Source organism: Clostridium vincentii (assembly GCF_002995745.1).
Taxonomy (GTDB): domain Bacteria; phylum Bacillota; class Clostridia; order Clostridiales; family Clostridiaceae; genus Clostridium; species Clostridium vincentii.
In genome coordinates this window covers 1-57,671 of the sequence record NZ_PVXQ01000018.1, presented here as the reverse complement: position 1 = coordinate 57,671, position 57,671 = coordinate 1, and the positions used below count along the sequence as shown (strand labels likewise).

The 57,671-nt window shown below is 31.6% G+C and carries 59 protein-coding genes, 1 pseudogene and 1 riboswitch (1 of these 61 running past the window's edge); of the genes and pseudogenes, 8 read left to right on the top strand and 52 right to left on the bottom strand.

Annotated elements, in window-relative coordinates; all coding sequences use genetic code 11:
- From mgtE to CLVI_RS09520, 3 genes are all read right to left on the bottom strand, one after another.
- A protein-coding gene (gene mgtE, locus CLVI_RS09530; protein ID WP_106059900.1) for a magnesium transporter crosses the window boundary here: on the bottom strand, positions 1 to 1,193 show its 5' portion. Its footprint begins 151 nt before the window's first position; only the first 1,193 of its 1,344 coding nucleotides appear in the window; it begins with the start codon at positions 1,191 to 1,193; its stop codon lies off the left edge, out of view.
- Positions 1,194 to 1,322: 129 nt separating this feature from the next.
- The gene (locus CLVI_RS09525) at positions 1,323 to 3,344 is read right to left on the bottom strand and encodes a penicillin-binding transpeptidase domain-containing protein (protein ID WP_106059899.1); all 2,022 of its coding nucleotides are present in this window, start codon (positions 3,342 to 3,344) and stop codon (positions 1,323 to 1,325) included.
- Between the two features lie 194 nt (positions 3,345 to 3,538).
- Entirely contained in the window at positions 3,539 to 4,378 is an 840-nt protein-coding gene (locus tag CLVI_RS09520; RefSeq protein WP_106059898.1) for a potassium channel family protein, read from the bottom strand.
- Between the two features lie 135 nt (positions 4,379 to 4,513).
- Here CLVI_RS09520 and CLVI_RS09515 point away from each other — a divergent pair, with 135 nt between their 5' ends.
- The 3 genes from CLVI_RS09515 to CLVI_RS17460 all read left to right on the top strand — a co-directional run bounded on the left by CLVI_RS09515 (position 4,514) and on the right by CLVI_RS17460 (position 6,111).
- A complete protein-coding gene (locus tag CLVI_RS09515) occupies positions 4,514 to 5,092 on the top strand; it encodes a LemA family protein (protein ID WP_106059897.1) in 579 nt (192 codons plus the stop codon).
- Positions 5,085 to 5,885 (top strand): TPM domain-containing protein, encoded by an 801-nt coding sequence (locus tag CLVI_RS09510; RefSeq protein WP_106059896.1) that lies wholly within the window; start codon positions 5,085 to 5,087, stop codon positions 5,883 to 5,885. Before CLVI_RS09515 ends, CLVI_RS09510 begins: the two co-directional genes overlap by 8 nt.
- A gap of 79 nt (positions 5,886 to 5,964) precedes the next feature.
- Complete coding sequence (locus CLVI_RS17460; protein WP_170065636.1) at positions 5,965 to 6,111, top strand: hypothetical protein; 147 nt, start codon at positions 5,965 to 5,967, stop codon at positions 6,109 to 6,111.
- A gap of 75 nt (positions 6,112 to 6,186) precedes the next feature.
- Here the strand turns inward: CLVI_RS17460 and CLVI_RS09505 are convergent, their stop codons facing one another.
- The 3 genes from CLVI_RS09505 to CLVI_RS09495 all read right to left on the bottom strand — a co-directional run bounded on the left by CLVI_RS09505 (position 6,187) and on the right by CLVI_RS09495 (position 8,798).
- Positions 6,187 to 6,759: a xanthine phosphoribosyltransferase gene (locus CLVI_RS09505; RefSeq protein WP_106059895.1), complete on the bottom strand. Its 573-nt coding sequence runs from the start codon at positions 6,757 to 6,759 to the stop codon at positions 6,187 to 6,189.
- Between the two features lie 2 nt (positions 6,760 to 6,761).
- Entirely contained in the window at positions 6,762 to 8,114 is a 1,353-nt protein-coding gene (locus tag CLVI_RS09500; protein WP_106059894.1) for a uracil-xanthine permease family protein, read from the bottom strand.
- Positions 8,115 to 8,260: 146 nt separating this feature from the next.
- A riboswitch (purine riboswitch) is annotated at positions 8,261 to 8,362 on the bottom strand.
- Positions 8,363 to 8,414: 52 nt separating this feature from the next.
- Entirely contained in the window at positions 8,415 to 8,798 is a 384-nt protein-coding gene (locus CLVI_RS09495) for a NifB/NifX family molybdenum-iron cluster-binding protein (RefSeq protein ID WP_106059893.1), read from the bottom strand.
- A gap of 227 nt (positions 8,799 to 9,025) precedes the next feature.
- Here CLVI_RS09495 and CLVI_RS09490 point away from each other — a divergent pair, with 227 nt between their 5' ends.
- Positions 9,026 to 9,601: a hypothetical protein gene (locus CLVI_RS09490; RefSeq protein WP_106059892.1), complete on the top strand. Its 576-nt coding sequence runs from the start codon at positions 9,026 to 9,028 to the stop codon at positions 9,599 to 9,601.
- A gap of 90 nt (positions 9,602 to 9,691) precedes the next feature.
- On the opposite strand, the gene CLVI_RS09485 is transcribed toward CLVI_RS09490, so the two are convergent.
- From CLVI_RS09485 to CLVI_RS09420, 14 genes are all read right to left on the bottom strand, one after another.
- The gene (locus CLVI_RS09485; RefSeq protein ID WP_106059891.1) at positions 9,692 to 10,237 is read right to left on the bottom strand and encodes a nitroreductase family protein; all 546 of its coding nucleotides are present in this window, start codon (positions 10,235 to 10,237) and stop codon (positions 9,692 to 9,694) included.
- Between the two features lie 73 nt (positions 10,238 to 10,310).
- A complete protein-coding gene (locus CLVI_RS09480) occupies positions 10,311 to 10,655 on the bottom strand; it encodes a ribosomal protein L7/L12 (protein ID WP_106059907.1) in 345 nt (114 codons plus the stop codon).
- 50 nt (positions 10,656 to 10,705) lie between these two features.
- Positions 10,706 to 11,119 (bottom strand): CGGC domain-containing protein, encoded by a 414-nt coding sequence (locus CLVI_RS09475; RefSeq protein ID WP_106059890.1) that lies wholly within the window; start codon positions 11,117 to 11,119, stop codon positions 10,706 to 10,708.
- A gap of 47 nt (positions 11,120 to 11,166) precedes the next feature.
- Positions 11,167 to 11,874: a hypothetical protein gene (locus CLVI_RS09470; protein WP_106059889.1), complete on the bottom strand. Its 708-nt coding sequence runs from the start codon at positions 11,872 to 11,874 to the stop codon at positions 11,167 to 11,169.
- Positions 11,875 to 12,010: 136 nt separating this feature from the next.
- The gene (locus CLVI_RS09465; protein WP_106059888.1) at positions 12,011 to 12,217 is read right to left on the bottom strand and encodes a hypothetical protein; all 207 of its coding nucleotides are present in this window, start codon (positions 12,215 to 12,217) and stop codon (positions 12,011 to 12,013) included.
- Between the two features lie 72 nt (positions 12,218 to 12,289).
- Positions 12,290 to 12,484 carry a DUF4177 domain-containing protein gene (locus tag CLVI_RS09460; protein WP_106059887.1) on the bottom strand — a complete coding sequence of 65 codons (195 nt, stop codon included), beginning with the start codon at positions 12,482 to 12,484 and terminating at the stop codon, positions 12,290 to 12,292.
- A gap of 258 nt (positions 12,485 to 12,742) precedes the next feature.
- Positions 12,743 to 13,993, bottom strand: a complete 1,251-nt coding sequence (gene purD / locus CLVI_RS09455) for a phosphoribosylamine--glycine ligase (protein WP_106059886.1) — start codon at positions 13,991 to 13,993, stop codon at positions 12,743 to 12,745.
- Positions 13,994 to 14,013: 20 nt separating this feature from the next.
- Positions 14,014 to 15,513, bottom strand: a complete 1,500-nt coding sequence (purH, locus tag CLVI_RS09450; RefSeq protein WP_106059885.1) for a bifunctional phosphoribosylaminoimidazolecarboxamide formyltransferase/IMP cyclohydrolase — start codon at positions 15,511 to 15,513, stop codon at positions 14,014 to 14,016.
- A gap of 15 nt (positions 15,514 to 15,528) precedes the next feature.
- The gene (gene purN, locus CLVI_RS09445; RefSeq protein WP_106059884.1) at positions 15,529 to 16,140 is read right to left on the bottom strand and encodes a phosphoribosylglycinamide formyltransferase; all 612 of its coding nucleotides are present in this window, start codon (positions 16,138 to 16,140) and stop codon (positions 15,529 to 15,531) included.
- On the bottom strand, positions 16,128 to 17,129 hold the full coding sequence (purM, locus tag CLVI_RS09440; protein WP_106059883.1) for a phosphoribosylformylglycinamidine cyclo-ligase: 1,002 nt from the start codon (positions 17,127 to 17,129) through the stop codon (positions 16,128 to 16,130). Before purM ends, purN begins: the two co-directional genes overlap by 13 nt.
- A gap of 9 nt (positions 17,130 to 17,138) precedes the next feature.
- Positions 17,139 to 18,569: an amidophosphoribosyltransferase gene (purF, locus tag CLVI_RS09435; RefSeq protein ID WP_106059882.1), complete on the bottom strand. Its 1,431-nt coding sequence runs from the start codon at positions 18,567 to 18,569 to the stop codon at positions 17,139 to 17,141.
- 6 nt (positions 18,570 to 18,575) lie between these two features.
- The gene (gene purC / locus CLVI_RS09430; protein WP_106059881.1) at positions 18,576 to 19,286 is read right to left on the bottom strand and encodes a phosphoribosylaminoimidazolesuccinocarboxamide synthase; all 711 of its coding nucleotides are present in this window, start codon (positions 19,284 to 19,286) and stop codon (positions 18,576 to 18,578) included.
- A complete protein-coding gene (gene purE / locus CLVI_RS09425) occupies positions 19,286 to 19,765 on the bottom strand; it encodes a 5-(carboxyamino)imidazole ribonucleotide mutase (protein ID WP_106059880.1) in 480 nt (159 codons plus the stop codon). Before purE ends, purC begins: the two co-directional genes overlap by 1 nt.
- 14 nt (positions 19,766 to 19,779) lie before the next feature.
- Positions 19,780 to 23,547 (bottom strand): phosphoribosylformylglycinamidine synthase, encoded by a 3,768-nt coding sequence (locus tag CLVI_RS09420; protein ID WP_106059879.1) that lies wholly within the window; start codon positions 23,545 to 23,547, stop codon positions 19,780 to 19,782.
- Between the two features lie 369 nt (positions 23,548 to 23,916).
- On the opposite strand from CLVI_RS09420, the gene speD reads away from it, so the two are divergent.
- Together speD and speE are read left to right on the top strand one after the other, a co-directional pair.
- A complete protein-coding gene (speD, locus tag CLVI_RS09415; protein ID WP_106059878.1) occupies positions 23,917 to 24,327 on the top strand; it encodes an adenosylmethionine decarboxylase in 411 nt (136 codons plus the stop codon).
- Positions 24,328 to 24,352: 25 nt separating this feature from the next.
- On the top strand, positions 24,353 to 25,198 hold the full coding sequence (gene speE, locus CLVI_RS09410; protein ID WP_106059877.1) for a polyamine aminopropyltransferase: 846 nt from the start codon (positions 24,353 to 24,355) through the stop codon (positions 25,196 to 25,198).
- A 60-nt stretch (positions 25,199 to 25,258) separates the two neighbouring features.
- Here the strand turns inward: speE and CLVI_RS09405 are convergent, their stop codons facing one another.
- The 5 genes and pseudogenes from CLVI_RS09405 to cphA all read right to left on the bottom strand — a co-directional run bounded on the left by CLVI_RS09405 (position 25,259) and on the right by cphA (position 29,912).
- Positions 25,259 to 26,155 (bottom strand): HD domain-containing protein, encoded by an 897-nt coding sequence (locus CLVI_RS09405; RefSeq protein WP_106059876.1) that lies wholly within the window; start codon positions 26,153 to 26,155, stop codon positions 25,259 to 25,261.
- Between the two features lie 153 nt (positions 26,156 to 26,308).
- A pseudogene (locus CLVI_RS09400) lies at positions 26,309 to 26,401 on the bottom strand (manganese catalase family protein); the annotation flags it as partial.
- A gap of 4 nt (positions 26,402 to 26,405) precedes the next feature.
- A complete protein-coding gene (locus CLVI_RS09395; protein ID WP_106059875.1) occupies positions 26,406 to 26,696 on the bottom strand; it encodes a spore coat protein in 291 nt (96 codons plus the stop codon).
- Position 26,697: 1 nt separating this feature from the next.
- The gene (locus CLVI_RS09390) at positions 26,698 to 26,910 is read right to left on the bottom strand and encodes a hypothetical protein (RefSeq protein WP_106059874.1); all 213 of its coding nucleotides are present in this window, start codon (positions 26,908 to 26,910) and stop codon (positions 26,698 to 26,700) included.
- Between the two features lie 401 nt (positions 26,911 to 27,311).
- Positions 27,312 to 29,912, bottom strand: coding sequence for a cyanophycin synthetase (gene cphA, locus CLVI_RS09385; protein ID WP_106059873.1), 2,601 nt, complete (start codon positions 29,910 to 29,912; stop codon positions 27,312 to 27,314).
- Between the two features lie 328 nt (positions 29,913 to 30,240).
- Here cphA and CLVI_RS09380 point away from each other — a divergent pair, with 328 nt between their 5' ends.
- Positions 30,241 to 30,552, top strand: coding sequence for a hypothetical protein (locus CLVI_RS09380; protein ID WP_106059872.1), 312 nt, complete (start codon positions 30,241 to 30,243; stop codon positions 30,550 to 30,552).
- A gap of 181 nt (positions 30,553 to 30,733) precedes the next feature.
- On the opposite strand, the gene CLVI_RS09375 is transcribed toward CLVI_RS09380, so the two are convergent.
- The 11 genes from CLVI_RS09375 to CLVI_RS09325 form a co-directional block, all read right to left on the bottom strand.
- Complete coding sequence (locus CLVI_RS09375) at positions 30,734 to 31,564, bottom strand: pyridoxamine kinase (protein WP_242980638.1); 831 nt, start codon at positions 31,562 to 31,564, stop codon at positions 30,734 to 30,736.
- Between the two features lie 15 nt (positions 31,565 to 31,579).
- A complete protein-coding gene (locus CLVI_RS09370; RefSeq protein ID WP_106059870.1) occupies positions 31,580 to 32,107 on the bottom strand; it encodes an ECF transporter S component in 528 nt (175 codons plus the stop codon).
- 70 nt (positions 32,108 to 32,177) lie between these two features.
- Positions 32,178 to 32,900 carry an ABC transporter permease gene (locus CLVI_RS09365; RefSeq protein WP_106059869.1) on the bottom strand — a complete coding sequence of 241 codons (723 nt, stop codon included), beginning with the start codon at positions 32,898 to 32,900 and terminating at the stop codon, positions 32,178 to 32,180.
- Positions 32,893 to 33,816, bottom strand: coding sequence for an ABC transporter ATP-binding protein (locus CLVI_RS09360; RefSeq protein WP_106059868.1), 924 nt, complete (start codon positions 33,814 to 33,816; stop codon positions 32,893 to 32,895). Before CLVI_RS09360 ends, CLVI_RS09365 begins: the two co-directional genes overlap by 8 nt.
- A gap of 124 nt (positions 33,817 to 33,940) precedes the next feature.
- A complete protein-coding gene (locus CLVI_RS09355) occupies positions 33,941 to 34,627 on the bottom strand; it encodes an amino acid ABC transporter ATP-binding protein (protein ID WP_106059867.1) in 687 nt (228 codons plus the stop codon).
- Between the two features lie 12 nt (positions 34,628 to 34,639).
- Entirely contained in the window at positions 34,640 to 35,284 is a 645-nt protein-coding gene (locus CLVI_RS09350; RefSeq protein WP_106059866.1) for an amino acid ABC transporter permease, read from the bottom strand.
- 32 nt (positions 35,285 to 35,316) lie between these two features.
- Positions 35,317 to 36,114, bottom strand: a complete 798-nt coding sequence (locus CLVI_RS09345; RefSeq protein ID WP_106059865.1) for an amino acid ABC transporter substrate-binding protein — start codon at positions 36,112 to 36,114, stop codon at positions 35,317 to 35,319.
- A gap of 70 nt (positions 36,115 to 36,184) precedes the next feature.
- Complete coding sequence (locus CLVI_RS09340) at positions 36,185 to 36,922, bottom strand: MurR/RpiR family transcriptional regulator (RefSeq protein ID WP_106059864.1); 738 nt, start codon at positions 36,920 to 36,922, stop codon at positions 36,185 to 36,187.
- Positions 36,923 to 37,050: 128 nt separating this feature from the next.
- Positions 37,051 to 38,409 (bottom strand): 6-phospho-beta-glucosidase, encoded by a 1,359-nt coding sequence (locus tag CLVI_RS09335; RefSeq protein WP_106059863.1) that lies wholly within the window; start codon positions 38,407 to 38,409, stop codon positions 37,051 to 37,053.
- A 208-nt stretch (positions 38,410 to 38,617) separates the two neighbouring features.
- Positions 38,618 to 40,024 (bottom strand): glycoside hydrolase family 1 protein, encoded by a 1,407-nt coding sequence (locus tag CLVI_RS09330; protein ID WP_170065635.1) that lies wholly within the window; start codon positions 40,022 to 40,024, stop codon positions 38,618 to 38,620.
- A gap of 212 nt (positions 40,025 to 40,236) precedes the next feature.
- Positions 40,237 to 40,965 (bottom strand): DUF421 domain-containing protein, encoded by a 729-nt coding sequence (locus CLVI_RS09325; protein WP_106059861.1) that lies wholly within the window; start codon positions 40,963 to 40,965, stop codon positions 40,237 to 40,239.
- A gap of 283 nt (positions 40,966 to 41,248) precedes the next feature.
- Here CLVI_RS09325 and CLVI_RS09320 point away from each other — a divergent pair, with 283 nt between their 5' ends.
- Positions 41,249 to 41,422, top strand: a complete 174-nt coding sequence (locus tag CLVI_RS09320; protein ID WP_106059860.1) for a Spo0E family sporulation regulatory protein-aspartic acid phosphatase — start codon at positions 41,249 to 41,251, stop codon at positions 41,420 to 41,422.
- Between the two features lie 111 nt (positions 41,423 to 41,533).
- Here CLVI_RS09320 and CLVI_RS09315 read toward each other — a convergent pair whose 3' ends face one another.
- The 16 genes from CLVI_RS09315 to CLVI_RS09240 all read right to left on the bottom strand — a co-directional run bounded on the left by CLVI_RS09315 (position 41,534) and on the right by CLVI_RS09240 (position 57,372).
- Positions 41,534 to 43,243: a sulfate adenylyltransferase subunit 1 gene (locus CLVI_RS09315; protein WP_106059859.1), complete on the bottom strand. Its 1,710-nt coding sequence runs from the start codon at positions 43,241 to 43,243 to the stop codon at positions 41,534 to 41,536.
- Positions 43,244 to 43,259: 16 nt separating this feature from the next.
- Entirely contained in the window at positions 43,260 to 44,060 is an 801-nt protein-coding gene (gene cysD / locus CLVI_RS09310; RefSeq protein WP_106059858.1) for a sulfate adenylyltransferase subunit CysD, read from the bottom strand.
- A 14-nt stretch (positions 44,061 to 44,074) separates the two neighbouring features.
- Positions 44,075 to 44,389: a 4Fe-4S dicluster domain-containing protein gene (locus CLVI_RS09305; protein WP_106059857.1), complete on the bottom strand. Its 315-nt coding sequence runs from the start codon at positions 44,387 to 44,389 to the stop codon at positions 44,075 to 44,077.
- Positions 44,379 to 46,058, bottom strand: a complete 1,680-nt coding sequence (locus CLVI_RS09300) for an adenylyl-sulfate reductase subunit alpha (RefSeq protein WP_106059856.1) — start codon at positions 46,056 to 46,058, stop codon at positions 44,379 to 44,381. The genes CLVI_RS09305 and CLVI_RS09300 overlap by 11 nt, the downstream gene beginning before the upstream one ends.
- 10 nt (positions 46,059 to 46,068) lie before the next feature.
- On the bottom strand, positions 46,069 to 46,674 hold the full coding sequence (cysC, locus tag CLVI_RS09295; protein WP_106059855.1) for an adenylyl-sulfate kinase: 606 nt from the start codon (positions 46,672 to 46,674) through the stop codon (positions 46,069 to 46,071).
- A gap of 24 nt (positions 46,675 to 46,698) precedes the next feature.
- Positions 46,699 to 47,433: an ABC transporter permease gene (locus tag CLVI_RS09290; RefSeq protein ID WP_242980637.1), complete on the bottom strand. Its 735-nt coding sequence runs from the start codon at positions 47,431 to 47,433 to the stop codon at positions 46,699 to 46,701.
- Entirely contained in the window at positions 47,405 to 48,244 is an 840-nt protein-coding gene (locus CLVI_RS09285; protein WP_106059853.1) for an ABC transporter ATP-binding protein, read from the bottom strand. The genes CLVI_RS09290 and CLVI_RS09285 overlap by 29 nt, the downstream gene beginning before the upstream one ends.
- A 14-nt stretch (positions 48,245 to 48,258) precedes the next feature.
- Complete coding sequence (locus CLVI_RS09280; protein WP_106059852.1) at positions 48,259 to 49,323, bottom strand: aliphatic sulfonate ABC transporter substrate-binding protein; 1,065 nt, start codon at positions 49,321 to 49,323, stop codon at positions 48,259 to 48,261.
- Between the two features lie 170 nt (positions 49,324 to 49,493).
- Positions 49,494 to 50,822 (bottom strand): glutamate-1-semialdehyde 2,1-aminomutase, encoded by a 1,329-nt coding sequence (gene hemL, locus CLVI_RS09275; protein ID WP_106059851.1) that lies wholly within the window; start codon positions 50,820 to 50,822, stop codon positions 49,494 to 49,496.
- Entirely contained in the window at positions 50,779 to 51,762 is a 984-nt protein-coding gene (gene hemB / locus CLVI_RS09270) for a porphobilinogen synthase (RefSeq protein WP_106059850.1), read from the bottom strand. The genes hemL and hemB overlap by 44 nt, the downstream gene beginning before the upstream one ends.
- A gap of 17 nt (positions 51,763 to 51,779) precedes the next feature.
- Positions 51,780 to 53,276, bottom strand: a complete 1,497-nt coding sequence (gene cobA / locus CLVI_RS09265) for a uroporphyrinogen-III C-methyltransferase (protein ID WP_106059849.1) — start codon at positions 53,274 to 53,276, stop codon at positions 51,780 to 51,782.
- Positions 53,277 to 53,292: 16 nt separating this feature from the next.
- On the bottom strand, positions 53,293 to 54,180 hold the full coding sequence (gene hemC, locus CLVI_RS09260; RefSeq protein ID WP_106059848.1) for a hydroxymethylbilane synthase: 888 nt from the start codon (positions 54,178 to 54,180) through the stop codon (positions 53,293 to 53,295).
- Positions 54,181 to 54,192: 12 nt separating this feature from the next.
- A complete protein-coding gene (gene hemA / locus CLVI_RS09255; protein WP_106059847.1) occupies positions 54,193 to 55,230 on the bottom strand; it encodes a glutamyl-tRNA reductase in 1,038 nt (345 codons plus the stop codon).
- 92 nt (positions 55,231 to 55,322) lie between these two features.
- Positions 55,323 to 55,958, bottom strand: a complete 636-nt coding sequence (locus CLVI_RS09250) for a precorrin-2 dehydrogenase/sirohydrochlorin ferrochelatase family protein (protein ID WP_106059846.1) — start codon at positions 55,956 to 55,958, stop codon at positions 55,323 to 55,325.
- Between the two features lie 92 nt (positions 55,959 to 56,050).
- Positions 56,051 to 56,818, bottom strand: coding sequence for a formate/nitrite transporter family protein (locus tag CLVI_RS09245; protein WP_106059845.1), 768 nt, complete (start codon positions 56,816 to 56,818; stop codon positions 56,051 to 56,053).
- Between the two features lie 32 nt (positions 56,819 to 56,850).
- Positions 56,851 to 57,372, bottom strand: coding sequence for a hypothetical protein (locus CLVI_RS09240; protein ID WP_106059844.1), 522 nt, complete (start codon positions 57,370 to 57,372; stop codon positions 56,851 to 56,853).
- Between the last annotated feature and the right edge of the window lie 299 nt (positions 57,373 to 57,671).

The following is a 57,671-nucleotide window of genomic DNA, read 5'->3' as shown; positions in this document are numbered from 1 at the left end:
GTAGCTATGCACATATTTGCAAGCATAGAAACTCCTACTACTACTCCAAATATAGGCTTGCCAGTCCATAGAATTCCAATTGCAGCTATTGCTATACCTACTGCTAATCCATTAATTAATCCCACTAATAGTTCTTTTTTAAATACCTTTTTTGCGTTTTCTTTTGTAAATTCTCCTAAGGCTATACCTCTTACAATTAGTGTTAAACTCTGAGTTCCTGCATTTCCTCCCATTCCAGCAATTATAGGATTGAAGGCTGCAAGTATAACTACTTTATCAATTGTATCACTAAAAAGTCCTACTGTAGCTCCAGCAAGTATTGCTGTAAATAAATTTACATAAAGCCAAGGTAATCTGCTTTTTACTGAAGAAAAGGCTGCTCCATCAATTATTTCGCCTTCGTTAACTCCACCAAGACGTAAGATATCCTCTGTTGCTTCCTCTCGTACTACCTCAATAATATCATCTACAGTAATTATCCCAAGCATTACATCCCTTTCATTTGTAACAGGCATTGCTTGAAACCCATACTTTTCAAATATGATTGCAACATCTTCTTGATCCATTTCTACAGGAATGCTTTTAACCTTTTCATGCATTATATCCTTTATTTTTGTATCAAATGTTGATATAACTAATTCTCTAAGAGATATTATTCCCCTTAGAATATTCTTTTTATCTAATACGTAAAGATAATAGGCCGTTTCTACATCAGCTACTGCTATCTGAAGATATTTTAAAGTCTCCTTTACATTCATTGTCTCTTTAATAGCTACAAATTCCGAGGCCATAAGTCCCCCTGCAGTATCGTCTTTATAGGTTAAAAGTTCTTTAACAGCTTTAGCTGCACCTTCTTCTATGTTTCGCAAAAATTTTATTATCTTCTCTGGTCTAAAATTAGAAAGTAAATCTGCTATTTCATCTGAAGTCATTTCATTAACAATTTTATATTGTTCAGCTTCTGAGAATAAGTTCAAGAAATCTTCCTTCTCCTCGTCCTCCATCTCCTCAAAGACATTAGCTATAAACCATATTGGTAATTTCTTCATTACCTTTAATTTATCAAAATCTCTATCTCTTAAAACCTCCAGTATATCAGCTGGATGTATATCTTCTAAATCTTGTGTAAGCTTAGTTATGTTACTATCTATTAATAGCTTTTTCAAATCTTGCTTTGTTAAAAAATTCTTCAAATAACTTCGCCTCCTCTTGTATATATTATATCCTAGTATTTTTCATTATATTTTTCAATTATCAATAATATAAAAAAACCACGATGAAATTATCGTGGTTTTTTAGTTATCATTCTAAATTATGTTTTATTACTTTAATGTTTCAAATGCCTTCTTAACCTTTGGAATAACATAATGACTTCCGCCCTTATCCTTAACATCCTCAGCCATTCCTATAACTAACAAATTATTATTACCTCTATTTGTTGTCATAGCTGCAAACCATCCTATCTCAGTACCAGTACTATCATCTTGGGAAGCTTTAATTTCTGCTGTCCCTGTTTTAGCTGCTATTGTAAGACCTGCAGTTTGAACTTCATGACCTGTTCCATTAGGATTTTCAACCACTTGAGTAATGTCTGCAAGAACTGTACTTGCAACCTCTTTCGAAACTACATTTGCTTTCCATATTGTAGGTGCAGGCGTATCTTTATAAATCAAATATGGGTTAACCATACTTCCTTCATTTACAAACATAGTATACATTGATGCCAAATGAACTGGATTAACTAATATCTCGCCTTGTCCATATCCACTATCAGCTAATTGCACATCAGTTTTAATTTCTTCACTAGATGAAATTTGTGATTTTGTTAAACCAAAATCAAAGTCCAGGCTCTCACTGAATCCAAAACTCTCAAGTCCTGCTTTGAACTTATCCTTTCCAATATCTAAAGCAGCCTGTGCAAAATATATATTATCAGAATAAACCATGGCATTCTCTAAATTTGAACCTCCTGCATATTCACTTACCCTTGTAACTGAATAACTTCCCCAGCTACTATCCTTTTGCCAGCTAAGTCCACTTATACTTTTATTTGCACTTGGATCTAATAAATTAGTATTAAGTCCTATAGCTGCAGTTATTGGTTTAAATGCTGAACCAGGTGCTGCAGTAGCTTTAAATCTACTGTATAAAGGTTTATTTACATCATCATTTAAACTATTCCATTTTTCAGTGGACATTCCCATTACAAAATCATTAGGATCATACGACGGAGTACTAACTAAAGCTAAAACCTCTCCAGTAGTAGGATTCATTGCAACAGATGCCCCTTTATCGCTAGCAAACTGTGCATATAATGTACTTTGCATATTAATATCAATAGTTAACTTAACATTCTCTCCGTTTTTTACTTCCTTAGTTTTCAGGGTAGATATTTTACTTCCATTTTGATTTGTTATATATATTTCTCCACCATCTATTCCCCTTAAGTTATCTTCATACAGGCTTTCTGAACCAGCCTTTCCGATTACTGAAGCTTCAGTGTATTCATTATCCTTTTTTTCTTCTAATTCCTCAGCACTTATGCTTTGAACATATCCAGTTAAATGAGCAGCTTGTACTCCTAGAGGATATACCCTTGCAGCTTTATCGCTTATCATAATACCAGGTATTGTAAGTAGACTTGCTTTTCTAGCATCATCTTTTCCAATGACCTTTAATGGTACAAACATATCGTCTTGTACATAGGAAGCATTTAATTTACTGTTAATGTCCTCAACAGTAATTTCTAATATACTAGCAATTTTTATTACATCTGCTTCTTTATTAGTTAGCTTTCCAGGAACAATTCCAACGTTAGCTGCAGTACTATCTGTAGCTAAAAGAGCTCCATTTCTATCTAGAATATCACCTCTTTTAGATTTCACTGTGGTTACATTAACCTTGTAATCATCTTCAAGTTCCGGAAAAATATCTTTCGAGCTCCATATAAGACTATACTCTCCATCATCCTTCTTAATCTCCATAGTGTTTGAAAAAGTTAATTCTCCATCTACTGTATTCATAGTAGTATCATATGGCACTGTAGAAACACCTGCAGTCTTTGATAATTCTCCAATTTCTACATTTATATCATTAGCTTCTATGCCTTCATAGATATTTTTATTTCTTGATAAGAAATCTTCCTCAGATATGTTTTCTTTGCTCTCTACACTTAGCATTTCATACATAGCTGAATATTCCTTATCATTTAACAAACCTATGTATTCTTTTAATACCTCTTTAGGCTTATCTGCATTTTTAGAGACAAAAAATATTGCTCCCGCTACTATCCCTACGACACATAAAACGCTTACACCTATACCTATTTTTAAATTTCTTTTCATTAAACTACCACTCCTCTAAACTTTCAGTTATTAATCTTATGTTTACATAATACCAATTTTACATTTTAATTACAATTTAATATTTAATAAGGCCAGAAGCTATTTTACTAGCTTCTGGCCTTTAGCTTCAAATTATCTACTATACATTGTTTTTATAGTTCTTATTCTCAATGACCTTAGAAAAATGGTTCATATTATTTTCTCCTATGGGAAAATATACTGCCAAGAAAAACAGTTATACATATTACACTTGTTATTGAAATTACAATAGCCATTACTTTCGCCACAATAGTTAATGGAATTATATCTCCAAAGCCAATTGTAGTAAAGGTAAGAATGGTGTAATAAAACAAATCAAAGTTAGTTGGATTATTAGAGAAAGCATTTAATTGTAGGGAATTAGTTAAAACTACCCCTAAATATAAATTGCTTACAATCATAACCAATATAATCATTACCGCGGTAAGCACCCTGCCAAAACTCCCCTTATCTTCTTCGCATATTTTAATACTTTTAGGATCTTTCATAATAGTAAATAGTATCTTTAAATTAAGTAGATAACATGCCCCTATTCCAATAAATCCACTTATAGCATATTTACTTATTTCATCTGTAAATAATAATATAAACACTAAATAGACACTAGTTATAAAATAACTTAATAGAAAATCTGCCTTAATACTCTTTTCTATTCCCTTTCTCATAAATATATGAAGGTTAGAACTAATTAGCAAAATATAACCTATTAAATAATGCACAATAACTAAACAAGTTATTATTATTATTATTTCAATTAAAGGATTAACCTCTAAGTATAAAGGAATATATTTTATTAAAGTAATGTATACTGCTAGAAAGGTCAAGATTTCTGATAATATAATAAGGATACTTTGAGTTATTTTAACTACAAATTTTTCTTCTAAAAACAATTCTTTATAGGTGTTATTAATCTTATTTACGCCTAAAATAATTGGATTTCCATTCCCTATTATTTGTATGTATAAAAATAATATAACCATTAGTGTTGCCACCATAACTCTTCACCTCCAATTCACCTACAGTTCACATACATATGTTATACTATGGTTAAATCATTAAGATTAGAATATTAGTATAATTTATGGAACTTATACTAATATTAAAATAAAGATAGAAAGGAGTTTTTTAATATGAAAAAAGGCATGAAAATTTTAATCATAGTAATAGTCGCTATTCTTGTTATTACCTTACCTTTGATATCGAATTACAACTCTTTGGTTACTTTAAACCAAAGCGCAGATAATTCATATGCAGATATTGATACTCAACTTCAAAGAAGGTCTGACTTAATACCTAATCTAGTTAGTACAGTAAAGGGGTATGCAATTCAAGAAAAGGATGTATTTACAGATATAGCTGATGCAAGAGCTAAACTTGCTGGAGCTGGTAATGTATCGGATAAGGCAAATGCTGATAGTGAGCTATCTGGTTCTCTTTCAAGATTACTAGTAGTCGTTGAGGCTTATCCTGATTTGAAATCGAATCAAAATTTTAGAGACTTATCAATTCAACTAGAAGGTACTGAAAATAGAATTTCAATTGCTCGAGAAGACTATAACGCATCAGTAACTGAATATAATACTAAGAGAAGAAAATTTCCTAGTAATTTAACAGCTTCAATGTTTGGCTTTGAGGAAAAAGATTTATATAAGGCAAGTGAAGGTGCAAAGGAATTACCTACTGTAGATTTCACTACTAAAAATGAATAATTTAAAAAAATCCTTTGCAGTATTCCTATCTTCTCTTATACTATTAACTTTAGGATTTTCTTTACCTATAAAGGCTGTAGATTATCCCCAGCCTACAACTAATAAATATTTAAATGATTATACCGGAATAATTAGTGAATCAGAAATTAATAGCATTTTATCTATTGGTAAAGAGCTTGAGGATAAAACTGGAGCTCAAGCCGTTGTTGTTGTAGTAGATTCAACAGATAATGTTCCTATTGAAGATTATGCCCTTAATTTATTTCGAACTTGGGGACTTGGTGAAAAAGATAAAGATAATGGATTGTTAATCCTTTTAGCAGTAAGTGATAAGAAATGGAGAGTTGAGGTTGGACGTGGCCTTGAAGGAGCTGTTCCAGATGCACTTTCTAATAGAGTTATGGAGTCCGTAGGAAAACCTAACTTTGCAGACGGGAACTATGGGAAAGGTCTAGTTGAAAGTTATAGTGCACTTAGTGATTATATTGCTAAGGAATATGACGTTACTTTAACTAAATCCTTAAACGTCACTGTTCCTAATGCTGAAACCGCTGATTCTTCTAATAATGGAAAAAGCGGACTTGTCTTTATGGTCCTTGGAGGATTATTGCTTATTGATATATTTTTCAATAAAGCCCGAATCACTTCGACGCTACTAAAGATTCTTATAATAAGCGGTCTTTTCAGAGGTCGCGGCGGCCCTAGAGGTGGCGGTGGTTCCTCTGGTGGAGGTGGTTTCGGAGGCTTCGGTGGTGGATCTTCCGGTGGTGGTGGATCTTCTGGCGGCTGGTAATTCTTATTATAAAAAATAATATTTTTTTATAATATGGATAAACTAATATAGAAACCATTATTTTTTAGGAGGGATTTATATGAGCCGTACGAATTCTAATAGTTCAAAAATCAAAAGCAACTTTGACCCATCTTTAGCAAAATATGCAGAAGAGGTTAATAGTAAAGCCCATGAAAAAAGTCCTTTTGGAGAAGAAGAACCTTCCACAGATACCGATCACAAATAAATATATAATTAAATGGCTGTTGCAGAATTGTTTTTCAACAATTTTGCAACAGCCATTAATTATTTATATCTCTATTTATTCCATAAATTCTATATTACCCTTTGATAATTTAGCTATTCTAGCTAATGAATACACATCATAACCCATATCTTTTAACATTTGTGGACCTTTTTGAAATGATTTTTCTATTACTATACCTATTCCAGCAACAGTTGCTCCTGCTTCTTCTACTAAACGTACTGCTCCAAGGGATGCTTCTCCATTTGCCAAAAAGTCATCTATAATTAATATATTATCATCTTTATTTATGTATTTTTTAGATAGTGTTAATTCATAATTCATATCTTTTGTATATGAGTGTACTGTTGTTTGATAAACATCACCATTTAAAATTTTTGAACCTTGTTTTTTTAATGTAACCATAGGTAAATTCATTTGCATGGCTGTCATTACAGTTGGTGCAATGCCTGAACTTTCAATTGTAAATATCTTTGTAATATTATGATTTTCAAAATAATTTTTAAAATATGTACCCATTTCATACATTAATTGTGCATCAACTTGATGATTTAAAAACGAGTCAACTTTTAATACATTTTCTGATAATGCTTGGCCTTCTTCTAATATACGTTTATGTAAACATTTCATTATTACTTCACTCCACTCTTTTCTTCTTTTAATACTAAGTTTAATATTAATGCAACAATAGTTCCTGTTGAAATACCTGATGAGAAAATCATTTTTAAGCCTTCTGGAAATTGACTTATAAATTCAGGACGAAATGTAACTCCAACTCCAAGGCCTATAGCTGTTGCTATTATTAATAAATTACGATTATTTAATTCAATTTTACTTAAAGTTTTAATTCCTGATGCTGCAACTGTTCCAAACATAACTATTCCAACTCCACCTAAAACTGGTTGAGGCATTATGTTAATTAAAGCTGCAAATTTAGGAAGAAATCCTAATATGACAAGTATTATACCTGCCATCATAGCAACATATTTACTTGCTACTTTTGTTAAAGGAATTAGTCCAATATTTTGACTAAAAGATGTATTTGGAAATGTTCCAAGAACACCTGCAATCATACTTCCAACACCATCGGATAATACTCCTGCTCCAATTCTCTTATCATCCATTTCAACTTTTGAAACTTCTCCGATAGCCTTTAAGCAACCTACAGTTCCAATAGTTGCTACAAAATAAGCTGGGATAAATGGAATTACTAATTTCAAATCAAAATTTACACCATATGCAAATATTTTTGGAAATGATATAAAACTTGCCTCATTAACTGCTGAAAAATCAACCATTCCAAGAGGAATACAAATAATATATCCAAGTCCCATTCCAATTAATATTGAAGCACTACTTACTAAACCTTTTCCATATCTGTTTAAAAGTAAAGTAATAATTAAAACAAACATTGATATTGAAATATTAATTAAGTTTCCATAATCAGATGATCCGCTTCCACCAGCTGCCCAATCCATTGATACTGGTAGCAGTGTTAATCCTATTAAAGTTATTACTGTACCTGTAACAAGTGGCGGAAATAATTTCATGACTGGTCTTATTATAAAGCTTAGAAATATTTCTACAAATGAACCAAGTATTGTAGCTCCTATAATTCCCGGTAGTCCATAAAGACTTCCAACGGCAATTGAAGGTGCTACAAATGTAAAATCTGTTCCCATTATACATGCAACTCTTGCTCCAACTGGCCCAACCCCTTTTGATTGAATAACTGTTGCTACTCCAGCCGCTAGTATTGTTGCACTCATAAGTGCTGTTGATGTAATTGCATCAAATCCTAGTGCACTAGAAATAACTAAAGGGACAACTATAATTCCGCCAAAGGCAGCAAATATATGTTGGAAACCTAATAAAATCTGTGTTCCTAATTTTGGCTTGTCATCAATTCCATAAAGAAGTTCACTATCCTCTTTAATTCTAGAATTCGATTCTTCAGTTAAATTTTCCTTGTTCTCTGAGCTCATCTTCGGTAAATCTCCTTAAATATAATTCAATTATACATACTCCATATAAATCCTATATATATTATCTGATAAATTTTCCCAAAATAAAAAAACACCTCAAAATTAAATGAGGTGTCGTATTTATAGATAAATATATACTAATATTTAAAACTAAAACACTACCTCGTAGTCTGCTAATTTATGGCTAGCAGGTAGAAACTTTCCGTCCAAGTCATCGGAAATATACGAGTCTTTTGTACAAACTGTTTGTTAATTGTACCATAATCGTGCTTTTTATACAAAGAATTTAGTTTTATAATTTTATTTAGAAGACATTTTTATTATTTTATGTTGATGATGTTCTTCATGATCATGATTACATACAACATTTTTATCTTTTAATTCACCATTTAAGTATGAAGCAATTATATCTTCAATCTTTCCTGAGACTCCGCGAATAACTTCAAACTTTTCTGCCTTTAATGAATCTAGAGCACCTTGGCCAATTCCACCAGTAATAATTAAATTTACGCCTTCCTCTTTAAGTAATCCAGCAAGTCCACCATGATTATGTTGAAGTGTTTGCGCTGATAGCTCTTTAGTTTCAGTTACCTTATTGTCCTCTATTGTAATAATTTCGAAGCTCTTACTCTTTCCGTAATGTTGATTAATTATATTCTCATTCTTTGGCATTGCAATTTTCATATTTATTCTCTCCTAACTATATCTCGTGTAGCATAAACTAAACGGATTAATTTACTTATTTTAATTATAAACTTCCCCTAGATAATAAGATAGTTATCACAGAAAGAAATATTAATAGAAATAATTAGTATTATAGTTCTAATTATTCAAAATTCCCTTCCTATTATAGTTAATTTTTGTTATTATAGGAATGGTTTTCAAAATATAAGCCAGAAAGGAATTTTAATATGAAAAGATATTTTAAAATTTTAATCATTATGTGTATGACTATAACTTTATTTGTAGGATGCGGAAAAAATGTAAAAGATTCTACACAGAACAGAGTAGAGGGAAGTACTTTTACTTTTACTGCTGAAGAATTTAAAAATTATTATAATGATTCAATCGGACTATTTGATTCTGAACTCAAGGATTTTACTGGAGACAAAAGTGAATCTGCGGACTATTATCAATATATAGAAATTATTGGCAATTATGTGATTTATGCCACATCTGCTACTGATGGTGGAAAACTTACTAGACTTCAAATTTCCTATAAAGGTGGAACTGAAAAGGAGCCAGTTGCAGGGATGTCACAAACTGAGTACAATGAGAACGATATTGAAAAATTTATGAAAAAAGCAGGCAACATTTTCGATATTTGTGAAACCACAACCCCAACTGAAGATTTCAACAATTTTTCGGATGAAAATCTTAATGGGTATGTACTTGAAAATGCTTCAAAAGAAATAGGGGATTTGACTATATCTTTTAATATGCTATCAGATCTATCCTTTAAATTTGAACCTAAGGAAGTAAAATAGTACAAGTAGTTTAGTACTAATTACACATAACAAAAAAACTCTAGTGGTGATTTAACATCGCTGGAGTTTCTTTTTATTCATGATTCTTTTTTAATAGTTATTATAGCTCATAATTTCTTTAATATCCTTCCTCACCTTTTTCCTAGGTTCCTTATCTTCATAATATCCTAAAGATATTACTAAAGTGACCTCTTTATTTGATGGAATAGAAAGTATATTCTTAATGCCTTTCTCTTTAAACCATCCCATGATACATGTTCCAAGTCCAAGTTCTGTAGCTGCTAAACATATATTCTCGCAAGCTCCTCCTATATCTATATTAGTATAATCCTTTTTCTTAACTAACTTTCCCATTTTTGAAGCTAAGTTTCTGCTTTCTGCTACAACTACAATAAATACTGGTGAAGTTAGAGCAAATTTATTTATTCCACTTATTAAAGGGTCATATAATTTCCTGGCTACTTGGCTAACTATCGCCTTATCATTCACAACAACAAACTTCCAAGGTTGAGCATTACATGCTGATGGGGCTACCCTTCCAGCTTCTATAATTTTCTCTATCTTTTCTCTTTCTACTGGTTTATCTAAATACCCTCTTACACTTTCTCTTCTATTTACAAGTTCAAAAAAATCCATTTTACATCTCCTTCTTGTTATTTTTAAACATTCTTTTAAATCCATCCATGTATTGGATATAATTCATCTATATTTACTTATTCGATTTTTCTTCACCAAGTAAATCAACATATTCTTTGGCTTCTAGTAAACCAAGCCCAGTAACCATTCTATATTTTTTGATTGCTTTAATTTTTTCACCTTCTGCAATTAGATTTCTTAATTCGATATCCATATTTTTTAAGACTGCATCAGTTACTTCACTTTGATTAGATTTACTCTCCCTTTTATAATTAATTCTGCTCAAAATGATATAAAATCCTCCTAAAAGTATAGATATTACTCCTGAAAAATTGTTTTTATCTATTAGATCCATCACACCTACAAATAAGAAACAAATTCCTGCCACTAGCCATAGTATCCATGTTTTTGATTTCATAAATATCGATATTTTTGATTTCATATTTACTTTCCTCCCTTAAAATTCTTTTACTCAAGGCTGTTATATATACCTTCTTCTCTTTTTCTTTCTGCATTACCGCTTATGTAAGATCCTTCGATAACATTTTTATAACCTTTCTTTGTAACTATACTCTTGATATACTCTGCATGCGGGCATCTATCATAGTGATAATTATCAGTCACCATGCAAGATGATAAATGAACTACAACTTCATCTTTGCTAATATTATTCTTTTTAGATACCTGCTTAGAAAAATGTTCTAACTTAGAGGCAACTCCCTTTCCACAACATCCACCACAGGTAAAAGAAATATATCTTGTAGCATCATCATATTCTTCAAAAACTTTATCCTTATTGTAAAAAGCATTTGTACACGCAAACCCGCTGCACCTTTTATGTGCAATATCACACTGAATTATAACAACATATTTAGTATTCATACTTACCCCTCCGTTTATATGCACGTCTTTATCCTACTCGCTATTTTTTAATTATTAATAATTCTTTCAAATCTATCCATGTATTGCTGATCTAATACAGCATATTCAGAATAATCTAAAGAAGATGTCTTTACTAACTCCGAATTACTCTCCATTATTCTTTTATCAATTTCTTCTATTGCTGAATATGTATCTTCTTCATATTTTTTTCCCTCTGAACTAAAGTTATTAATATCAATTTTTTTCCCATCATTTAAAATAATTATATAATAAAAGGTACCTTTACTTGACCCAAGAAACTTTTTATTGCTATTAAAGCCCGTTTCCACCTTCTTCACATCTTGTAAAGAATATTCTTTTCCTAATGGAGAAAATGTACTACGCAAAGTAATCATTTCATCCTTTATACACATTATATTTATAAAATATAGGTATAGCATCACTATTGCACCTATTATCTTAATTGACTTAGAGAATTCTATCCTCGATGCATACATTAAAGCTTCTTTTCCAGTTTTTCTTTTTTTCATCTTAAAATAAGCCGAAATTAACCCAAAGAAGATTATGCATTCAATTACAGATACTATTTTGTCATAAGGTGCTCTAACTCCCCATATTGTAAACTCTTCTGGAATAAATAAATTTCCTTGTATCCATGAAAATGAGATAAAAAATAATAGAAACACTACAAGAGAGACAACTAATATTAATATAATTGCTACTATTTCCTTAGAAAATTCTTTTAAATTTTTCATTTCTGACTCCTTTAAAATTCTTACTGTAAATTATACGATATATTGATCTAAATTTACTTGTTTAACTTTTCGTCACTAAGTAAATCAACATATTCTTTGGCTTCTAGTAGACCAAGCCGCGTAACCATTATATATTTTATTTTGAATTATTGTCTTTATTTTTCTGTGATTTATATATAGCAATATTTGCAAAAAAAATGCTAATAGCACAAAGTAATATAACACCATTAGTCCAACTTGGCATTCCTTTAATTCTTACATATACAAAGATTATTAAAGCAATAATAGTTATAAATGCAGAAATAATTAGTCCTAATTTTGAACTTTTCGTATTATTTTTCATATTAATCCCTCCTTGCTTACAAAATATTATTTCAAGCCGATAAAAAACATAGTTATAATATCTGCTCTCCCCCTACTTTCTTCTTTTAAATACTGATATTGCATCTCTACTATGACCCTGTGCTGCATTTGTAGCAAAACAAGATGTTAGTTCCCATCCTTCTTCTCCGAGTTTATTAAGTTCACCATTAAAATTTTCCACTTCCAATATACCGCCTGAAAATCCTTTAAGTTCTACTTTAATAGTTTTATATTCCCATCTTTCCACAATAAATCTCCTCCTATATTTCTATAACATAATCTTATTATAGAATAAATCTTTCTCCATAATATAACTCTTATACCTTAATTGTAGCATATTTTCTTAATACAGTATTATTCATTTTCTATATTTGAGTATCTTACTCTTAGCTTAGGTATATTAAAAATCCCAATATAAATTCACTTCATTGATTCAATAATTCAAAAAAATACCGTATTATTCAATTTTGAATAATACGGTATTAGAATTAGTGATATTTAATTCTTATTTACATATACCAATATCTTTCCTGAAATAACTGTCCTTAAACTTAACTAAATCAAGATTTCTGTAAGCTGTTTCACGAGCTTCTTCTATAGTTTTACCATTTCCAATAACAGAAAGAACTCGTCCTCCATTAGTTAATAAAACTCCACCTTCCATCTTTGCTCCAGCTAAGAATACATTATCCTGTACACTTTGATCTATGGTTATTAGATAACCCTTAACAAATTCCCCTGGATAACCTTCAGATGCAAGGACAACATTTACAGAAACCTCATCCTTCCAATTAACTGTAATTTCACTAAGTTTTTCGTCCATAGCAGCTTCAATAACTTCAAATAAATCACTTTCCATTAAGCTTAATACTGATTGAGTTTCAGGATCTCCCATTCTTACATTATACTCAAGTAAATAGGTTCCCTTCTCACAAATCATTAATCCGAAAAATATAATCCCTTTAAAATCAAAACCTTCTGCTTGAATTCCAGTTAAAGTTTTTGCCATAATGTTATCTTCAAATTCCTTCATAACAGCATTAGTTACATATGGATTAGGAGCAACTACTCCCATACCACCAGTATTTGGCCCTTTACCGCCATCAAAGATTTGTTTATGATCCTTTGCAGATATAAATGGAATTATTGTCTTTCCATCAGTTATTGAAAGGATAGATGCTTCTACTCCATCTAAAAATTCCTCTATAACAACCTTTTGTCCTGCTCCATTAAATATATCATCTATCATATAAGAATTAATTGCTTCAATTGCCTGATCCTTTGTTTCACAAATTGCAACACCCTTACCTGCTGCTAATCCATCAGCCTTTATAACTACTGGATAAGCGCAGTTTTCAACATATAAAAGTGCTGTATTAACTTCTGTAAACACTTCATATGCTGCAGTTTTAACTCCATATTTCTTCATGAATTCCTTTGAATAACTTTTACTTCCCTCTAATTGAGCTCCAGCTTTATCTGGTCCAAATACTCTAAGGCCTGCAGCCTTAAACTTATCTGTAATACCTTTTGCTAGTGGATCTTCAGGTCCAACTATAGTTAAGTAAATTTCATTTTCCTTAGCAAAAACGATTAATTCATCAATGTCAGTTATATCAACATTTTCACATTTATTTTCTATTGCAGTACCACCATTACCAGGTGCTACAAATATTTTATCAACCTTTGGGCTTTTAGCGATTTTCCAAGCAATTGCATGCTCTCGTCCACCTGCTCCAACTAATAATAGTTTCATAAAATTCTCTCCTCTTATGATTAGTGCTTAAAGTGTCTAAGTCCAGTGAACACCATAGCAATTCCATGTTCATTACAAGCATCTATGGATTCTTGATCTCTCATAGAACCACCTGGTTGGATTATTGCTTTGATTCCAGCCTTAGCAGCTTTATCTACAACGTCTCTAAATGGGAAGAATGCATCTGATGCAAGAATTGTAGCTCCCACACCTCTTTTTAAAGCATCTTCTGTTGGCCAAATTCTATTAACTTGACCTCCACCAATTCCTAAAGCAACTTCATCTTTAGCTACAACAATAGCATTAGATTTAACATACTTAACAACCTTCATACCAAATAATAAATCCTTCATTTCTTTCTCAGTTGGAGCTTTTGTAGTTACAACCTTGATTTCATCTATTAATTTATCATCCTGTTCTTGAACTAAAAAACCACCATCAACAGTAACCATAGCTTTCTTATCTTGAGGTGTTGCATTAACCTTTAATACTCTTAGGTTTTTCTTAGCTTTTAGCACTTCTATTGCATCATCATCATACTCTGGTGCTGCAATAACTTCTAAGAAAATCTTAGCCATTTCCTGTGCAGTTTCCTTGTCAACCTTTCTATTAAAAGCAACAACTCCACCAAATATTGAAGTGGGATCAACCTTATAAGCCTTCATATAAGCTTCATAAGCATTTTCTCCAACAGCTACTCCACATGGAGTATTATGCTTTAAAGCACAACATGCTGGTTCTTCAAATTCATTAGCACATTTCCATGCTATATCCATGTCCTTAAAATTATTATAAGATAATTCCTTACCATTTAATACATCAAAGTTATTCATAGCCCCATCTACCATTGTTGATGAGTAGAATGCTGCACTTTGATGTGAATTTTCTCCATATCTTAAACTTTGTTTCTTCTTAAAAGAAACTGAAAGATACTCAGGATATTCTTCATCAGCTAGTAAGAAATTAGAAATAGCTCCATCATAGGCACTCATAAGATTAAATACCTTACCAGCTAATTTTTTCTTAGTCTTTAATTGAACTTCACCAGAATTCATTTCATCCATAACTACTTTATAGTCCTCTTTGTCTGAGATAACTACAACATCTTGAAAGTTCTTAGCTGCAGCTCTTAGCATTGTTGGACCACCAATATCTATAAATTCAACTTTTTCTTCAAAGCCTAAATCTTCCTTTACCTTATCAAAAAAAGGATAAAGATTAACTACAACATAGTCAATTGTGTGTATATCTCTCTTTTTTAGTGTATCCATATGTTCTTTATTATCTCTAATTGCAAGTATTCCAGCATGTATAAGTGGATGAAGAGTTTTAACTCTTCCATCTAACATTTCTGGAAAGTCTGTAACTTCGTTAACCTCAATTACATCTACTCCATTTTCTTTTAAATGCTTATATGTTCCACCTGTTGAAATAATTTCAATATTTTTAGATACTAGGAATTTTGCAAAGTCTAAAACTCCCTCTTTATCAAATACACTAATTAAAGCTCTTTTCTTCAAAACAAAGGCCTCCTCTTATTCTTCTATCTTTACTCTATTATCTATAATTTTAACTTTTTTCTCTAAAATCAACTTAATGGCTTTTGGCAATATTTTATGTTCTTCTTCCAATATTCTTTTTTGAAGACTTTCTGCATTATCTTCAAAATAAACTGGTACAACTTCCTGAAGAATAATAGCTCCACCATCAACCTCATTATTTACAAAGTGCACTGTGCAGCCTGAAAATCTAACTCCTTTTTCAATGGCAGCAGCATGTACTTTAAGTCCATACATTCCATCCCCACAAAAGGACGGAATTAAAGCTGGATGGATATTAATCATCTTGTTACTAAATCTATTTAACAACTCTCCATTAAGTATTGAAAGACAACCTGCTAAAACTATTAAATCAACTTTACCTTCAGTTAATTCTAATATCTTGTTTGATTGTTCTGCCCCAAATTCTTTTTTGCTAACTACATGATAGTTTATACCATGTTTCTTAGCTCTATCAATTGCAAAAGCCCCTTCTTTACTACTTATTAGCATTTCAATTTTACAGTTCAATTTTCCACTTTCCACTGCATCAATTATAGATTGAAAGTCTGTTCCCCCACCGGAAACAAGCACTGCTATTTTAAACAAACACCTTCACCCCCAGAGGTTACATATCCTATTTCATAAGATTTCTCTCCCATTTCTAAAAGAGCCTTTCTAATAGAATCTGAATCCTCTTTTTTAACACATAGAACAAATCCTATTCCCATGTTAAAAGTGTTATACATATGATCCTTATCCACCCCAAGTTCAACCATTTTATCAAAGATTGATGGTACTGGATAACTTGTCTTTTTAATTACAGCCGTAAGTTCTCGACCATTAAACATTCTTGGTGCATTTTCAATAAATCCACCACCTGTGATATGTGACATTCCTCTAATTTCAAAGTTTTCCATAATCTTAAGTACAGGCTTAACATATATCTTTGTTGGAACTATTAAGTTTTTCCAAACTTCTTGTCCTTCAAATTCCATATCAAGGTCTGTAAATAATTTTCTAACAAGTGAAAAACCATTAGAGTGAAGTCCTGAAGACGCGATACCAATTAGTTTATCTCCTACTTCAATCTTAGATCCATCAATTATTTTATCTTTATCAGCAATCCCTACTGCAAAACCTGCCATATCGTAGTCTCCTACATTATAAAAGCCTGGCATTTCAGCAGTTTCTCCGCCAACAAGAGCACAATCAGATTGAACACAACCTTCTGCTACTCCCTTAACTAAATCTGATGCAACTTCAGCTTCAAGCTTTCCACAAGCTATATAATCTAAGAAAAATAAAGGTTTAGCACCATGACAAAGTATGTCATTAACACACATTGCAACACAATCAATACCTACTGTATCAAACTTTTTCTTTTTGCAAGCTATATCAAGTTTAGTTCCAACACCATCAGTACCTGAAACTAAAACTGGTTTCTTATACCCTTCTGGAAGCTCTACCATTCCTGCAAAGCTACCTAATCCATTTAAAACATATTTGCTCATAGTTCTCGCAGCGTACTCTTTAATAAGCTTAACTGACTTGTAACCTTCTTCTATATTAACTCCTGATTCTTTATAAGTTATCATTTATAAACCCTACCTTTCAAGATGATCTTTTGAAGTTTCTATTGGTGTTGCCACTGGATAAGTACCGTTAAAGCATCCTATACAGAATCCTTCTTTACCTTCGAAGCATTTATACATTCCATCAATACTTAAGTATCCTAAAGAATCTGCTCCAATCATATCGCCTATTTGTTGAATTGAATAATTAGCTCCAACTAACTCACTTCTATATGGAGTATCTATTCCAAAGTAACAAGGGTATTTAACAACTGGTGATGCAACTAAGAAATGAACTTCCTTAGCTCCTGCACGTCTCAACGCTTCAACTAAATGCCTTGAAGTTGTTCCCCTAACTATTGAATCATCAATTAATATTATTCTTTTTCCTTCTACATTAACCTTAAGAGGGTTAAGTTTAACAGATACAGCCTTCTCTCTAATTTCCTGTGAAGGAGCTAGGAAGGTTCTTCCTACATATCTGTTCTTTACAAAACCTATACCATAAGGAATTCCTGAAGCCTCTGCATATCCTATTGCTGATGGTATTCCTGAATCAGGCACTGCAACAACTAAATCTGCCTCTATTTTATGTTCCTTATATAATTGTGATCCAGACTTAACTCTTGTAGTGTAAACATCAAGTCCATCAATCATTGAATCAGGTCTAGCAAAATAAATGTACTCAAATGAACAAGTTTTACAGCCTGCATTCTCTGAATATTGAAAAGATTTAACTCCTTCTCCATCTATAATAACCATTTCTCCTGGTTTAACATCACGAACAAATTCAGCGCCTACAGCATCAAGAGCACAACTCTCAGAAGCTAAAATATAAGCATCATCAACTTTTCCAATACAAAGTGGTCTAATTCCATTAGGGTCTCTAGCTCCAATTAGCTTATCCTTAGTTGCAATAACCATGGCAAAGCTACCTCGAATAGCTTGCATTGCATCAATTATTGCATTTTCTATTCCCTTTTTAGCTGCTCTTGCAATAAGTGTTGCTATAACTTCTGAGTCTATTGAAGTATGGAAAATATGTCCTCCATCCTCTAAAAGTTCTCGTATAACTTCTGCATTAACAAGATTTCCATTATGAGCTAAAGAAATAGTTCCAAGCTTTGAATTAGCAAGTAAAGGTTGGGAGTTTTCAACTGTATTGGCTCCTGTTGTTGAATATCTAACGTGTCCAATAGCCACATGTCCTTTAAGCTTTTCTAAGTCGTACTTTGAAAAAGCTTCTGTAATTAATCCTAAACCTTTATGTACTTCTACAGTTTCACCATTTCCTACTGCAATACCGGCACTTTCTTGTCCTCTATGTTGAAGAGCATATAGACCATAATAAGTCATACCTGCTACATCTAATGGTGAATTAGAGTAAACTCCAAAAACACCACATTCATCTTTAAATTTATCAAGACTTGGATCTAATATCAAATTAAAATCTGCATTTGTCATTGTATACTATACTCCTTTAATTCTGTTTAATATTTCTTTATACGCATCTTCAACGTTACCCATATTTCTTCTAAATCTATCCTTGTCTAGCTTTTCTCCTGTAGTTGCATCCCAGAATCTACATGTATCTGGTGAAATTTCATCAGCTAGAATTATTTCTCCACTTGGTAACTTACCAAATTCAATCTTAAAATCAATTAAGTTTATATTTAACTTCAAGAAAAATTCTTTAAGTAAATCATTTATTGTAGCAGTCATATCATAAAGAACCTTTAATTCTTCAAAAGTTGCTGCACCAATTGCTACTGCATGAGTATCATTTATTAATGGATCGCCTAGAGAATCGTCTTTATAAGATAATTCAAATACTGTAGTCTTTAGAGCAAATCCTTCTTCAAGTCCTAATCTCTTAGCCATTGACCCAGCTGCTACATTTCTAACTATAACTTCTAAAGGTACAATTACAACCTTCTTGCAAAGTTGTTCTCTTTCATTTATCTTCTTAATAAAGTGAGTCTTAATTCCTTTTTCATTAAGCATTTCAAATATCATAGTAGTAATTGCGTTATTTAAAACACCCTTATTACCTATTTGAGCTTTCTTTTCTCCATTAAACGCTGTTGCATCATCCTTATAGTAAACTATAACCTGATCCTCTTTAGCTGTGCTATAAACTCTCTTCGCTTTTCCTTCATATAACATTTCTAGTTTTTCCATTATAGTTCCACTCCTTCACCGTTTTCTTCTATAAATCTTTTTTTCATATTAGCTCTTGCCTCAAGTAATTTTGTTTTAATAACATTATCTTGAATAGATAACATTTGTACTGCAAGCATTCCTGCATTGTAGCTATTGTTTATTCCAACAGTTGCAACTGGAATTGCCTTTGGCATTTGTACTATTGAAAGTAATGCATCCATTCCTCCAAGAGCCGCCTTAACAGGCACTCCTATTACAGGAAGTATTGTTTGTGATGCTATAACACCTGGTAGATGAGCAGCAAGTCCTGCTCCTGCAATTATAACTTGACAACCGTCGTTTTCTACTTGTTTAATAGTTTCCTCAAGTTTTTCAGGAACTCTATGAGCTGATAATATGAACGCTTTATATTCAACGCCATATTCCTTAAGAGCATTTGCAGCTCCCCTCATTACATCTATGTCTGATTTACTTCCAAAAAATATTGCTACTTTCATAAAAGACCTCCAATTTATTTAAAATAATTAACTCCTGCTTTAAATATCCTTTGATCAAAGTTTCCTGGTATATTTCTATATAAGTCGTCACCAACTCTTTCTGAATGACCCATTTTACCTAATATTCTTCCATCTGGGCTTGTAATCCCTTCTATTCCAATCATAGAACCATTTGGATTATATGGCATGTTTATTGAAACATTTCCCTCTAAATCAACATATTGAGTAGCGATTTGTCCGTTTTTCTCTAATTCTTTAATTAAACTTTCAGAGGCAACAAATCTTCCTTCGCCATGAGATATTGGGATTGTATGAATGTCGTTAACTTCAACTTCACTAAACCATGGAGATTTAGTTGAAGAAATTTTAGTTCTAACCATTGAAGACATATGTCTATTAATATTGTTATAAGTTAAAGTAGCCATATCTTCATCAATATCTCTAATTTCACCATAAGGCACAAGTCCTAATTTAATAAGAGCTTGGAAGCCGTTACAAATTCCTAGTATTAATCCATCTCTATTATTTAACAGATCCATTACTGCAGCCTTAATTTTTTCATTCCTAAATACGGTAGCAATAAATTTACCTGATCCATCTGGTTCATCTCCAGCTGAGAATCCTCCTGGAAGCATGATAATTTGTGCACTCCTAATTTCAGCTTCTAGTTTATCAATAGATTCTGCTAAAATTTCCTTATTTAAGTTTCTTAAAATAACCTGTGAAACCTCTGCGCCTTCCTTTAAGAATGCTTTAGTACAATCATCTTCACAGTTAGTTCCAGGGAATACTGGAATAACTACCTTAGGTTTTGATATCTTAACTCTTGGAGATGCCATCTTTGTCTTTGGACATTCCTTATTGTCTTTAGTACAAAGAGCTGTTTGGTCTTTTTCATCCTTGTCTGCGGTCTTTATCTTAAAGACACTACTTAACTTCTTTTCTAATTTTTCATCAAGGTCTTCTATCTCAAATTCTAAATCAAAGTCTTTTGATTTAATCTTTTTCTCTGCTAAAGTTTTTCCTACAATCTTAAATGTACATTCTTTAAAGTCTGATTCAATATTTACATCTTGATTAACTTCAAGTAGTATACTACCGTAGTTTAACCCAAATAACTCTTCCTTATTAAGGTTATTAAATTCAGCTCCAATTCTATTACCTAAAGTCATCTTAGTAATAGCCTCCGAAACTCCTCCAAACTTAATCGATGATGCTGAAATTACTTTCTTATCTCCAATTAAAGTATATAAAGTTTCTAAGTTCTTCTTAAACTTATCCATATCTATTGTTCCATCTTCAAGAGTGCAAGTTGTAAGTAATACTAACTTATTCTCTGGCATCTTAAATTCTGGTGAAATAACTCTATTTGCTTTTTCATATCCTACTGCAAATGAAATCAAACTTGGTGGAACATCAATATCTCCAAAACTTCCAGACATTGAATCCTTACCACCAATAGCTGCAATTCCTAAGTCCATTTGTGCTTTGTAAGCTCCAAGTAATGCTGCAAATGGTTTACCCCATCTTGATTCATCTGTACCAAGTTTTTCGAAATACTCTTGGAATGTTAGTCTAACTTTTCTGTAATCTCCACCCATAGCTGCCATTTTTGTAACAGATTCTACTACTGAGTAAAATGCCATATGGTAGGGACTCCAAGTTCCAAGGTTAGGATTAAATCCAAATGTCATTAATGAAGCATCTTTACTCTCTCCGTAGAAAACAGGAATTTTTCCTGCCATACCTTCTGCAGGAGTTTTTGCATACTTACCACCAAAAGGCATAAGAACTGATCCTGTACCTATGCTAGAGTCAAATCTTTCAACTAGTCCCTTTTGAGATGCAATATTTAACTCTTGTAAATTTTCAATCCATTTGGCTTTAACATCAACATCACCTACTGCATAAGGATAAGCCCCTGGTGCAACAACTTTAATATTAGTTTTTTGAGTAGCTCCATTTGTATCAAGGAAACTTCTCTTTATATCAACAATATTCTTATTTCTCCAGAACAATCTAAGTCTTTCTGTATCAGTAACTTGAGCAACTATAACTGCTTCAAGGTTTTCTTCGCTTGCAAGTTGAATAAATCTTTCAGCTTTGCTCTTCTCAACAACAACTGCCATTCTTTCTTGAGACTCAGAAACTGAAAGTTCTGTTCCATCTAGTCCTTCATACTTTTTAGGAACCTTATCTAAATTAATATCAAGGCCTCTGCAAAGTTCTCCAATAGCGACTGAAACTCCACCAGCACCAAAATCATTACATCTTTTAATCATCTGAGATGCTTCTTTATTTCTAAATAATCTTTGAATCTTTCTCTCTGTTGGAGGATTACCCTTTTGAACCTCTGCTCCACATTGAGTAATAGAATCTACATTATGTTCCTTTGATGAACCTGTTGCTCCACCAACTCCGTCACGACCAGTTCTTCCACCAAGTAAAATAATTTGATCTCCAACACTTGGTTCTTCACGAACTACATTTTCCTTTGGAGCTGCTGCAATAACAGCACCTACTTCCATTCTTTTTGCAACGTAGTTTGGATGATAAATTTCAGAAACTTGACCGGTTGCAAGACCTATTTGGTTACCATATGAGCTATATCCATGAGCGGCACCTAAAGTTATAGTTCTTTGTGGTAATTTTCCCTTTAAAGTTTCTTCAACTGGAACTGTAGGATCTGCAGCCCCTGTAACTCTCATTGCTTGGTATACAAATGTTCTACCAGAGAGTGGATCACGAATTGAACCACCAAGACAAGTTGCTGCCCCACCAAAAGGTTCAATTTCTGTTGGGTGATTATGTGTTTCATTTTTAAACATTAATAGATACTCTTTTATTCCCTTATCAGTTTCTACATTAATGTTTATTGAACAAGCATTAATTTCATCAGAAACATCAAGGTCATCAAGCATTCCTTTTTTTCTAAGTTCTTTAACTGAAATAATTGCTAGATCCATTAAAGTCATATCTCTATCTGTTTTTCCATAAATATACTCTCTTGACTTTATGTATGCTTCATAACTTTTTTTAATTGGTGTTGTGAATTTATTTGTATCTATTGTTACTTCTTGAATTGAAGTTGAGAAAGTTGTATGTCTACAGTGATCTGACCAATAAGTATCAATAACTTTTATTTCAGTAATACTTGGATCTCTGTTTTCACTCTTGAAGTAATCTCGAATCATAACAAGGTCAGCAATACTCATTGCAAGTCCTTGTTCTTTATGAAATTCCCCTAAAGATTTAACATCTTTTACTGTAAACCCATCTAAGATTTGTACGTCATCAGGTGTGTCCATAGTAGCTTGAAGTTCTCTGTTATCTATTTCTACTTCTCTAGAATCTACTGGATTTATATAATAGCTTTTAACCTTAGCTATATCTTCCTTGGATAAATGTCCTCTTAATATAATTATCTTTGATGATTTAACATCCACTCTATCTTCTGCTGTTAAAAGCTGAAAACATTCCGCTGCCGAACTAGCTCTTTGGTCATATTGACCAGGTAAGTATTCAACCCCAAATGCTATATCTCCATCCTGTAGTGGTAATTCTTCTTCATAAACCTTATCTACAGTTAATTCTGAAAAAATTGTATGTAAAGCTTTTTTGTAATAACTCTCTGAAACTTTTCCCAGAGTATACTTGTTTACTACTCTAACTCCCTCTAAATTCTCCATTCTTAAATTGCTCTTAAAATCATTTAGTAAGCTCTTTGCCTCAACGTCAAAACCTTTTTTCTTTTCAACGAATACGCATTTGATATTGAACATTTAAATACCTCCAAACATAATTGTCGATTCCATGAATATAACTTAATAAATTGTATTTTATTTTTCCATTTTCTAAAGTAAGTTTACCATGTAAGATTATATAATGTCAATATTATTAGGTTTATTTTATGTTAATATTCGTATATAGGCATATTATATCTCTTTTTCATTGCAATATAATTCGCTATCAGGAAATTTTATCTATACTTCAAAATTATTTTAATATAATCTATATTATATTATTGACATTTTTATTATCTCTTGTATACTTTATATAGTGAAGTTTAATATAAGATAACTTAGAGTTTACTATTAGTAAACTTTTATAGATTTTTTACCAAATAATTTAATTATGAAGGGGGTCTTTTTTTGAAGCTTGAACAATTAGGAAGACATATACTTGTAGAATTTTATAACTGTGACTGTGATATTCTTGGAGATCATAAAATAATTGAAGAATACCTATGTGAAGCTGCCAGAATTTCAAACGCTACTATAGTAACAAGTTGTTTTCACAAATTTAATCCTTGGGGAGTAAGTGGTGCCGTAATAATACAAGAATCACATTTAACTATTCACACTTGGCCAGAATATGGCTATGCCTCTGTAGACTTGTTCACCTGTGGTGACTCGGTTAATCCTTGGGTAGGTTTTAATTATTTAGAAAAAGTGCTTAAATCAGAACGAAGTGAATCTACTGAGATTGCTCGAGGAATGATTGAGAAAATAAGAAATTTTTCTCATAAAGATCTTAATAAAATTACCCATAAACCAATGTAGTAATTAAATTTTAGGAGGAATTAAAATGGAATTATGGTATACAGAAGTTCAAACAGATAATGTAAAATTTTCAATGAGGGTTAAAGAAACACTTTTTACAAAAAAGAGTGAATTTCAACAAATAGATATATTAGATACTTATGACTTTGGAAAAGTTCTAGTAATAGATGGCTGGACAATGATAACAGAAAAAGATGAGTTCATATATCATGAAATGATAACTCACGTGCCTTTAACAGTTAATACAAATATTAAGAATGTTTTAGTTATAGGTGCTGGAGATGGTGGAACAGTTCGAGAACTTCTTAGATTTCCATCAATAGAACATATTGATATGGTTGAACTTGATGAAGAAGTTGTTCTAGCTTCCGAAAAATTCTTACCTTTCACATCTTGCAAGTTAAGAGATCCTAAAGTAAAACTTTATTTCCAAGATGGAATTAAGTTTGTTGAAGGTTTAGAAAATAAGTATGACCTTATTATAGTTGACTCTACAGATCCTATTGGTCCTGGTGAAGGCTTATTTACTTTAGATTTTTATAAAAATTGTTATAAAGCATTAACTGAAAATGGAATTCTTGTTAATCAAGGAGAAAGTCCTTACTATGATATGAATAAGAAGGAAATGCAAAGAGCTAATAAAAAGTTAAAGGAAATTTTTCCTATATGTGAGGTTTATCAATACATGATTCCAACCTACCCATCAGGTCATTGGTTCTTTGGATTTGCTTCCAAAACTCTTCATCCTGTTACGGATTATAATGAAGAATATTATAAAAGCCTTAACCTTGAAGATCAATACTATAATGAAGAAATACACAAAGCAGCCTTTGCACTACCTAACTATGTAAAAAATTTATTAAAGGAATAACAAAGAAGCAGGACAAATCCTATAGGACTGTCCTGCTTTTATATTTTATTCTCATATCATCTATAAAAATAATTTCCCATCAACTCTCTTATCAAATCCACTCCAAGTTCCCGGCTCAACACCTTCACTAACTATTGCAAGTTTATTCATATTAGCATCTACATAATCTGCATAATGAACTACATGTGCTTCTTGAGTTTTTGGTGCAACTGGTGAACCATATTCAACCTTACCATGATGTTCTACAATAATTGCTTTAATTCTTTCCTTAAATTCCTCAGAGTAAGCATCTGGATTTTCTGCAAATGCCTTTTCAACCATAACTATTCCCATAACTATGTGACCCTGCAAACTTCCCTTCAATGTATACGAAAAAGGTGCATCATAAACCATTTCATAAACTTTACCTATATCATGAATTTTTGCTCCCAGGATTGCAATTTCTTTATATCTAATATCATATTTATAAGCTAAATACTTACTTAACGTCATAACTCCTAAAGTATGTTCAGCAAGACCCCCTCGATAATTATGATGATTAAATACTCCTCCTATCCCACATTTGAATTTTTCAACAAAATGCTCATTTGAAAAGAAATAATTATCTAATTGCTTAGCCTCACTTGAGACTATTTCTTCCATGGATAAAAGTTCAATTTCCTTCATAATATCTTCAATTGGTCTCTGAACAGAGGGTAAAAATTCGTTAATATCATATTCTTCAACGAATTGAAAGCTACTTGGTTTAAAAGGTTCTGAGAAATTACCCTTTGCTAAAATAACCTTTCCAACTTCAAGCTTTACTCCATCTGTTTTTATAAAACATTTAATTTCCATATCCTTATCTCCGGCATAAATCGAAGTTAAAAGTCCACGACCCACTAACACTTTATTTATCATTAATGGAATTTCTACCTTTTCTCCCCACTTACAGTCCTTTAATCTTTCTATTTTCATATATTACACCGCCTTATAAACATTTTAACATAAATATCTATTTTCATTGTAACCAAGCGTAATATATTTATGCTTATAACCATAAATATCTAAAAAAATCCCTTTGGCCAACTGTAAATTAGCCAAAGGGAGAGGATTCTTACTATTCAATTCTTATTTTCTTGAATTTTCAAAACTTGGTGCTGTTGGATCAGGTGCATCAAAATATAACTTAGAATCTTCAGTTATACCAAAATCCTTATTAGTCATTCTACACTGTGCTTTTAGATTTGTTAAATGAATTCATTAGTTGCTCTGACGGTGCGCTATATGGCGATACCCATTCACGGTTTACAGCTAGTTCTGTTAATGCTGAGTGTCCACCTATTATTTGAGTTAAGCTAGCTGAATATATTGCTTTTAATTCAGGTGTAGAACTTGTCAAAGTTGCTGCTAGATATGCATCTGCTGCACTTTTCGCTGCTCCAATCATATTTCCAGCGATTACTTCATCATTAATATCTGTAGTATTTTTTACAATATTATTCATTATTGTTCCCATATTATTTCATCCCTCCTGTAACTCTATTTTCATTAATAAATTGTTGTGTTGCTTTTATTCTTCCCTCGGCTGCTAAAACTCCAGTTTCTGCTTGTCTTTTTAATTCTTCATCACTAATTAGATTTTTCATAACTTTTGCCACCGCTAATCCGTCATTTTCCATACTTAGTAAACCTGTTAAGGATAATAATTCACCCTCTGAAAGTTTTCTCATATTAACACCTCCAAATTCATAAAATTTTATTGCATTTTATTATGTGTATTCGCAGAAAATATTAGTCATTAAATCCACAATTTTTACAGCTTCAAATAACTACAATATGTAGTACTAGTATTGAATAAATTAAGCTTTATTTGAGAATGATAAATATATAATCGAGGAGGTGGTATCAATGGCAAAGCATGAACAAAACAATAACAATCAAAATAAGAACAATAACGATAGCAAAAATAATACTAAAAAAACTAACAATAATAATACCTACAAGTAATTTATTATTCAAATATTTTATAAAAAAAGAACAAATCTACTCTTAATTCTAAAAGTGGCAATAAACTCAGTACTAAACTGAGTTTATTGCCCTTTTTATTACACAAAGGAAAAGAACACCCATATTATCTATTCTCAGATTCAAGTTTGCTTGTTATTATATCTATAATAGGTTCATATTTTTCAAAGAACATAACAACAGTATCTCCAGGGCGTGCTAAATCTAAGGCATTTTTAAATGCTTCCGCCTCATTTAAAACTATTTTAATATTGCTGCTGTTAAGTTTGGATTTTAGAATCCCCTTTTCTACAAGGCGAGACGAATCCCCCTTACATCTACCTCTACTATTTTCATTTTCTTTTATGAAAATATAGTCAAAATTTTCTCCCGCACATGTGCCCATATCCACTATGCGCCTATCTAATCTATCTCCGGGTGATCCAATAACGCCTATAAGCTTGTTGTGTTTCATAGTTTTAAGCGCATCAAACACGCCTTTATAACCTTCTATATTATGTCCATAGTCTAATATTACCTTCACATTATTTATTAAATACATATTAAATCTTCCTGGATTTTGCTCTTCACTGCAGTAGAATGACTTTAACCCTTCCCTAATAATATCAAAGTCTATTCCTATTCCTACTGCAGCAGCGCAGGCTGCCATAGCATTTTCAACGTTATATTTCAAAATACCTTCAAGTGTTATTCCTATACTTTTTACGTCTATTAGTTTCTCAAGCTCTGCGTTACTTTGTATTACTAAAACGCCTTCATCTACATAAATTCCATAACCACCATTTTTAATGTTATTTTGCATAACTTTATTGTCTTTATTATTAGAAAAAATTATAAGCTTGCTCTTTAGTCTAGGAATTATACTTAAACTCATATTGTCATCCCCATTGATAACTACATATCCATCTTCTTTAACTGCCTCACCAACTAGAGACTTAACTTTTGCCATATCTTCTATAGTTTTTATTTCATCAATTCCAATATGATCTTCAGTTATATTTGTGATAACAGCAATATCTGCAAGGTCATATGCTAATCCTTCTCTTATCATTCCTCCTCTTGCAGTTTCAAGTACTGCTGCATCTATATCCTTATTCATAAGGACAGTTAAAGCACTTTTAGGACCTGTGGTATCACCCTTTAATACACATTTTCCATCAATGTAAATTCCACCAGTTGTTGTCATTCCAACAGTGTATCCTGCAATTGATAGTATGTGGGCAATTAATCTTGTTGTAGTTGTTTTACCATTAGTTCCTGTCACAGATATTAATGGAATATGTTTCGATATATTTTTAAATAAATTATCAACTATATGACCCGCTACATTACGACGGGTTCCAATATATGGATTAATATGCATCCTAATACCAGGTGCAGCATTTAACTCAATGATTACTCCACCTTCATTTAGAGGTTTACTTATATCTTTGCACATAACATCTATTCCGCAAATATCTAATCCAACAGCATTTGAAGCTCTCTTGCATATTTCTATGTTCTCATCACATATTAAATCTGTACAATCTATTGCAAATCCACCTGTAGACAAATTAGCATTATCTTTTAAATTTAGTTTTTCTTTTTCAGGGAGAATATAACATAATGAATATTTTCTTTGTTTTAAATGCTCTATAAGGCATTCATCTATTTTAATTTTAGTTAATTCCTTTTCATGCCCTTTGCCTCGTCTTGAATCTTCATTAATATTAGCTATAAGCTTTTCAATAGAACTTATTCCATCACCTATAACATATGGGGCTATTTTTTCTGATACTGCAACCACTTCTCCATAAACACAACATACTCTATAGTCCCTTCCACTTATGCACTTTTCTATTATTATATCTTTAAAGTCTTTAGCTAGAAGTTCATATGAACTCCTTAATTGCATCTCATCTTTTATGTTTGCAATAACACCTTTTCCTTGATTCCCAAACTGAGGCTTAAGAACTACGGGATAACCAATCTCCTTTGCACGTGAATTAGCTTCTATCATATCTCCCACTTTCATACCTTTGGCTATAGGTAAACAATGTAAACTTAATACTTGCTTAGTGAGTAATTTATCCTGTGCAATATTAACAGCTATGGCACTTGTATCACTACCAACTGTTGCTTGTATAATTTTGGAGTACTTTCCATAACCTAATTGAAACATACTATTTTCACCTATTCTAATAATAGGAATTCCTCTTTTTTTTGCCTCATTACAAATATTAAGCGTACTTACCCCTAATAGCTCACTTAATAATATTTCTTTTAATCTATTTAATCTTAATTCTAAATCGAATTCCTCCCTATTTATTAATGAATTAATTATATCTGCTGCAATATTTGCGGCTTCTATTCCTGTATTCTTATATTCGTATCGATAAATAACGTAATACTTATCTCCAAATATTTCACGTGATTTTCCATAACTTATTTCTACACCAATCATATTGTGAAGTGCTATTATAATATGTTCAGTAATATGTGCTAAATAAGTTCCCTCAGTAAGTCTCTTTATAAACCCCCGATCTTCATCTATTCCGCATCTATGTTTGTTAAGCTCGGGCAACATATAGATCAATTTTTCATTAAAATCTTGGATTTCTTTACTAGGAATTTCACAATATCCCTCTAAGTCTAAATTAAGTCTTATACACTTTTTATGCGAATATATATTTCTCCCATTAAATACTCTAATCTTAAGAATTTTCATGTATTTTTTCCTCCCTAATAGTGTATTAGCCATCCATATTATAAGCTGCTTAACTAATATTTTTACCCTTAGGTAATTATTTATCCATGCTTATCTTTTCATACTTACCCTTCATTTTCCTATTAGGATTAAGATCTATAAATCTTCTTTTTATTATTGGCTATCTTTTAAATCAATGTTTAAAATGGGTATTTAATGGGAAAATAGAGATTTAATATGTAATATTTTGTATATATGTTATAATAATAATTGCAAAAAACTATACTCTAATAAACAATAGTAAATTATTGTTCAATAAATTTAAGCAAAATAAAGGGAGGCGATATGATTGGATGATAACAGTCAAAAACATATTTATGACAAGACAAACATCAGTACGAAAGCACATTTTATTGTAAAATACATTTTTTACGGCCTTCTATTTGGGGGATACTGGTATATTATATTTGAAATTTCACAAAAAGGTATAGTAGGAACCTTATTGGCATTAGCTATGTCAATAATATCATTTTTTCACAGAGATATTATTGACCCTGTTAAGACAAACAAAAATGAATTAGGTAAATATACAAATATAATTGGACAGGTCATTAGTATTATAACTATAACATTTCTATGGTTTTATATTTCTAATTTCTAAATGGATTGAAGTAATAATATTATCAAAATTTTTATTAGACTTAGCATACGTTAAAATATAATTTTTTCTTCGTAATTTTATTTAGCATTTTATATTTTATAAAAGAAAAAAGGCTAACCTTTCAGTTAGCCTTAAAAGTATTATGCCTATTAATTTTAGATTCAAACTCTACTGACACTCACTAAGCAATTTTGATTAACAAAGACAACTTCCTTTCAACAAGCACCCCTTCCTTAGTTGGATAATCATATTTCATACTTTCTTCAATACATTCACTTACAAAATTATGAGCGTAAATAGCGCTTTCATAAAGATTTGTCTCTCTCAACATTTCTCCAATAAGAACAGACGTAAAGATGTCTCCAGTTCCAGGATAAGAAGTGTTTTTTCTCTCCTTATAAATAAGCTTAAGCTCATGTTCTTCATAAATAGCCATTCCAATAAGGCTACTGTACTCAGATGGAACACTAGTTATTACTATACTGCTAGCTCCAAGCTTCACTAATTTTCCACAAATACTCTTAATCTTTTCTTCAGTACAGCTATCTTCATATTCCACTCCAGCAAGTAAGCTTGCCTCTGTAAAGTTTGGAGTTATTATTGTACTAAAAGGAATTATCCCCTTAATCTTTTCAACATAATCATCATTAAAATTAGAATAACACTTTCCATTATCCCCAAATATAGGATCTACTATAATATTAATAGCACTTTGAGCTTTTATAAATTCTATTGAAGCTTCTATATTCTCCTCAGTCCCTAAATATCCTATAAATAATGAGTGGAATTCTATTTCATTCTTTTCATAATGTTTACTACACCTATCAATATAACCTGGTAGTTTCACTACTTCAGGAGGTCCAAAGCCTCCGGTGTGCGTAGATAATAACATAGTAGGAATCGGACAAGCCTCAATTCCCATTACACTAAGTACAGGCATTATATTTGTTAACGCTGCCTTACCTACTCCACATAAATCATGTATTACGGCTACTCTTTTCACTGGTTTCATAATTTCCTCTCTCCTTTAAGCTTCTGTAAATACTCCCTTTGTAAATCTTTGCGTTGCCGTTTTAACTGCTAAAGCTAAAGGAATCGCAATAACTAGTCCAATAGCTGTAGTTACTGAAGAAGTTATTACGCTTGCTACAGCACCTTCCCAACCATAAAATATCAACCAGTTAAATCCAAAATATCCTACTAAAGATACAAGTTCTCCAGACACAAAGGCTATAATGTTGAATACTTGATTCCTACCTTCACGTCCATTACAAAAGGCGATCTTACCTGTAACATACCCCGTAAGTCCCTTTACTAATAAAGTTGGTATAACCCAAACTGCATAGCCAGGTGATAAAAGGTCAAATAATGCACACCCAATTGCTGCAGGAATTGCTGCTTCCTTCCCGATTAAAATTGCTACTATAAATATCATTGTAGTTCCTAAATGAACCATAGATGTTGCTCCACCAATAGGTACTGGAATATGTAACCATGTCCCTAAAAAACATAATGCTGTAAATAATGCCATTAATACTAATCTTTTTGTTTTCATTTTTAATCCCCCTAAATCTTCATATTGTTATAATATGGGGAATTATCCATTTGTCAAATGTGTCGGTACGTTAGCATGTACATTCCTTTTGTGCCATTTTCATAGAAAGCACTAAAGATATAACTCCAAATATAGCCAAAATAGCTGGAGTTATTGGCAATTTAAAGGGTAAAAATGAAAATACAATTTGTTCTAAGCCAAAAAACATTATAATTATAACTATTACAGCCACAGACAAAGTGCTTCTTGCTGCTTTGCATTTCATTCCAAAGGATAAAGGTATCAACCCTATAAGAGAAAAACAAACATCATTATAAACGTACCTTATAAACATGTCTGCACTCTCCACACTAGTTGGCCCTTGATTAATGAAAGCAAATATATAAGCTAAAAAAGTTGAACCTACAGCCGTAAAAAATTGTCCAAATACTAATCCTAGAAAAGTTAACAAAACAACTGAAAAAGCTTTTATTCTTATAACCCTTTTTTTATCCACGGGACATAAAAAAATAATATCCATAGTGTTATTATTATACTCATTTATTATTATTTTATTTATAAGAAAGGCCGCTACCAGCATCATCATACACCTTATTATTGTGTCACATAGCCCAAAAGCTCCATCATAAGAAAATAAAATACTTTGTTCACTTAAACCTTTATCAATATCTATTTGCAGACGATAATATATATATAATGCATAAAATAGAATAATTAAATTAAAGCCTAAAATTATGATAATATACCTTTTTAACTTTGCTTTCTCAATTTCTATCTTTAGAAACTTAAACATAGGTTAGTCCTCCTTCAATATTATCAAGAAAATATTCTTCAAGCTTTCTTTCCTTTTTACTGAAGGAGTCAATGCTAATACCTTCTTTAATTAACAAATCAATAATTTCATTATGATTTCTTTCAATATCATATAGTCTAAGAGTATTTTCATCAAAGACCCTATAATCAGTTATATTTAATTTTCCCTCTAAAATATAGGATGTTCTAGTTACATCACTACATATTATTTCAATGAATTCCCTATTTTCATATGTAATCTCACTTTTTGTAATTTCCTTTAAAATCCTTCCTTTATTCAAAAAACCTATTCGGTCTGCAACAACTTCAAGTGCATCTAACATATGACTCGAAATTAAAATAGCTGTTTCTCCCTCTCTTTTTAGTTTTAAAATAAGATCTAATAAATCTTTGATTTTTATGGGGTCTAATCCATTTGTAGGCTCGTCCAATATTAAAAGTTTTGGTTTATTAAGTAAAGCCCTAGCAATTGCAAGTCTCATCTTCATTCCTAAAGATAATTCTGTAATCTTTTTATCTAAAATTCCTTGAAGATTAACCAAAGTCTTTACATAAGCTATACTGCTATTTATATCTAAATTCCTATACTCACAAACTATTTCAAGGTTTCTTTTTGCAGTGAACTCTTCATAAAATGTTGGAGCACCAATGCTTGCACCTATATACTCGAAAATCTTATGTGAGTTTGCCTCCAATTTTTTGCCTAATATAAAGATTTCTCCCTTTGAAGGCCTTTCCAAGTTAGTGATAAGTCTCATTAAGGTGCTTTTGCCAGCTCCATTCACCCCCACTAACCCATATACTTCACCCTTATCTATTTGCAACTCCAAGCAATTTATTATATTTTTATGATTAAAGTCCTTACATATCCCATTAACTTTAAGTACCTTACACATTTTGCACTCTCCTAAACATAATTATATAAATCATAACATAACATGTAAAAATTACCTACTTAATCTTCTTTTTTGCATAAAAAAAGTTATTAATCTATATAGATTAATAACTTATTTCTTTAATTTAATTTTTTTCAAAGATAAGGCCTTCTTTTAAGAGACCCTTATCCATTGAAAAAATCTTATCTGCAACTTTTTTAGCAAACTCCATATCATGAGTTATAATAAGCATTGCCATCCCATCTTTACCTAAAGTTTTAATTAGCTTTGCTAACCCATCAGTAAGGCTTGGATCCAGCGCTGAAGTTGGTTCATCAAAACACATAAGTTTCGGATCTAAGGCTAAAGCTCTACCAATTGCAACCCTTTGCTTTTGACCTCCAGATAGTTCAAATGGATAGCTATCATTCTTATCCTCAAGACCTAAAAATCCAAGAATTTCATTAGCTTTTTTTATAGCTAGTTCCTTATCTACTCCTAAAACCTTTTGAGGAGCCTCAATTATATTTTCAAGAACACTCATATGAGGGAATAAATTATAGCTTTGAAAAACCAAACCTATATTTTTCCGTATACTCTTAAGATCGTTTTTATCAGCATATTTCCCATTACTGCAAAGGCTTTCTCCATTGATTATAATATTTCCGTCATCAGCTTTTTCTAAAGCATTTACACATCTAAGTAAAGTTGTTTTACCCCCACCAGAAGGTCCTACAACAACTAAAATTTCCCCTGGATTTATATTTAAATCTACACCTTTTAGAACTTCTGTTTTTCCAAAGCTCTTTTTTAACCCTGTTACCTTTAACATACCTTCTTCCCCCTACTCATAATAGTTGTACTTTTCTTCGATCTTTGAAAGCACCTTTGTAAATATGGCAATAAGCAGTAAATATATAATACCAACTAGTACCAAAGGTAACAAAGAAGAAAGTTTATTAGCTGCAATTTTACCAGCTTTAAGTAGTTCGTCTAGTCCAACTGCATATATAAGTGACGTATCCTTAACCAAGGTTATTATCTCATTTGCAACAGGTGGTAATATCCTCTTAAATGCCTGGGGTAAAATAATTCTAAGAAAGGTGTCCCTACTTGACAAGCCCAAAACCGCCGCCCCTTCATATTGACCTTTATCTATAGAAAGTATTCCACCTCTAAATATTTCAGCAAAATATGCAGCATAATTAAGTACAAATGCAACTACTGCTGCTAGGAATCTATTTTCTATATTTACTCCGATTATGGGAAGTCCAAAAAATATGAAAATAATCTGTAATAACAAGGGTGTTCCTCTCATTACAAGAACGTAGATCCCTGTTATTGTTTTTATTATTTTAACCTTTGAAATTCTACCTAAAGAAACAATTATTCCAAGGGGTATTGATACAACTAGTGTAAATACGAATACCTTAAGTGTCATAATAAGTCCTTCTAATAGTTGTGGCATTAATTCTAAACTTGTACTCATTAGGGTTTATCCTCCATCTTTTACTTTTACTTTTACTTTTGTATTATATCTTCACCAAACCATTTGATAGCGATCTCTGATGCAATTCCATCTTCAACAACTTCATCATAAGCATTATTTAATGCATCAACTAATTCAGTATCATCTTTTCTCATTCCAACAGCATATTCTTCTGTGCCAAAGTCATCTTCTAATATTTTATATTTATCAGCACCCTTAAGGTTAATATAATATCTAACTAAAATTTCATCTGCTACTACTGCATCACTTCTACCAGCCTCTAAATCTCTTAATGCATCATCATTAGTAGGTAGCGTAACTAATTCTTTAAAGTTACTTTTGTAATCTCCAATAGCCTCAACCGAACTTGATTGATCCTGTGCTACTACGGTTTTTCCTTTTAAATCTTCTTTTGTCTTAATACTTGAATCAGCTAAAGTTATAATAACTTGTCTATTCTTTAAATAAGCCTTTGAGAAATCTACAACTTCTTTTCTCTCATCAGTTACTGAAAAACCATTCCAAATAAAATCTATATTTCCATTATTAAGTTCTGTTTCCTTCATAGTCCAATCAATTGGTTGAAAAGTAATTTCCTTATCAAGTTTTTTAGCAACTTCTTTCGCAAGTTCAATATCAAAACCTGTATAAGAACCATCATCATCCTTAAATCCCATTGGAACAAATGTGTCATCAAAACCTAATACTAAAGTATCCTTATCCATAGTACTTGATTCCTTATCAGTTGTGCCACACGCTACCATACCAACTGCTAATACCCCTATCATTGATAATATTAAACCTTTTTTAAATAAACTTTTAATCTTCATATTATTCTCCCCTTCCCATCATGATTACCTATTCATTACTTTATCACACTAAAGCGCTCTGTGCAAGAGTTTAATTTTTATCTGCTAAATATTTGCTATGGAATCTTTTCCCTATACTTTCTATCATAAATAGTACTGGGATTTGAGTAGTTATATCACTGACACCTATTTTTTCCTCTTTAACATAATAAGATATATTTAAGTCTGATATTTTTGCTATAGTACTATTTGAACTATTTGTTATACTTACAATTGTAGAGTTTTCTCTTTTTAAATTGCTTATGTTATTAATGATATCAGCATTTTCACCTGAAACTGATAATACTATAACTACAGAACTTTCACAAAACTTATAATTTGTTGGGAAATAAGGATCATCAATATACATTGCTATTTTCCCTAAAGCACAAAAATATATTGCTGCATACTTACATAATATACCTGAGGTTCCTGAACCAATAAATACAATATTATTAGCCTCATTTATTAAGTCACATATACTATTCATTTTATCATCTATCTCATCATTATCTAATTTCTTTAAAAAATCAATGATTGCGGAAGTATCATTATTAATATCTATACTTTGATTATTTTGTAATTCCATCTTTAATCTTACTTTAAACTCTGAATAACCTTCACAATTTAATTTCTTGCAAAATCTCAATATAGTTGTTGTTGATACATGAGCTTCATCTGCCAATTCTCTAATTGTCATATAGATTACTTTGTCAATATTCTTCATTATATATCTATACAAAGTCAATTCTAACTCATTTAAATTCTTAATAATCTCATAATTAAACATTCTAATTAAACCTTCTTCCAAGGATTTCTAAATTCAGATTATATCAATAATTCGAATCATTTTTATTATAATATATAACAGAAGAGAAGTCTTTATTTTCAAATAAAGACTTCTCTTAAAATACTATTTTATTTTTCTAAGATTTCTAATTTTTCTATTGTATCCTTAAATTGTGGTAAATGTTTTTTATGAGCTAATAGCAATTCATTTAATAAATCCTTAGCTATCTTCCCACTTGGAACTAATGGATTTATTGTAAATGCATGAAGTGCCCTTCCATAATTCCCTGTAACTGCCGCTGATATCGTAGTTTCTTCCATACCCTTCATAAGTTGAACCATTCCTCTAGCTGCCGGTTCAAACCTACCCCAATTAATTGGTTGAGGACCATTTGAAGTTATTATACTTGAAATTTCCACTATTGCATCATATGGTAAATCTTCAATAGCTCCCTTATTTTTTGTACTAACTACCATTTCACTTCTTTTATCATTATATATTGAAGTTATTAATTCACAAGCTGCATCACTATAATGAGTTCCTCCACGTTTTGTTAATTGTTCTGGTTTATAATCAAGCTTTGGATCTTTATATAATTCAAACAGCTTTGCTTCAGTTTGCTTTACTACTTCTGCGCGAGTTCCGTTCTTTTTATATTCCTCTAATTCTGATTCTAGCATATCATCTGTTGCATAATAATATCTGTGATATGGACAAGGTAATATTCCTGAATCCTTAATTTGTTCATAATTAAACTTTATATCCTTAATATTAGCTACTTCAGATTTTCCATCACTTTGGGCAAGTTCTGGATTATACATCTTTTCAATTAATTCAGCAGTTCTTTCATTTCCTTGCTTGTCCCAAACTCTATGCCAGTGGAAATGATTTAATCCTGCAAACTTAAAAAACAACTCTGTTTGAGGAACTTGTAATACCTCTGCACACTTTATAATGCTGTTTATTGGTACATTACATAGTCCAACAGTTCTTTCCCAACCACCATAATTTATAGCAGCTTCTGTTATCATTCCTGCCGGATTTGTAAAATTAACTAACCAAGCATTAGGGCATAACTCCCTCATATCATCTATAATGTCTAAAATCACAGGAATTGTTCTAAAAGCTTTAAACATTCCGCCTGCACCATTAGTCTCTTGTCCAACAATCCCATGGCTTAAAGGAATTCTTTCATCCTTTATTCTTGCAGGTAAAAGACCTACTCTAAACTGAGTTGATACAAAATCTGCATCCTTCAATGCTTCTCGTCTATCAAGAGTTAATTTAACTTCCCAATCTACACCTGCAGCCTTTACCATTCTTTTAGCCATGGCACCAACTATTTCTAATTTTTCTCTTCCTTCTTCAATATCAACAAGCCATAATTCCTTAATAGGCAATTCATCTCTACGCTTAATAAAACCTTCAATTAATTCTGGTGTATAACTTGATCCTCCACCAATAGTAACTATTTTTATCTTTTTCATATTGGGCTACCTCCTATAATAACTAATTTGCTCTTCTTGTATTTAGGATAGCATATGACATAGGCAATTACTTAGGATTCTGCACTTTAGGTACATATCAAAGCCTTTAGGTATTTGTTTTATTATAAAACAATCTGTTTTATATTTTTATGATATGGAAAAGCAAAAAAATACCACAAATTCTTTCGAATAACGTGGTATTTTAATCTTATACTAAACTTTTTCCATTAGTTGAAATTACTTCTTTATACCAATTGAAACTCTTTTTCTTATATCTGTCTAGAGTTCCTGTTCCATCATCATTACGATCTACATAAATGAAACCATAACGCTTTCTAAGTTCTGCAGTTGATGCACTAACAAGATCAATACATCCCCAAGTAGTATATCCCATTACGTCTACTCCATCTTCTATTGCTTTACCTACTTGAACTAAATGATCATTTAAATACTTAATTCTATAATCATCTATTACTGTTTTATTACCATTTTCATCTGTTACTAATTCGTCAATAGCACCTAAGCCATTTTCAACGATGAATAAAGGTTTTTGATAACGATCATATAAAAGATTAAGCATGTAACGTAATCCCTTTGGATCTATTTGCCATCCCCATGCTGAGGCTTCAAGGTATGGATTGGGAACACCTGAAAAAAGATTTCCTTCTGCTGTTTTTAGCTTTTCAGGATCTGCTGTTGCACAAGAACTGACATAGTAGCTAAAAGAAATAAAGTCTACTGTATTCTTAAGTATCTCTTCATCTCCTGGTTCCATAATAATTTTAATGTCATTCTCTTTAAAATATCCATCCATATATTTAGGATATGCTCCTCTTACATGAACATCTGCAAAGTACAAATTTTCTCTATCTTGTTTCATAGCTTCAAGTACATCATCTGGATTAGGTGTCAATGGATAATTTGGCACACCCAAAATCATACATCCAACTTTTGCATTTGGCATAATTTTATGACCAATCTTCACAGCCATTGCACTTGCTACTAATTCATGATGAATTGCTTGATATAAATCTTGTTTTGTTAATTTACTTTTATCTGTAAATATACCACCACTCATATAAGGTTGATTTAGTACTGAATTAATTTCATTAAATGTAAGCCAATATTTTACCTTGTTTTTATATCTTTCAAAAATTGTTGTTACATAATTCTCAAAAAATCCTATTAACTTACGATTTACCCAACCATCATAGTTCTTCGCAAGAGCTAAAGGAGTTTCATAATGAGAAATTGTAACTAGTGGCTCAATACCATATTTTAAACACTCATCAAATAAATCATCATAAAATTGTAACCCCTTTTCATTAGGAGTAACATCATCTCCATTTGGGAATATTCTAGACCATGCAATAGATGTTCTAAATGTTTTAAATCCCATCTCAGCAAATAACTTAACATCTTCTTTATATCTATGATAAAAATCAATACCTATTAATTTCATATTATCATCTGTTGGTTCTTCTGTGATTGGACCTACGATACCTCTTGGTGCAACATCTTGTGTTGATAAACCTTTTCCGTCCTCATTGTATGCTCCTTCACATTGGTTAGCTGCTACTGCGCCTCCCCATAAAAAGTCCTTCTTAAAAGTCATAATAATTTCCTCCTAATTTAACAAATCATTTTTTTTAACAACATCATTATATAATACAAAAATATATATTGCAACAGTTTACAAGTATAATAGAACCTAATTCTATTTTTTTAGACTATTTTATATAGAATTTTAGAACGGCATTTTAACTGCTACAAAATACTCGCTAATTGATTTTTTTCATTATCATACTTTATCAGATAGTTACCAGGTTAATTATATATAGGTATTACTTTATTCTGATCTACTTTATAACTTTTTAGCGAAACATGAAGCTCCTTTTTTGTATTTACGGAAGCAAAGAATACTTCACCTGAGCTCTTAATGTTAAGATTTATCAATTCCTGTAGTAGCCAGGCATCAGATAAATCAAGTCTTGATAATGTCTCCTTGTATATTTCTCCATCAATAATTACAGGGTAAGATAATGATGCAGACTTTTTTGATATATTCATATCTTCTATTGTAACTGAGGTTTTATTATCATTCTTTAATATAGATAGCTTACCGTTTGCTTCAACAATACCTATATATATCTCTTTCATATCAAATACCCCTTGTTCTCTCGTCATCTGAAGAATATTATCTATAGAATAGCTTATTTTTTTAAGATTACTAGGTATGAACTTACCTTCTTGAATAACTATTGTAGGTTCAAAAGTAATCCTATGCCCTAATTTTCTATGCTTAATAACAAGCTTTGAAACTACCTTTTGGAATAATCCAATTAATATAATTGCTACTGCAGTATGGATATGTGGTATTTCAGGATCTGCTATATCAGCACCTACTACTGCACCTAAAATAATTATTATTAAAAAATCAAAAACTGGAAGCTCACCAATAGAACGTTTTCCCATGTATAAGGCAATTCCTAACATTAAAGGTAAGATAGTTAATATTCTTCCTGTAACTATTAAAAGATCCATCATTAATTCCATATCTACACAACTCCTTAAAACCTGATTCATAATGTATTATGTCCTATTCATAATATATTAGGCATAAAAAAAAGAGGGTTACTCCCTCTTATATGGTATAGATAAATTTTATATAGTTTTTAAACACAATTATTTATAATTATTCACCTTTTTCTCATATTTCTACCTAAAATTCTTAAAAATGTCTTTACACAGAACATTAGTTCGCATATAATAGGGATATATTAATAACCCAGGTATTCCCAAAGGATTTTAGATAAAAATTATACATGGAGGTGATATTGTGAGTTTTTTTTGTACTAATTGCACTTTGCATACTGATATAGAGAAGTATAGACTTATGCTAAATGATCTAATAATTAAGAAAAACCACAACTTGCTTGATAAAGAAATAATTGACCTAAGTCAATATTTAGATGTGTTGGTTTGCAAGTGTACACTTTGCAATAAGGATTAGTCTTATACTTTCTTAATCTGCTAATTCTGCACCATTAGTAAATGTAATGTTCCAATTAATTATATATAAAGTATAACAAAAAAAAGAAGAGTATAATCCCTCCTAATTGATTTAAATTTGATATTCTAGTGTTTCTTCTATAATATCACTAAATTTTACATTTCTATACTTACTAAAATCAAGCCACTTATTTGCAAAGACATCATTAATTCCTTTTCCATACTCAAGTTTATATGTTTCTAAGTCTTTTGAAGAAGTCAACTTTATTTCGAATCCATCTTCATTAATACCAGCTATATTCTCATAAGAATACCCTTCCAAGGCTATTACATCCTTTAACTTACCAGCCCTTATTTTAGCAACAAAGTTAGAATGCAATGATATTACATCAAAATCTTCTGTAAAATCATAGCTTTCCCCACGGAAAGGCACAGCTTGCCCAACACTATATTGAACTGATTTTAATGATTTTTTCTTGATTGATGATGATTTAATATCATAATAATATTCATCAAAACAATTTATCTCAAGCTTAATTTCATCTTTTATAAAGCTAGTTCTAATTGCTTCTTTTGACTTTACCGTGTCTGAAATAATTCCGCCACCGCTTACATCATAACCATCTACTATTACAAATCTACCTGTATTTTGGTTATCTGAAAATTTATCAAAACATATTTTTTCCTTAGTCTTTATAGTAACTTCCGCTACATCATTAGTTTTTGCCTCAAGTGCATTTTCATAAGTTCCTAAAGTAGTGGCATCTATAACCTTGTTAAAGGTTACAATTTCACATTCCACTTCTTGAGTTACTAACTTTATCTTGTACTTTTTACCTTTTACAAAGTTGTTTTTTCCCATCCAAAATATATTAGCTTTAAAAACATCTGCAATAATAGGCGGATTTTTCTTATGCGAGATTACTTCTCCCCTTTTATTGAAAAATTCATTTTCAAAAGTAATACCTACTGACATACCGGCACTTACAGTTTGTGTTTTGTCCTTTTCTACATAATATTCAATATTCTTAATCTTCGTAGTTTTATTATCTGGAGAAATAAGAATTTCATCTCCAATGTTAAGGGTACCTGCTTCTATTCTTCCTGCAATTATTCTTCTATTATCAAACTTATATACATCTTGTATAGGTAGTCTTAAAGGTTTTACTTCAAGTCCAGTTTCTTGAGTGAATTGATCTAAGCCTTCAAGAACAGTTTCTCCCGTGTACCAAGATAATTTGTCTGATTTTGAAGTTAAATTCTCACCGTAAAATGCTGAAATAGGAATATATTTTGAAGGATAAACATTTAAATTTCCTAAAAATTCATTCATTTGTTTCTTTATTGAATTAAACTTTTCTTCATTATAATCAATAAGATCTATCTTATTTACTACCACATAGACTTGCTTAATACCTAATAAAGAAAGTATATAACCATGTCTTTTAGATTGCTCTTGAATTCCTTCTTGAGCATCTATTATCAAAAGTGCAGCTTCCGCGCTGGCCGCTCCTGTAATCATGTTTTTAAGAAATTCCACATGCCCTGGAGCATCTATAATTACGTAATCTCTCTTGTCCGTATGAAATTGAAGAGATGTTGTATCAATCGTTATTCCTTGTTTTTGTTCTTCTTCAAAAGCATCTAATAGATATGCATATTCAAAGGGTTTACCTTTTTCTTTAGCAATTTTCTTAACTCTATCAATAGCGCCTTCTGGCAGTGATTTTGTATCATAAAGCAATCTTCCGATTACTGTAGACTTGCCATGGTCTACGTGTCCTACTGTAACTATTCTTAATACTTCTCTATTGTTTTCCATTAGTAACACCCCTTTCTTACATATATCCATCTTTACGAAGTTTTTGCATTGCATAAGCATCTTCTTGATCTTGAGCCCTACCTGCTCTTTCACCGGTTGTAGTATTTTTTAATTCTTCAATAATCTCATCTATGTTGCTGGCAGTAGATTTTATCTTACCAGTACATTCTGCACAACCTAAACTTCTATATCTTTCGCCATCTTTAGCAAAATATAAATCTATAATTGGAATGTTTTCTCTTTGTATATAAGCCCATATATCAATTTCATTCCAATGAAGAATAGGATGAACTCTAATATGATTTCCTTTTGGAAAATCTGTTTTAAATTGATCCCAAAGTTCTGGTGCTTGATTAGTGTAATCCCATTCTGAGTCCTTATTTCTTTCACTAAATACTCTTTCCTTTGAACGAGAACCTTCCTCGTCACTTCTTATTCCTAGAATTAACCCATCAAATTCATATTTTGTAACTACTTGTTGAAGTCCATCAGTTTTTAGAGCTTTACAGCAATTTAGTCTTCCTCGACTTGGTCCCATTCCTTGATCTATAGCTTCTTGATTTGTATGTACTATAAGATCAAGATCAAATTCCTTAGCAATTTTATCTCTATATTCAATCATTGCAGGAATTTTATGCTTTGTATCTACATGAATAAAAGGGAATGGACAATGTCCAAAGAACGCCTTCTTAGCTAGCCATAGTAGTACTGTTGAATCCTTTCCGATTGACCATAACATTCCAAGCTTACCTAATTTTTTATACGATTCTCTTAATATGAAAATGCTTTCTGCTTCTAGTGTATCTAAATGATCCATGATTTTTTGCCCCCTTAATATTTATTAGCTTCTGTTTCATTTGTTGTTATAATTATCTCTTCTTTATTAGGCTTAACAATGTGCCAATAGAGAATATTTTTTTCCTTTTTAGTATTGAAGTAAGTTCCTTTGCCTCCAATATCTGCTCCAAGATAATAGTTTATAGCTTGGACCGGACATTCTTTAACACAAGCGGTACAACCCCAACACTCATCTGGAAATTTTATAAAAGCTTTTGAGTCATCTCTTTTACATATAAGATTTCCAGGACAAGCTTCAAGGCATTTACCGCAACCTATACACTTTTGTCGATCTATTTTAATGCTCATAGACTTCATCCCTCTTTATTAAATTTCTGAGTATTACATCAACCTTGCCATCTTTATATATTGTATTTACATATTTAAGTAGGCTGTCATCTTTTTCTTGATAGTCTGCATTTTCACCGTAGCACTTCCACCTAGTTTCTTTTCTTGCTAGAAGATGAACTATTAAAACTTTACAAACATACAGTCTATCAATAACTTCAAATATCTGAAGAAGTTCTCTCATATCCTTAGCTTTCAATCTATTAGACAAGACTAAAAGTTCCTCAATCTTCGCCCTAGCTATGTGCAATTTTGTGGAATTAAAAACATAATTCTTAGATATTCCACCTGCATATTCATCCATTACCTTTTGCATTGCCTCTTCAACTTGGTTTATAGAAAACATACTATCCTCATTTTTAAGAAAATTTTCTAAAAACATAGCTTTAGAACTGATAACATCTGGTTCTATTAACTGTCTTTTCTTATTTTTTATAAATTCAATTGCTGCCTCAGCTGCAATCTCACCTTCTACAAAACAGCCAGTTACATATTTTTTAGGACTTCCTCCTGCTACATCTCCAGCTGCATACAAGCCGGAAACAGTTGTAGCTCGTTTAGTATCTACCCAATATCCACTGGCAGAATGTCCACCAACTATATAAGGTTCTGTACCTTCTATCTCTAGATTTTCTACACTAGGACCCTTACCATCCTCAATCCATTTTAAAGTTTGAGCTGGAGCCATATTAAGATAAGCCTTATAAAGTTCTTCTTCTACCTCTTTGGAAATACCCTTAGTTTTTAAATAACAAGGGCCTAACCCTTTTTTATTTTCCTCTACAGTTGCAAATAATCTTATTGTAGTTAGAGGTTTGCCATAATTTTTAACATACTCTTGTTTCTTAGCATTAACTTGCACTGCACCAACACCTTGGGCAACAGTACCTGTAGGAGCTATGGTATCTTTACATCTTAGTGCTATAAATCTCATTTCAAAGGAGGTCATCTCAGCACCAGCTCTTATTCCCATAGCATAACCTGCCCCAGTATTAAAGGGTGAATACCACATCTTATGTTTAGAAAATCCAGGATTATTAGGTTTATATAAGCCAGACGCGCCACCAGTTGTGCAAATAACTGCCTTAGAGTAGATTACATAGAAAATGTTTTCTTCTATACTGAAGCCATAAGCCCCAATAACTTGGTTATCTTTAACGATGTAATCTATTATATTTACCTTATTTAAAACCTTTATGTTTTCTTTTAAACCTACTTGTTTTGCAAGAAGAGGTTTTATGTTTTCTCCATTAATTTTAATACTTCTTTTGCCACGAGTAACATATTTACCTTGTTCATTCTTTAAGATAGTAAGTCCTAAATTCTCCATATTCTTTGTAACCTTATTTAAATTTTTAGCAATAGAATATACAAGATCTTCTCGTATAATCCCCTCAGCTTCCTTTTTTACAAAGTCCACAAAGTCCTCTGGAGTAGATCCTTCATTAATATAAGCATTAATTGCATTAACTCCTGCAGCTAAACATCCACTTCTTTTTATATTCGCCTTATCCACTACTATAATGTCCACATCTTGTTTTTCACTTAAGGTTAATGCAGCGTAGCAACCAGCAGTGCCTCCACCAACAACTATTACATCCGTTTCCAATATTTTTATTTCTAGTTTCATAGTTGCCTCCTTATTTATGATCTTCTTCAGTAGTATCAGATCCCAAATATGCTTTTATACTTTCTACACATTCTTCAATACTTTGGGTATCAGTATGCACTGTTATTTCTGGATTTTCAGGCTTTTCATAAGGTGAAGTGATTCCTGTGAAATTTTTTATTTCACCTGCTCTAGCCTTTTTATACAAGCTTTTAGGATCTCTTTTTTCACATTCCTCAAGGGGACAATCTACGAATATTTCAACAAAATCCTCACCAAGTGTTTTTCTAATAATTTCTCTATCTTCTTTTAGTGGAGATATAAAACATGCAAGAAGAAGAATACCACCATCAATAAATAGCTTTCCGATTTCACCTATTCGCCTTATATTCTCTTTTCTATCTTCAATTGAAAATCCAAGATCTGAATTTATACCACAACGAACATTATCTCCATCAAGTAGATAAGTCAATTTACCAGATTCATTTAAACTTTTATCCAAAGCGTTCGCTACTGTGGATTTCCCAGAGCCCGATAATCCGGTAAACCATAATAATTTTGATTTTTGATTCAATAGTTTTTCTCTATCAACTCTTGTAACATTAGTACTATGCCAGGTAAGATTCTCTGTTGCCATTTTATATTCACCTCAATCAATTTTTTATGTTCTATCAAGACCCCATCTATGTCTCATGTTTTTCTCTAATCTTTCAAATATAAGTTTATCAACTAATAATCCAAGAACTATTATTGTTATCATAACTGCTACAACTTGACTAATATCAGCTAAATCACGACCTACCATTAATACTTGACCTAACCCCTTTGTAGCAGAAAGCATTTCGCCTGCCATAAGAGCTCTCCATGCAAAAGACCAACCCTGCTTTAACCCACTAACTATATCAGGCAAAGCTGCAGGTAAAATTACCTGAGTATAAATTTTACCGCCTTTAGCTCCCATAGTTTTAGCAGCTCTTATGTATAACGGATTTACATTTTTTATTGCATATTTAACCCCTATAGCTACAGCAAAGGTAGAACCAATTACGATTACAAAGATAATGGAACCCTCACTTAATCCAAACCATAAAATAGCAAAAGGTAGCCAACAAATGCTTGGTAATGTCTGAAGTCCTAAAATTAATGGCCCTACATTTTCTTCTAAATATTTGAATTTAGCAATTGCAAATCCAATAGTAACTCCTATTACTATTGAAATAGAATATCCCATTACAATTCTTTTCATACTTGCACCAATTGCTACACTCATTGTATTATCTTTTATTAGCCCTATTAAAGTACTAAAAACATCTATAGGTGATGGAAAAACATAGGGTTTACAAATTCCTAGAATATCTACCCCTAGTTTATATATCCCCTCCCATATTAGAATCATTAGAATATAGAACAGAATCTTCTTTAATATTCCAACCACCATCGTATTCTGCTTTTGCAACCTTCTCCACCTCCTCTTTTAATGCTTTCATTATCTTACCAGTATAATAAGAAATATCACGACTTTCCATTTGTCTTGGCCTAGGTAACTCTATAATAAATTCCTGCTTTATTCTACCAGGGCCAGCTGCCATTACTACAACTCTATTTGCTAGATAAACAGCTTCCTCTGCATTATGAGTAATAAAAACAATAGTCTTTTTAGTTTCCACCCATATACGTTGCAATTCTAACTGTAAAATCATTTTAGTCTGACTATCAAGAGCTGCAAAGGGTTCATCCATAAGCAATACTTCAGAATCAAGGGAAAGGGCTCTAGCTAAGGCAACTCTTTGCTTCATTCCGCCTGAAAGCTCATGTACATAAGAATTCTGAAACTTTGAAAGATGTACCATCTTTAAATATCCTATAGCTTTCTCTTTTCTAATTTCCTTTGGTATTCCAGCCATCTTCATACCAAACTCTACATTATCTATTACCTTAAGCCATGGAAATAAGGCTGCCTCTTGAAACATTACTGTTCTATCTGGCCCAGGGCCCGTTATTTCATTGCCATTAAGTATGACCACACCTGAGGTTGCATCTTCAAGTCCTGCTATAATATTTAAAACAGTAGATTTTCCACAGCCTGATGGTCCTAATATGCATACGAACTCACCCTTCTTTATTTCTAAATTAAAATTTTCAAGGGTAGTTGTTTTTTTATATTTTGTATTAAACTCCTTGCTTACATCCTTAAGAATTAGGCTCAACTTTATCACCTCCACTATTCGATTTGATCTAGGCCTTTTTCCTTTAAGACTTTATTTAGAATACTAAAATTAACTAAATCCGTTGTATCTGGATCTGATTTTAAGAATCCTTCATCAACTGAAAGTTTAACAAACTCCAGTATTGAATCTTTCTGTGGATTATTTGTAACTGTTAATCTGTTAAAGGCAGAATCTAAAATATCATCTGGTATTGCCTTATTAGTTAATTCAGTAATTTGTTTATTGACTATGTCCTTAGCCTCTTCTGGATTTAGCTTAATATAATCAGTTAACTCTACATGATTTCTTATAAAATCCTCAACAATTTTAGGATGTTCTTCTAAAAATTCAGTTCTTACAACTACTACTGCTGTAGTGTATTGTCCATCTCTTAGTAAATCCTTATAATCTAAAATAATATTTGCTTTTGCATCTTTAATAAGTCTAGATCCCCAAGGTTCTGGGACAAGTGCTGCATCAACCTCACCCTTTTGTATCAGAGTTAAGATATCTGCATTTGACGCTTGTAGTACTTCAACTGTTCCACCCTTTGTTGTATCGGAAAGTCCATTTTTAGATAATATATTTCTAAGAGTTAAATCTTGAGTGTTTCCAAACTGTGGGATTGCAATTGTCTTGCCACTCAAATCTTTTAGATCCTTAATAACTAAACCTTCCTTTGATATAAATATTGCTCCTGCATCTGTTGCTCCTGCAATAATTTGAAGATCACCCTTTGATTTTGCATATCCATTAATTGCTGGTCCAGGTCCTATGTAAGCTATATCAATAGCCCCTGCAAAAAGTGCTTCTATTTCGGATGGCCCTGCATTAAATAAATTCCAATCTATTTTGTTTGTTTCACCAATAGCAGTTTGAAAGCTCCCTTGGTCTTTTCCTACAAGAGCTTGTGAATGTGTTATGTTTGGAAAATATCCAACTCTAACATCAATATTTTCTTCCACCGTAGCAACTGATTCAGTGTTTTCTGTTTCCTTAGGTGAGCAACCTATTAAACTCCCCATTAATACTATTCCTAATAATGCCATGGAAATTTTCACAATCTTTTTGCTTTGCATTTTAGCCCCTCCTTTATCCAATAGTAATCATATATGCTTTTGTTGTTATTATATTATCATGGTATTCCTATAATGTCTATATGTTTTATAAAGTTTTCCAAAAGGGGATAAAAAAAGAAGAGTATCTCTACTCTTCCTAATAAATAATTGTTTTTGATTTATTATGTAATCTATTCTAATCTATTCATCTTCTCAAAAACTTTTTCAACACATGATATAGTCTTATCAATATCTTTTATCGTATGTTCATTTGATAAGAAAAACGCTTCATACTGCGATGGAGGGAAAAACAGCCCAAGGTTTAACATTTCTTTATAAAACCTTGCAAAAGCTTTTTCATCTGACGTCTTAGCTTCACTAAAATTAGTTACTTTAGTCCGTGTGAAGAATAAGGTCATCATAGATCCAACCCTATTTACTGTAGCATCAATTTTATATTTATCTATTAAAAGGTTAATTCCATTCTCTAAGCGATCTCCTAACTCCTCAAGATATAAGTACACCTTTGGATTATCTTTTAAATATTTCAGTGTAGTTATTCCAGCAGTCATTGCTATAGGATTCCCTGACAAAGTACCTGCTTGGTAGACATCCCCTAGTGGAGATAACCTCTCCATAATTTCTTTTTTGCCACCAAAGGCACCTATTGGCATTCCGCCACCAATTATTTTACCAAGGCAAATTAAATCTCCTTCTATTTTATAAAGCTTTTGAGCTCCACCAATACTAACTCTAAAGCCAGTCATTACTTCATCTACTATTAAAACCACTCCGTACTCTTTAGTTATTTCTCTTAATCTTTTCATAAAGTCAAAATTACCAGGTACAACTCCCATATTTCCAGAAACTAATTCAACTATTACAGCCGCTATATCCTTACCGCTAGTTTTAAATAACTCTTCAAGTTGCTCAAAGTCATTATAATTTAAGACTAATGTATTCTCTATAATACTATCTGGAACTCCACTACTACTTGAAATACCTTGTGTAGCAATACCTGAGCCTGCTTGAACTAAAAGAGAATCTCCATGTCCATGATAGTTCCCTACAAATTTCACTATTTTATCTCGCTTTGTATATCCTCTAGCTAATCTAATTGCACTCATAGTTGCTTCTGTACCAGAGTTTACCATCCTTAACATTTCAATTGAAGGCAGTAATTCTTTTATTAACACGGCCATCTCAAGCTCTTTTTTTGTTGCAGCTCCAAAACTTAATGAGTCCTCTAAAGCCTTCACTATCTCCTTTTTAACAATTGGGTTATTGTGACCTAATATCATGGGACCATAGGATCCGATAAAATCAATTAATTCATTTCCATCTTCATCAAATATGTGCCCTTTATCTGCTCTTTTTATAATCAAAGGATTAACTCCTACTGCTTTTCCAGCTCTTACAGGACTATTAACTCCTCCAGGAATATGTTTTTCACTTTCTTTAAATAACTTATCTGAATTAGTTGTTATCAATATATTCACCTCGCATAATTCTAGCTGCATCCTTGGCAAAATAGGTTATTATGATATCAGCTCCAGCTCTTTTCATAGAGTACAAAGTTTCCATAATCATTTTACCTTCATCAATAAGGCCTGCTTTTGCTGCCATTTTTACCATAGCATATTCTCCACTTACATTATAAACAGCAATAGGCAAATTAAATTTACCCTTCAAACTGTACACTACATCTAAATAACTCATAGCCGGTTTCACCATAATAATATCAGCACCTTCTTCAACATCCCAGGTTGCCTCTTTAATAGCTTCACGTCCGTTACAAAAATCCATTTGATAAGTCTTTCTATCCCCAAATTGAGGACAAGACTTTGCCGCATCTCTAAATGGGCCATAAAAAGCTGATGAAAATTTCACTGAATAAGACATTATGGCTATATCCTCAAAACCTTGCTTATCAAGAGCATTTCTTATAAACCCAACTCTACCATCCATCATATCTGATGGAGCAATAATATCAACCCCAGCTTTTGCATGAGATAAAGCGATTTTTCCTAATAATTCTAATGTCTTATCATTGTCTACTTCATTATTTTCATAAACACCACAATGGCCGTGGGAAGTATATTCACAAAGACAAACATCTGTTACTACTAGTACCTGTTTAAATTCTTTTTTTATCTCTCTAACTGCTCTTTGAACTACTCCATTTTCTGCATAAGCCTCAGATCCAAGCTCATCTTTTTTATCAGGAAGTCCAAATAAAATTACTGAATTAATTCCTAAATGGACTAATTCTTTTATTTCTTCATTTAATCTATCTACAGAATAGTAAAATTGACCTTCCATTGATGGTATAGATTCTTTTTTACCCTTTCCCTCTACAACAAAAATAGGATAAATAAAATCATCTACACTTAAAGAATTTTCTCGAACCATTGATCTAATTACACTATTTCGTCTTAATCGTCTTCCTCTATGAATCATATTTTTTACCTTCTTTCTTATAATAACGCTAAAATAGTATTTAACATTCCCTCATCATTATGAGGATTAGCCACTTTAATATTTTTAATATTTCTATTTGTCAATTCAAGTTTAGTAGTAGTACCTACTGTAACAAAAATCTTTTTTGTAAGGTCTATATCCACACTGCTCTCTTCTAAAAATTTAAAAAAACTCTTTATAGCCGAGGGGCTATGAAATGTTATAATATCAGCATCGCAAACCTTATGTAACTCCCTTGGAGAAATTTCTAACATAGCAGTACTATAGGCATCTACTACATCTACCTTATTACAATACTTTTCCAAGTCTTTATATTTCGTCTTTTCACTTATATCTGACACGATAATCAAAATCTTCTCTTCTTTTTTAACAGTATTCTTTAACAGGTCTATAAAACCTAATGAAGATGATCCATCGTAAACTAATTCAGCATTTAAATAATATTTCTCAATTTTATTCTTAGTAATTTCCCCCATGGAGATTATCTTAAGCTTGCCTAAACCTCGAATATCTTTTTTATATAACATAAATTCCTGAGTAAAATATTCTACTCCTTTAGCACTATTAAAAACTAAGTAATCATAATTAGAGATATTATCAAATACCTTAAATAATTTAGTCTTATCTTCTATAGGCTTAAAATCTATAGTATCTATACAATGAACTCTGGCGCCCTGTTGCTCAAGTTTATCTTTTAAAACAAAATTTTTATCCTTATGTCTAGTGATTAATATCTTCCTTCCAAACATTGGTTTTGATTCAAACCAATTTAAACTTTCTCGAAGATTAACTACTTGACCAACCACAATTAAAGCAGGAGATTTAATCCCCTCTAAGGAATTTTGAATATTTTTCAAAGTATCAGTTACAGTCTTTTGATCACCGTAAGTACCAGTAGATATTAATGCTATAGGAGTCTTTTCATCCATGCCTCCATTAATTAATCCTTCAGAGATTCTTTTAATATTTGAAAGTCCCATATAAAACACCAAAGTTCCCTTTAGTTTTGAAACTACATTAAAATCAATGCTTAACCTATCACTTTCACCTTTCTCATGGCCTGTAAATACATGAATTTCGTTGCTTACACCCCTATGGGTAATTGGTATTCCAGAATAACTTGTAACTCCTGATAAAGAAGAAATTCCAGGTACAACTTCAAAATAAACCTGTCTCTTTTTCAAAAAAATGCCCTCTTCTGAACCACGACCAAATATAAAAGGATCTCCCCCTTTTAATCTAACTACTACTTCTTTTTCCAGAGCTTTATCAAATAGAAGCTGATTTATCTTGTCTTGTGGGAGCATATGCTTACTCGCAGCCTTTCCAACATTAATTAATTCACAAGAGCTTTTACAATAACTTAATAAATTTTCATTAATAAGTCTATCATATACAATTACATCCGCTTCCTTTATAAGCCTTAACGCTTTTTGAGTTATAAGATCCTCAGCTCCAGTTCCCGCACCAACTAAATACACCATTCCAGCCATAATATTCCCTCTTTCTTTATTTTTTCAATTCAAAGGCCAAACTTTGCCCTAGAAGCTGATAATCCTTTGCTTTTCCCTTAACTGTCTTCACTATAAGTCTACCCTCTGGGTCCTCACTATAAAAACCCTTTAATGATAATTCTTCTCCAATAATTTCTCCAAAAGCTCCCATTGCAATACTGCAACTTCCATTAACAGCCTCTAAAAATGATCTTTCCGCCATTATACCTCGTATTTCATTATTTCTATTTTGCTCATGTATTATATTTTTTATAACCATATCATTTGTTCTATATTCAATGCACAAGGCGCCTTGTCCTACAGATGGTATAACCTGATCTATATTGAAATATTCAGTAACTCTACTACTCCAACCCATTCTATTTAGCCCTGCTGCCGCAAGTATTATACCTTGAAACTCTCCCGTCTCAAGTTTCTTTATTCTTGAATCTATATTTCCTCGAACAGGAAGATATATTAAATCACTTCTTAGGTTCCTAAGCTGCATAACTCTTCTTAAACTGCTAGTTCCAATTACAGCGTTCTTAGGCAAATCTGCAAACTTCACATTATCCTTAGAAATCAAAATATCCCTAGGATCCTCACGTTTAAGTAGAGGTGAGATTTCAAAATCACTATCTACAAAAGCTGGAATATCCTTCATGCTATGAACCGCTATATCTATATCCTTATCCCTTAAAGCTTTTTCAATTTCAAGAACAAACAAACCCTTACCACCAATTTTATCTAGAGATCTATCTTGTATTCTATCCCCTGTAGTAGTAATTATTTTAATCTCAAATTCCACATTTTCTAACTTTTTTTTAAGGATATCAATTACCATATTAGTTTGCTTTAATGCTAAAGCACTTCCCCTTGTACCTACAATAATTTTTTCTTGCATTTTTACCTCCTACTAACCCACTAAAGAGTTATCTCTACCTTTAATATATGAGCTATCTTGAGATTTATAATATTTCTTTAATTGACTTTCCATAAGTTCACTGCAATTTTCCATTAACGATACTCTTTCCTTAAGGCTCTCGTTACTTATTTCCTTTAAATCATCTATTACAATTATCTCAATCCCTGAATTCTTTGCAATAGTTGACTCAACATCTCTTGGCATTGCTAGATCTAATATGCACATCTCTTTGCCATTAAAGTTTTTATTAAACTCCTTGTCTTTTATAATAGAATGAGGCGCACTCGTACAAGAAATTATAGTATCAACCTGATCCATAACCGTATATCTATCTTCAAAAGCAATTAATTCAACTTCAATTCCAAGAGACTCACACTCTCTTAAAGTTCTATTAGCTATGTAAATTTTGTCCATTGATTCATTTAATAAATATTTCATTATTATTTTATTCATTTCCCCTAGACCTATAACTAAAGCTTTCTTTCCCTTCAAGGTTTGTAATTTACTTTTCAATAATTTCACTCCTATAGATCCCACAGAGGTTGGAATATTTGAAATACCAGAGCAACTTCTGAATTTTTTCCCAAAAGCTATTGCACATAAAAATAATTTATTTAAATATTTGCTACTACTATGAGCTTCTAATGCCTCAAAATATGCATCCTTTACTTGGCCTAATATTTGATCTTCACCAATTACCATAGATTTAAAACCGCCAGCAACCTCAAATATGTGCCTAACGGCTTCATCCCCTTGTTTAAGCTCTATATTCTTCTCTATTTCTTCAGGAACTAAATGAAATATAGTTTCGAATATCTTTAAGAAATCCTGAAGTTTAGATTCGTCCTCTATTACTCCATAGATTTCACTTCTATTACAAGTTGAAAGTATAATAGTTTCACTTAAAATTTCATTTTCATTAATGAAATCATAACATGCTAGTTTCTTCCTTCCAGTAAAATGAACTTTTTCTCTTATAATTAAATCAGATGTATCAAAATTTATTGATGCAACTACTATCTTAGACATAGAAATTCTCCTCTCAAACCTTTTCAACAATTACTTCATTATAACATAATATAACATAAAACCCACAAAGCTAGCCTTGTGGGTTCCCAATTTTACAGAGTTTTTAAGTATTCATCTAGTTCTTCTCGGACTATATCTTCTCCAAAAAGTTTTAACTTTGTTAAATAATCTCTCTTCATTATAACATTAAAAATCTCTTTTTTCTTAGAATAATCCTTAAATTTCCCCATTACTTCCTGTCGTACATCACCTAAAATATTAAGAAAAGTTTCGTAATCTTCATCATAAATCTTCTCTAAATTTTCCCGAATACATCTACTAAGGGTAGGGCTTTTCCCATTAGTTGATATTGCAATAGTTAAATCCCCTCTTTTGATCTTTGAAGGCACTATGAAACTGCAATTTTTAGGATCATCCACAATATTTACTAATATTCTTCTCTCTGAGCAGTCTCTAAATATCTGATTATTAACCTTGAAATCATTAGTTGAAGCAACTACAATATATATATCTTCAATATAAGATTTGTCATATCTATCCTTAATATAATTAATAACACTATTATCAGCAAGAACTTTTATCTTCTCATTGATATTTGGAGAAACTACAGTAATACTTGCTCCATATTCTATAAGTTCAAATATTTTTCTATGGGCAATGTCTCCCCCACCAACAATCAAACATTTTTTATTCTCTATATTCAACATCATAGGATAATACTTCGCCATTTTTCACACCTCGAATTTCAAAAATACTCTTACTTATAATATCTCATAAAACTGATAAGAATACTATAGTGTATCTGGACTATCTCAATTCATTACGCCTCTTTTTTCTTTGAAATTAAATAGTATGGTATTGCTATAAATACAATACCACCTATTATATTTCCTACTGTTACAATAGATAGATTATACGCATATCCACTAATTGATACAGCTGCACTATGTGGTTCTAATAAAGCAAGGAATAGAAGTGTCATATTTGCAATACTGTGTTCAAATCCAGATGTGATAAATGCAAATAAACACCAAAAAATCATAATTAACTTAGCACTTTCTGATTTGCATTTATATCCAGACCAACTTGCAAGACAAACTAATATATTACATAGAATACCCCTTACAAGTAGTGGTAGGACTTCTACATTCATTTTAGTTACAGCCGTATGTACAATAAACTCCCCAACATGACCATCACTAAGACCAGAACTCCAATATAGAATAGCCAATATGATAGCACCAAGAAAATTTCCTAAATAGCACATAAATGAAAGTTTTATTGCGTCTTTTATAGCAACTGTTTTTCTAGCAATTCCTATAGTCATAACCATAGTATTACCTGTAAACAATTCAGAACCTGCCATAATGACTAAACTCAATGCAATTCCAAAAGATGCTCCCATTAATATTTTTGTATATGGTTCTCCATTTAACAATCCACCAATAGTATATATTAATATAATACCAAAACCTACATACATTCCAGCTAACATTGCAGCAACAAAATATCCTAGTGGATTTGTTTTTAAAAAATTAATCTTACCCTGTGCCGACTTAGCAATTGCACTTATTTCATTATTAAACATGAATTTCCTCCTTTATATCTTCCTTTTCAACTTTAAAAGGAGATGTTTTTTTCTAATTTCAAATATTTCTTATTTACCTTTAGTCCCATATAACCACCTAATATTCCTGTTAAAACAGCTAGTCCTAATCCCACTAAAAGAGCTTCAAAGTTTAAAATCTTATATAGTGCATTACCAGTTATATAATTGCTAATATAAAATGAAGTTAATAGACTTATTCCGTTATAAACTCCCATTGCCAGTACCTGTTTTACCTTTAACCATATAGGCAACAGCATCATAAGATCCGCCAATATACCTGAAACTACTATGGCCAGAGTCATCCAAGGGCTCATTATAATCATAACGCCCCCAAAAACTAAATTTATAAGCGATAATGTACCAAAACGAGGATAACGAATAAGTGGAAACGTCATTACAAATGTTAAATATGGACCCATCATAATAAATTTACTTCCTGGAATAGGAACCAGATTTGATAAGAAGTACAGTATATATCCTCCAACTATCATTGCAGCTGTAAAAATTCCAATGGTAGTTATTTTTCTAGCCATAAATTCCTCCTTGATTATATTTTAAACAAATAAACATTTTCATTTAATTGCCATTATTATATCATATAATAATTATTACTAACTATAAATATTAATGATTTATATTCTCTAATATAATTTAAACAAACAAAATTATGTTAGAAAAAAAGAGCCCCTTAAAGGAGCTCTTCTCTAGTGCGCCCAGCATGGGCGTGCACTAATCGGTGAAAGTCCGTAATGGAGGCTGATAGTGCCAACCATTTAGCTTAAGACAAGGGTGTCCATTGTGAGGTGGAATCTGAAGGAAGTCGGCGGCAAAC

Excerpts from the sequence above, each read along its gene's own strand:
- CLVI_RS09525 (WP_106059899.1), bottom strand. The coding sequence starts at position 3,344 with ATGAAAAGAAATTTAAAAATAGGTATAGGTGTAAGCGTTTTATGTGTC.
- CLVI_RS09520 (WP_106059898.1), bottom strand. The coding sequence starts at position 4,378 with ATGGTGGCAACACTAATGGTTATATTATTTTTATACATACAAATAATA.
- CLVI_RS09515 (WP_106059897.1), top strand. The coding sequence starts at position 4,514 with ATGAAAAAAGGCATGAAAATTTTAATCATAGTAATAGTCGCTATTCTT.
- CLVI_RS09510 (WP_106059896.1), top strand. The coding sequence starts at position 5,085 with ATGAATAATTTAAAAAAATCCTTTGCAGTATTCCTATCTTCTCTTATA.
- CLVI_RS17460 (WP_170065636.1), top strand. The coding sequence starts at position 5,965 with ATGAGCCGTACGAATTCTAATAGTTCAAAAATCAAAAGCAACTTTGAC.
- CLVI_RS09505 (WP_106059895.1), bottom strand. The coding sequence starts at position 6,759 with ATGAAATGTTTACATAAACGTATATTAGAAGAAGGCCAAGCATTATCA.
- CLVI_RS09500 (WP_106059894.1), bottom strand. The coding sequence starts at position 8,114 with ATGAGCTCAGAGAACAAGGAAAATTTAACTGAAGAATCGAATTCTAGA.
- CLVI_RS09495 (WP_106059893.1), bottom strand. The coding sequence starts at position 8,798 with ATGAAAATTGCAATGCCAAAGAATGAGAATATAATTAATCAACATTAC.
- CLVI_RS09490 (WP_106059892.1), top strand. The coding sequence starts at position 9,026 with ATGAAAAGATATTTTAAAATTTTAATCATTATGTGTATGACTATAACT.
- CLVI_RS09485 (WP_106059891.1), bottom strand. The coding sequence starts at position 10,237 with ATGGATTTTTTTGAACTTGTAAATAGAAGAGAAAGTGTAAGAGGGTAT.
- CLVI_RS09480 (WP_106059907.1), bottom strand. The coding sequence starts at position 10,655 with ATGAAATCAAAAACATGGATACTATGGCTAGTGGCAGGAATTTGTTTC.
- CLVI_RS09475 (WP_106059890.1), bottom strand. The coding sequence starts at position 11,119 with ATGAATACTAAATATGTTGTTATAATTCAGTGTGATATTGCACATAAA.
- CLVI_RS09470 (WP_106059889.1), bottom strand. The coding sequence starts at position 11,874 with ATGAAAAATTTAAAAGAATTTTCTAAGGAAATAGTAGCAATTATATTA.
- CLVI_RS09465 (WP_106059888.1), bottom strand. The coding sequence starts at position 12,217 with ATGAAAAATAATACGAAAAGTTCAAAATTAGGACTAATTATTTCTGCA.
- purD (WP_106059886.1), bottom strand. The coding sequence starts at position 13,993 with ATGAAACTATTATTAGTTGGAGCAGGTGGACGAGAGCATGCAATTGCT.
- purM (WP_106059883.1), bottom strand. The coding sequence starts at position 17,129 with ATGATAACTTATAAAGAATCAGGAGTTAATATAGAAGAAGGTTACAAG.
- purF (WP_106059882.1), bottom strand. The coding sequence starts at position 18,569 with ATGACAAATGCAGATTTTAATTTGATATTAGATCCAAGTCTTGATAAA.
- purC (WP_106059881.1), bottom strand. The coding sequence starts at position 19,286 with ATGGAAAAACTAGAAATGTTATATGAAGGAAAAGCGAAGAGAGTTTAT.
- purE (WP_106059880.1), bottom strand. The coding sequence starts at position 19,765 with ATGAAAGTAGCAATATTTTTTGGAAGTAAATCAGACATAGATGTAATG.
- CLVI_RS09420 (WP_106059879.1), bottom strand. The coding sequence starts at position 23,547 with ATGTTCAATATCAAATGCGTATTCGTTGAAAAGAAAAAAGGTTTTGAC.
- speE (WP_106059877.1), top strand. The coding sequence starts at position 24,353 with ATGGAATTATGGTATACAGAAGTTCAAACAGATAATGTAAAATTTTCA.
- CLVI_RS09405 (WP_106059876.1), bottom strand. The coding sequence starts at position 26,155 with ATGAAAATAGAAAGATTAAAGGACTGTAAGTGGGGAGAAAAGGTAGAA.
- CLVI_RS09395 (WP_106059875.1), bottom strand. The coding sequence starts at position 26,696 with ATGGGAACAATAATGAATAATATTGTAAAAAATACTACAGATATTAAT.
- CLVI_RS09390 (WP_106059874.1), bottom strand. The coding sequence starts at position 26,910 with ATGAGAAAACTTTCAGAGGGTGAATTATTATCCTTAACAGGTTTACTA.
- cphA (WP_106059873.1), bottom strand. The coding sequence starts at position 29,912 with ATGAAAATTCTTAAGATTAGAGTATTTAATGGGAGAAATATATATTCG.
- CLVI_RS09375 (WP_242980638.1), bottom strand. The coding sequence starts at position 31,564 with ATGAAACCAGTGAAAAGAGTAGCCGTAATACATGATTTATGTGGAGTA.
- CLVI_RS09370 (WP_106059870.1), bottom strand. The coding sequence starts at position 32,107 with ATGAAAACAAAAAGATTAGTATTAATGGCATTATTTACAGCATTATGT.
- CLVI_RS09365 (WP_106059869.1), bottom strand. The coding sequence starts at position 32,900 with ATGTTTAAGTTTCTAAAGATAGAAATTGAGAAAGCAAAGTTAAAAAGG.
- CLVI_RS09360 (WP_106059868.1), bottom strand. The coding sequence starts at position 33,816 with ATGTGTAAGGTACTTAAAGTTAATGGGATATGTAAGGACTTTAATCAT.
- CLVI_RS09355 (WP_106059867.1), bottom strand. The coding sequence starts at position 34,627 with ATGTTAAAGGTAACAGGGTTAAAAAAGAGCTTTGGAAAAACAGAAGTT.
- CLVI_RS09350 (WP_106059866.1), bottom strand. The coding sequence starts at position 35,284 with ATGAGTACAAGTTTAGAATTAATGCCACAACTATTAGAAGGACTTATT.
- CLVI_RS09345 (WP_106059865.1), bottom strand. The coding sequence starts at position 36,114 with ATGAAGATTAAAAGTTTATTTAAAAAAGGTTTAATATTATCAATGATA.
- CLVI_RS09340 (WP_106059864.1), bottom strand. The coding sequence starts at position 36,922 with ATGTTTAATTATGAGATTATTAAGAATTTAAATGAGTTAGAATTGACT.
- CLVI_RS09335 (WP_106059863.1), bottom strand. The coding sequence starts at position 38,409 with ATGAAAAAGATAAAAATAGTTACTATTGGTGGAGGATCAAGTTATACA.
- CLVI_RS09330 (WP_170065635.1), bottom strand. The coding sequence starts at position 40,024 with ATGACTTTTAAGAAGGACTTTTTATGGGGAGGCGCAGTAGCAGCTAAC.
- CLVI_RS09325 (WP_106059861.1), bottom strand. The coding sequence starts at position 40,965 with ATGGAATTAATGATGGATCTTTTAATAGTTACAGGAAGAATATTAACT.
- CLVI_RS09315 (WP_106059859.1), bottom strand. The coding sequence starts at position 43,243 with ATGGAAAACAATAGAGAAGTATTAAGAATAGTTACAGTAGGACACGTA.
- cysD (WP_106059858.1), bottom strand. The coding sequence starts at position 44,060 with ATGGATCATTTAGATACACTAGAAGCAGAAAGCATTTTCATATTAAGA.
- CLVI_RS09305 (WP_106059857.1), bottom strand. The coding sequence starts at position 44,389 with ATGAGCATTAAAATAGATCGACAAAAGTGTATAGGTTGCGGTAAATGC.
- CLVI_RS09300 (WP_106059856.1), bottom strand. The coding sequence starts at position 46,058 with ATGAAACTAGAAATAAAAATATTGGAAACGGATGTAATAGTTGTTGGT.
- cysC (WP_106059855.1), bottom strand. The coding sequence starts at position 46,674 with ATGGCAACAGAGAATCTTACCTGGCATAGTACTAATGTTACAAGAGTT.
- CLVI_RS09290 (WP_242980637.1), bottom strand. The coding sequence starts at position 47,433 with ATGATTCTAATATGGGAGGGGATATATAAACTAGGGGTAGATATTCTA.
- CLVI_RS09280 (WP_106059852.1), bottom strand. The coding sequence starts at position 49,323 with ATGCAAAGCAAAAAGATTGTGAAAATTTCCATGGCATTATTAGGAATA.
- hemL (WP_106059851.1), bottom strand. The coding sequence starts at position 50,822 with ATGCAGCTAGAATTATGCGAGGTGAATATATTGATAACAACTAATTCA.
- hemB (WP_106059850.1), bottom strand. The coding sequence starts at position 51,762 with ATGATTCATAGAGGAAGACGATTAAGACGAAATAGTGTAATTAGATCA.
- cobA (WP_106059849.1), bottom strand. The coding sequence starts at position 53,276 with ATGGCTGGAATGGTGTATTTAGTTGGTGCGGGAACTGGAGCTGAGGAT.
- hemC (WP_106059848.1), bottom strand. The coding sequence starts at position 54,180 with ATGCAAGAAAAAATTATTGTAGGTACAAGGGGAAGTGCTTTAGCATTA.
- hemA (WP_106059847.1), bottom strand. The coding sequence starts at position 55,230 with ATGTCTAAGATAGTAGTTGCATCAATAAATTTTGATACATCTGATTTA.
- CLVI_RS09250 (WP_106059846.1), bottom strand. The coding sequence starts at position 55,958 with ATGGCGAAGTATTATCCTATGATGTTGAATATAGAGAATAAAAAATGT.
- CLVI_RS09245 (WP_106059845.1), bottom strand. The coding sequence starts at position 56,818 with ATGTTTAATAATGAAATAAGTGCAATTGCTAAGTCGGCACAGGGTAAG.
- CLVI_RS09240 (WP_106059844.1), bottom strand. The coding sequence starts at position 57,372 with ATGGCTAGAAAAATAACTACCATTGGAATTTTTACAGCTGCAATGATA.